Origin of the sequence: Parabacteroides sp. PH5-46 (genome assembly GCF_029892785.1) — a bacterium.
Taxonomy (GTDB): domain Bacteria; phylum Bacteroidota; class Bacteroidia; order Bacteroidales; family Tannerellaceae; genus DFXE01.
Window position 1 is genome coordinate 346028 of the sequence record NZ_JARXXA010000002.1, and the last position, 53717, is coordinate 399744.

The 53717-nt window shown below is 43.1% G+C and carries 49 protein-coding genes and 1 pseudogene (1 of these 50 cut by a window edge); 30 read left to right on the forward strand and 20 right to left on the reverse strand.

Annotation, left to right across the window (positions count from 1 at the left end; all coding sequences use genetic code 11):
- Positions 1 to 397 carry the 5' end (the start) of a site-specific tyrosine recombinase XerD gene (gene xerD, locus M2470_RS03250; RefSeq protein ID WP_280743411.1) on the reverse strand. The gene continues 494 nt to the left of window position 1, outside the view, so only the first 397 of its 891 coding nucleotides appear in the window; the start codon lies at positions 395 to 397; its stop codon lies off the left edge, out of view.
- Positions 398 to 466: 69 nt separating this feature from the next.
- On the opposite strand from xerD, the gene aroQ reads away from it, so the two are divergent.
- The 5 genes from aroQ to M2470_RS03275 are packed head-to-tail and all read left to right on the forward strand — an operon-like array spanning position 467 to position 4590.
- On the forward strand, positions 467 to 886 hold the full coding sequence (gene aroQ / locus M2470_RS03255; RefSeq protein WP_280743410.1) for a type II 3-dehydroquinate dehydratase: 420 nt from the start codon (positions 467 to 469) through the stop codon (positions 884 to 886).
- A gap of 40 nt (positions 887 to 926) precedes the next feature.
- A complete protein-coding gene (gene pyk, locus M2470_RS03260; RefSeq protein ID WP_280743409.1) occupies positions 927 to 2384 on the forward strand; it encodes a pyruvate kinase in 1458 nt (485 codons plus the stop codon).
- Complete coding sequence (locus M2470_RS03265; protein ID WP_280743408.1) at positions 2381 to 3016, forward strand: O-methyltransferase; 636 nt, start codon at positions 2381 to 2383, stop codon at positions 3014 to 3016. Before pyk ends, M2470_RS03265 begins: the two co-directional genes overlap by 4 nt.
- Before the next feature lie 14 nt (positions 3017 to 3030).
- Entirely contained in the window at positions 3031 to 3366 is a 336-nt protein-coding gene (rbfA, locus tag M2470_RS03270) for a 30S ribosome-binding factor RbfA (RefSeq protein ID WP_280743407.1), read from the forward strand.
- A gap of 3 nt (positions 3367 to 3369) precedes the next feature.
- Positions 3370 to 4590, forward strand: coding sequence for an FtsX-like permease family protein (locus M2470_RS03275; protein WP_280743406.1), 1221 nt, complete (start codon positions 3370 to 3372; stop codon positions 4588 to 4590).
- Positions 4591 to 4594: 4 nt separating this feature from the next.
- Here M2470_RS03275 and M2470_RS03280 read toward each other — a convergent pair whose 3' ends face one another.
- Complete coding sequence (locus M2470_RS03280; RefSeq protein ID WP_280743405.1) at positions 4595 to 5443, reverse strand: LytTR family transcriptional regulator DNA-binding domain-containing protein; 849 nt, start codon at positions 5441 to 5443, stop codon at positions 4595 to 4597.
- Between the two features lie 179 nt (positions 5444 to 5622).
- Here M2470_RS03280 and M2470_RS03285 point away from each other — a divergent pair, with 179 nt between their 5' ends.
- The 9 genes from M2470_RS03285 (at position 5623) to M2470_RS03325 (ending at position 17089) form a co-directional block, all read left to right on the forward strand.
- Positions 5623 to 6768 carry a DUF6051 family protein gene (locus tag M2470_RS03285; protein WP_280743404.1) on the forward strand — a complete coding sequence of 382 codons (1146 nt, stop codon included), beginning with the start codon at positions 5623 to 5625 and terminating at the stop codon, positions 6766 to 6768.
- 105 nt (positions 6769 to 6873) lie between these two features.
- Positions 6874 to 10089 carry a S41 family peptidase gene (locus M2470_RS03290; RefSeq protein ID WP_280743403.1) on the forward strand — a complete coding sequence of 1072 codons (3216 nt, stop codon included), beginning with the start codon at positions 6874 to 6876 and terminating at the stop codon, positions 10087 to 10089.
- A gap of 168 nt (positions 10090 to 10257) precedes the next feature.
- Complete coding sequence (locus tag M2470_RS03295; RefSeq protein ID WP_280743402.1) at positions 10258 to 10746, forward strand: TlpA disulfide reductase family protein; 489 nt, start codon at positions 10258 to 10260, stop codon at positions 10744 to 10746.
- A gap of 2 nt (positions 10747 to 10748) precedes the next feature.
- Positions 10749 to 12332 carry a DUF6029 family protein gene (locus tag M2470_RS03300; protein ID WP_280743401.1) on the forward strand — a complete coding sequence of 528 codons (1584 nt, stop codon included), beginning with the start codon at positions 10749 to 10751 and terminating at the stop codon, positions 12330 to 12332.
- 2 nt (positions 12333 to 12334) lie between these two features.
- Positions 12335 to 13150 carry an Omp28 family outer membrane lipoprotein gene (locus M2470_RS03305; RefSeq protein WP_280743400.1) on the forward strand — a complete coding sequence of 272 codons (816 nt, stop codon included), beginning with the start codon at positions 12335 to 12337 and terminating at the stop codon, positions 13148 to 13150.
- Between the two features lie 28 nt (positions 13151 to 13178).
- On the forward strand, positions 13179 to 14660 hold the full coding sequence (locus M2470_RS03310; protein WP_280743399.1) for an Omp28-related outer membrane protein: 1482 nt from the start codon (positions 13179 to 13181) through the stop codon (positions 14658 to 14660).
- Positions 14661 to 14741: 81 nt separating this feature from the next.
- Positions 14742 to 15347 carry a DUF4254 domain-containing protein gene (locus tag M2470_RS03315; protein ID WP_280743398.1) on the forward strand — a complete coding sequence of 202 codons (606 nt, stop codon included), beginning with the start codon at positions 14742 to 14744 and terminating at the stop codon, positions 15345 to 15347.
- Positions 15348 to 16376: a glycosyltransferase family 9 protein gene (locus M2470_RS03320; protein WP_280743397.1), complete on the forward strand. Its 1029-nt coding sequence runs from the start codon at positions 15348 to 15350 to the stop codon at positions 16374 to 16376.
- On the forward strand, positions 16373 to 17089 hold the full coding sequence (locus M2470_RS03325) for a lipopolysaccharide kinase InaA family protein (protein ID WP_280743396.1): 717 nt from the start codon (positions 16373 to 16375) through the stop codon (positions 17087 to 17089). The genes M2470_RS03320 and M2470_RS03325 overlap by 4 nt, the downstream gene beginning before the upstream one ends.
- On the opposite strand, the gene M2470_RS03330 is transcribed toward M2470_RS03325, so the two are convergent.
- Genes M2470_RS03330 through M2470_RS03340 form a run of 3 tightly spaced genes read right to left on the reverse strand, consistent with a single transcriptional unit; the run spans position 17090 to position 19335 of the window.
- Positions 17090 to 17878, reverse strand: a complete 789-nt coding sequence (locus M2470_RS03330; protein ID WP_280743395.1) for a glycosyltransferase family 2 protein — start codon at positions 17876 to 17878, stop codon at positions 17090 to 17092. It lies immediately after the preceding gene.
- 3 nt (positions 17879 to 17881) lie between these two features.
- Entirely contained in the window at positions 17882 to 18664 is a 783-nt protein-coding gene (locus tag M2470_RS03335) for a DUF5672 family protein (RefSeq protein WP_280743394.1), read from the reverse strand.
- 35 nt (positions 18665 to 18699) lie between these two features.
- On the reverse strand, positions 18700 to 19335 hold the full coding sequence (locus M2470_RS03340; RefSeq protein WP_280743393.1) for a ribonuclease H family protein: 636 nt from the start codon (positions 19333 to 19335) through the stop codon (positions 18700 to 18702).
- A 316-nt stretch (positions 19336 to 19651) separates the two neighbouring features.
- On the opposite strand from M2470_RS03340, the gene M2470_RS03345 reads away from it, so the two are divergent.
- A complete protein-coding gene (locus tag M2470_RS03345) occupies positions 19652 to 21019 on the forward strand; it encodes a Gfo/Idh/MocA family oxidoreductase (protein WP_280743392.1) in 1368 nt (455 codons plus the stop codon).
- Positions 21020 to 21026: 7 nt separating this feature from the next.
- Positions 21027 to 21992, forward strand: a complete 966-nt coding sequence (locus tag M2470_RS03350; RefSeq protein ID WP_280743391.1) for a PmoA family protein — start codon at positions 21027 to 21029, stop codon at positions 21990 to 21992.
- Between the two features lie 239 nt (positions 21993 to 22231).
- Here M2470_RS03350 and dusB read toward each other — a convergent pair whose 3' ends face one another.
- Entirely contained in the window at positions 22232 to 23218 is a 987-nt protein-coding gene (gene dusB / locus M2470_RS03355; protein ID WP_280743390.1) for a tRNA dihydrouridine synthase DusB, read from the reverse strand.
- A gap of 277 nt (positions 23219 to 23495) precedes the next feature.
- Here dusB and rsmH point away from each other — a divergent pair, with 277 nt between their 5' ends.
- The 13 genes from rsmH to M2470_RS03420 are packed head-to-tail and all read left to right on the forward strand — an operon-like array spanning position 23496 to position 38643.
- Complete coding sequence (gene rsmH, locus M2470_RS03360) at positions 23496 to 24404, forward strand: 16S rRNA (cytosine(1402)-N(4))-methyltransferase RsmH (protein WP_280743389.1); 909 nt, start codon at positions 23496 to 23498, stop codon at positions 24402 to 24404.
- Positions 24405 to 24408: 4 nt separating this feature from the next.
- Positions 24409 to 24765, forward strand: a complete 357-nt coding sequence (locus M2470_RS03365; protein ID WP_280743388.1) for an FtsL-like putative cell division protein — start codon at positions 24409 to 24411, stop codon at positions 24763 to 24765.
- Between the two features lies 1 nt (position 24766).
- Positions 24767 to 26887, forward strand: a complete 2121-nt coding sequence (locus tag M2470_RS03370; protein ID WP_280743654.1) for a penicillin-binding protein — start codon at positions 24767 to 24769, stop codon at positions 26885 to 26887.
- Between the two features lie 2 nt (positions 26888 to 26889).
- Complete coding sequence (locus M2470_RS03375) at positions 26890 to 28350, forward strand: UDP-N-acetylmuramoyl-L-alanyl-D-glutamate--2,6-diaminopimelate ligase (protein WP_280743387.1); 1461 nt, start codon at positions 26890 to 26892, stop codon at positions 28348 to 28350.
- A 6-nt stretch (positions 28351 to 28356) separates the two neighbouring features.
- On the forward strand, positions 28357 to 29619 hold the full coding sequence (gene mraY / locus M2470_RS03380) for a phospho-N-acetylmuramoyl-pentapeptide-transferase (RefSeq protein WP_280743386.1): 1263 nt from the start codon (positions 28357 to 28359) through the stop codon (positions 29617 to 29619).
- Positions 29619 to 30956, forward strand: a complete 1338-nt coding sequence (gene murD / locus M2470_RS03385; protein WP_280743385.1) for a UDP-N-acetylmuramoyl-L-alanine--D-glutamate ligase — start codon at positions 29619 to 29621, stop codon at positions 30954 to 30956. Before mraY ends, murD begins: the two co-directional genes overlap by 1 nt.
- A 14-nt stretch (positions 30957 to 30970) precedes the next feature.
- Positions 30971 to 32233, forward strand: a complete 1263-nt coding sequence (locus M2470_RS03390; RefSeq protein WP_280743384.1) for an FtsW/RodA/SpoVE family cell cycle protein — start codon at positions 30971 to 30973, stop codon at positions 32231 to 32233.
- Positions 32230 to 33339 carry an undecaprenyldiphospho-muramoylpentapeptide beta-N-acetylglucosaminyltransferase gene (gene murG, locus M2470_RS03395; RefSeq protein WP_280743383.1) on the forward strand — a complete coding sequence of 370 codons (1110 nt, stop codon included), beginning with the start codon at positions 32230 to 32232 and terminating at the stop codon, positions 33337 to 33339. Before M2470_RS03390 ends, murG begins: the two co-directional genes overlap by 4 nt.
- Positions 33340 to 33344: 5 nt before the next feature.
- Positions 33345 to 34730: a UDP-N-acetylmuramate--L-alanine ligase gene (murC, locus tag M2470_RS03400; protein ID WP_280743653.1), complete on the forward strand. Its 1386-nt coding sequence runs from the start codon at positions 33345 to 33347 to the stop codon at positions 34728 to 34730.
- Positions 34715 to 35446 (forward strand): cell division protein FtsQ, encoded by a 732-nt coding sequence (locus M2470_RS03405; protein ID WP_280743382.1) that lies wholly within the window; start codon positions 34715 to 34717, stop codon positions 35444 to 35446. Before murC ends, M2470_RS03405 begins: the two co-directional genes overlap by 16 nt.
- A 6-nt stretch (positions 35447 to 35452) precedes the next feature.
- Positions 35453 to 36850, forward strand: coding sequence for a cell division protein FtsA (gene ftsA / locus M2470_RS03410; RefSeq protein ID WP_280743381.1), 1398 nt, complete (start codon positions 35453 to 35455; stop codon positions 36848 to 36850).
- 20 nt (positions 36851 to 36870) lie between these two features.
- Positions 36871 to 38169, forward strand: coding sequence for a cell division protein FtsZ (gene ftsZ / locus M2470_RS03415; RefSeq protein ID WP_280743380.1), 1299 nt, complete (start codon positions 36871 to 36873; stop codon positions 38167 to 38169).
- 24 nt (positions 38170 to 38193) lie between these two features.
- Positions 38194 to 38643: a GatB/YqeY domain-containing protein gene (locus tag M2470_RS03420; protein ID WP_280743379.1), complete on the forward strand. Its 450-nt coding sequence runs from the start codon at positions 38194 to 38196 to the stop codon at positions 38641 to 38643.
- Between the two features lie 52 nt (positions 38644 to 38695).
- On the opposite strand, the gene M2470_RS03425 is transcribed toward M2470_RS03420, so the two are convergent.
- The 9 genes from M2470_RS03425 to M2470_RS03465 all read right to left on the reverse strand — a co-directional run bounded on the left by M2470_RS03425 (position 38696) and on the right by M2470_RS03465 (position 47191).
- A complete protein-coding gene (locus M2470_RS03425) occupies positions 38696 to 39430 on the reverse strand; it encodes a response regulator transcription factor (protein WP_280743378.1) in 735 nt (244 codons plus the stop codon).
- A gap of 2 nt (positions 39431 to 39432) precedes the next feature.
- Positions 39433 to 41007, reverse strand: coding sequence for a HAMP domain-containing sensor histidine kinase (locus tag M2470_RS03430; RefSeq protein WP_280743377.1), 1575 nt, complete (start codon positions 41005 to 41007; stop codon positions 39433 to 39435).
- Between the two features lie 225 nt (positions 41008 to 41232).
- Positions 41233 to 41553, reverse strand: a complete 321-nt coding sequence (locus M2470_RS03435; RefSeq protein ID WP_280743376.1) for a hypothetical protein — start codon at positions 41551 to 41553, stop codon at positions 41233 to 41235.
- Positions 41554 to 41649: 96 nt separating this feature from the next.
- Positions 41650 to 41853: a hypothetical protein gene (locus M2470_RS03440; protein ID WP_280743375.1), complete on the reverse strand. Its 204-nt coding sequence runs from the start codon at positions 41851 to 41853 to the stop codon at positions 41650 to 41652.
- A 313-nt stretch (positions 41854 to 42166) separates the two neighbouring features.
- A complete protein-coding gene (gene rsgA / locus M2470_RS03445) occupies positions 42167 to 43240 on the reverse strand; it encodes a ribosome small subunit-dependent GTPase A (RefSeq protein WP_280743374.1) in 1074 nt (357 codons plus the stop codon).
- A gap of 4 nt (positions 43241 to 43244) precedes the next feature.
- Positions 43245 to 44018 (reverse strand): class I SAM-dependent methyltransferase, encoded by a 774-nt coding sequence (locus tag M2470_RS03450; RefSeq protein WP_280743373.1) that lies wholly within the window; start codon positions 44016 to 44018, stop codon positions 43245 to 43247.
- 220 nt (positions 44019 to 44238) lie between these two features.
- Complete coding sequence (ygiD, locus tag M2470_RS03455; protein WP_280743372.1) at positions 44239 to 45051, reverse strand: 4,5-DOPA dioxygenase extradiol; 813 nt, start codon at positions 45049 to 45051, stop codon at positions 44239 to 44241.
- Between the two features lie 40 nt (positions 45052 to 45091).
- Positions 45092 to 46315 (reverse strand): M28 family peptidase, encoded by a 1224-nt coding sequence (locus tag M2470_RS03460; RefSeq protein WP_280743371.1) that lies wholly within the window; start codon positions 46313 to 46315, stop codon positions 45092 to 45094.
- An 81-nt stretch (positions 46316 to 46396) separates the two neighbouring features.
- Positions 46397 to 47191 (reverse strand): helix-turn-helix domain-containing protein, encoded by a 795-nt coding sequence (locus M2470_RS03465; protein WP_280743370.1) that lies wholly within the window; start codon positions 47189 to 47191, stop codon positions 46397 to 46399.
- 107 nt (positions 47192 to 47298) lie between these two features.
- Between M2470_RS03465 and M2470_RS03470 the strand changes: the two genes are divergently transcribed.
- On the forward strand, positions 47299 to 47628 hold the full coding sequence (locus tag M2470_RS03470; protein ID WP_280743369.1) for a zinc ribbon domain-containing protein YjdM: 330 nt from the start codon (positions 47299 to 47301) through the stop codon (positions 47626 to 47628).
- Between the two features lie 10 nt (positions 47629 to 47638).
- Here M2470_RS03470 and M2470_RS03475 read toward each other — a convergent pair whose 3' ends face one another.
- The 5 genes and pseudogenes from M2470_RS03475 to M2470_RS03495 form a co-directional block, all read right to left on the reverse strand.
- Positions 47639 to 48409 carry a DUF4249 domain-containing protein gene (locus M2470_RS03475; protein ID WP_280743368.1) on the reverse strand — a complete coding sequence of 257 codons (771 nt, stop codon included), beginning with the start codon at positions 48407 to 48409 and terminating at the stop codon, positions 47639 to 47641.
- Between the two features lie 14 nt (positions 48410 to 48423).
- Positions 48424 to 49809: a TonB-dependent receptor gene (locus tag M2470_RS03480; protein WP_280743367.1), complete on the reverse strand. Its 1386-nt coding sequence runs from the start codon at positions 49807 to 49809 to the stop codon at positions 48424 to 48426.
- Between the two features lie 224 nt (positions 49810 to 50033).
- Positions 50034 to 51020, reverse strand: a pseudogene (locus M2470_RS03485) (IS481 family transposase); the annotation flags it as partial.
- A gap of 95 nt (positions 51021 to 51115) precedes the next feature.
- A complete protein-coding gene (locus M2470_RS03490) occupies positions 51116 to 52096 on the reverse strand; it encodes a TonB-dependent receptor (protein ID WP_280743366.1) in 981 nt (326 codons plus the stop codon).
- 130 nt (positions 52097 to 52226) lie between these two features.
- Positions 52227 to 53189 carry an AraC family transcriptional regulator gene (locus M2470_RS03495; protein ID WP_280743365.1) on the reverse strand — a complete coding sequence of 321 codons (963 nt, stop codon included), beginning with the start codon at positions 53187 to 53189 and terminating at the stop codon, positions 52227 to 52229.
- Positions 53190 to 53717: the final 528 nt, after the last annotated feature.

Consider the following 53717-nt stretch of genomic DNA (forward strand, 5'->3'; position numbering starts at 1 on the left):
GATTCCGTTGTCCTTCCAGCAGTGATAAGTCGATTGTGTCAAGGATGTTGTTTATTTCATTAACCGTGAGAACTTCCGGCAGCTTGAAGCCTATTTTGGGTGACTCAAGCAGTTCGGTAGGGTCAATCGTTATATAGCTGTCGAGAAGAAGGAAACGGTAAAAAGATTTGATGCCGGATATGATACGTGCCTGTGAGCGAGGATGGATACCTATATCATGTAATTGTGCAACAAACTGTTGTAAATTTTCATATGAAACAGTGGAATAGGTAAGCCCTTCATCTGCCATAAAACGAAGCAATTTGTCAAGGTCGGTCATGTATGCATCTACCGAATGGGGTGAGAGTGCCTTTTCCAACCGGAGATAAATTTGGTATTTGCTAATAATATCATTCATAAAATCACTACCTTTGCCCCACTAAATATGTGCCGGCTTATGGTACAAAGGTAATAAACTTGTAACAAAATGAAGAAGTTTCAGATTATCAACGGGCCAAATCTTAATCTGCTGGGAAAACGTGAGCCGGCAGTATATGGAAATCTTTCATTTGAAGGTTATCTGGACGTTTTGCGAAAGAAATATCCTCAGTGTGAAATAGATTATTATCAGAGTAACATAGAAGGTGAATTGATAAACAAAATACATGAAGTAGGTTTTAGTTACGATGGAATTATTTTAAACGCAGGAGCTTATACGCATACGTCTATCGCTTTGCACGATGCGATAAAAGCGGTAGATGTGCCGGTTGTGGAAGTACATATATCTAATGTGCATGCGAGAGAGTCTTTCCGGCATGTTTCCATGATATCGGCTGCCTGCAAAGGGGTTGTTTTAGGTTTTGGATTGGATTCGTACGAATTAGCACTCCAAGGATTAATTAATTAAAATTAGAGATTGAAAATTGAAAACTGAAAACGAAGTTTTTATGTTAAAGCATACAAAGATTGTTGCTACTATTTCCGATAAACGCTGTGACGTAGATTTTATCAAACAGCTATACGACTCGGGAATGAATGTTATTCGTCTGAATTCTGCTCACATGGGTGAAGATGGATTCGACAGGGTTATTAATAACGCCAGAACCGTATCAAATCGTATCGGGATACTGATGGACACGAAAGGTCCTGAAATCAGAACTACGATAACAGCCTATCCGATAGAACTCAAGACTGGCGATCGTATAAAAGTAAAAGGTGATCCAACGGTAGAGACTACCCGCGAATGCCTGAATGTATCATACCCTAGTTTTGTAGACGATATGAAAGTGGGCGATGATATGTTGATCGATGACGGCGATCTGGACTTGAAGGTCGTAGAAAAGCACTCGGATTATCTGGTTTGTGAGGCTTTGAACGATGCTACATTAGGTAGTCGTAAGAGCGTGAACGTGCCGGGAGTGCGGATTAATCTTCCTTCTCTTACGGAGAAAGACAGAAGCAATATACAGTATTGTATTAAAAATAAGGTGGATTTTATTGCACATTCGTTTGTACGCAGCAAGCAGGATGTGTTGGATATCCAGAAAATCCTGGACGAGCAGAATAGCCAGATAAAGATCATTGCCAAAATAGAAAACCAGGAAGGAGTAGACAATATCGACGAAATATTGGAGGCTGCTTACGGAATTATGATTGCCCGGGGCGACTTGGGTATTGAAGTGCCTGCCGAGAAGATTCCCGGTATACAGCGAGTGCTGATACGTAAGTGCGTAGAAGTGAAGAAGCCGGTAATTGTAGCGACACAGATGCTCCACTCCATGATTAACAACCCACGTCCTACCCGTGCGGAAGTAACCGACATCGCGAATGCGATCTATTATCGTACCGATGCCTTGATGCTGAGTGGTGAAACGGCATACGGAAAATATCCGGTGGAAGCAGTTCAAACGATGACGAAGGTAGCACGCGAAGCAGAGAAAACAAAACTGGCGGCTAATGATATCCGCGTTCCTATTGAAGGGAACGACTTGGATGTTACATCTTTCCTGGCTAAACAGGCAGTTAAGTCATCCTCAAAGCTACAGGTGAAAGCTATTATAACAGACAGCCATACTGGTCGTACCGCTCGTTTCCTTGCAGCATTCAGGGGGACTTCTCCGGTATATGCCATTTGCTATAACGAAGATGTGATGCGTACGCTTTCCCTCTCTTACGGGGTATGGGCTGTTCATCAACCCTGGGACGATAGTCGGCGCGGATACTTCTTCAATGCCTTGAACGAACTAATCCATAGCGGGCATATTACCCGTGACAATATGGTTGCTTACTTGAGCGGTAGCTTTGGCGAAGGAGGCGGAACCACTTTCCTTGAGATAAATAATGTAGGAAAAGTGCTGGATAATGCGAACGCTTATTCGCTGCCTACGTTCAAAGAGAAAAAATGAATGCCGATGCGTTAGACGATTATATCCTTTCACATATTGATGAGGAAGGGGATTTATTGGCAGAGCTAAACCGGGATGCACATGTCAACTTACTTCGTCCAAGGATGTTGTCGGGGCATTTGCAGGGGCGTATCCTCAAAATGTTTTGCAGGATGTTACGCCCCAGACGCATCCTTGAAATCGGTACGTATACGGGCTATGCTACGCTTTGCATGGCTGAAGGGATAGACGACGATGCCCTTATTTATTCCATTGAGATCAATGATGAAATGGAAGACTTTATAAATAAATATGTATCGAAGTCGCCCGATAAGCATAAAATAAAAGTTTGCTTTGGTGATGCGATGGATATTATCCCTTCGCTGGGCGAAACATTCGATATGGTATTTATCGATGCCGACAAGCGTTTGTATTCCGCCTACTTTGATTTGGTTTTCCCCTTTGTGCGGGAAGGCGGAATTATATTGGCCGATAACATCCTTTGGGACGGAAAGGTATTAACTCCTCCGCAACCGGCAGACAAACAGACGGTCGGTATCCTAGACTTTAACGAAAAGATAAAACAGGATACGCGAATAGAAAAAGTTATACTACCTTTACGCGACGGCCTTACGGTTATATGGAAAAAATAATAAAGTAAAACAGTATGGAAAGCAAGAGATTACAAAAAATACAACGCCTGCTCCAGAAAGAACTGGGCGATATATTCCAAAAGCAGACCCAGGCTTTGCCGGGAACGCTTGTCTCTGTGAGTGCGGTACGAGTAAGCCCCGACCTGAGTATTGCGAAAGCGTACCTGAGTATATTCCCCTCGGAAAAAGGCGAAGAGCTGCTGAAGGCTATTCGTACCAATACAAAGTCGATACGTTATGACCTGGGGCAACGCGTACGTACTCAGCTACGTGTCATTCCCGATCTATCATTTTTTATCGACGACTCGTTAGACTATATAGAAAACATAGACAAATTGCTAAACAACTGAAAATTGAATATCTCTTTTTTCATAGCCCGCAGGTACCTCTTTTCTAAGAAATCGCATAATGCCATTAATGTTATATCGATGGTGGCGGTTTGTGGGGTGGTAGTTGCTACTATTGCATTGGTTTGTGCATTATCCGTTTTCAATGGCTTTAACGATTTGGTTGCGTCTATGTTCAGCAACCTCGATCCCGATCTGAAAGTTACGCCGGCTGCCGGAAAGGTGTTTGAGCCCTCGGAACAGTTGGCTAAGCTCCGTAAGTTGGAAGGTGTTTCCTGTGTGAGTGAGGTGCTGCAGGAAAATTCACTGATCAAGTACAGTGATCGCCAGGTAATTGCCGTAGTAAAAGGGGTAGATGAATATTATAAAGAGCTGACGCAGATTGATAGTGTCTTGGTAGACGGTGAATTTATTTTGCAGGATGAGGTGGTGGATTATGCCACTTTGGGACTTGGGCTGGCTGCCTCGCTGGGTATCAAGCCCTCCTTTTCTTTTCCCCTGGAGATTTATGCTCCCAAACGGGATGTAAGTGTTAATCTTTCCAACCCGGCTACTTCCTTCAACCTGGAATATGCTTATACCCGCGCCGTTTTTCGGATGAATCAGCAGCTGTATGACGAAAACTATATGCTTGTCCCCCTTTCGCTGGCACGAACATTATTTACATACGAAAATGAAGTTTCGGCTCTGGAAATTAAGGTAGCCAAAGGAGCAAACGCCCAATCAGTCAAGAAACAAATCAAAGCATTGCTGGGAAATGACTTTGAGGTGAAAGATCGCTTCGAACAACAGGAAGCCTCCTTCAAAATGATGCAGATCGAGAAGTGGATGACTTTTCTGATCCTTTGTTTTATTCTGGCTATAGCCCTATTTAATGTCATAGGCTCGTTGTCGATGCTAATGATAGAGAAGCAAGATGATATACGCACCCTCCGTAATATGGGAGCCGACGATTCACTTATTCGTCGTATCTTTCTTTTCGAAGGCTGGATGATCTCTGGTTTTGGAGCTTTGATCGGTATTGTTATTGGATTAGTCATTTGTTTGCTCCAACAGGAATTAGGGCTCATTAAGATGGGAGCTGCCGGAGCTTTTATTATTGATAGTTATCCCGTACGAGTAGCCTTTTTGGATATTTTTGTCGTCTTTTTGACGGTCATGGCTATCGGTTTTCTCTCCGCTTGGTATCCGGTATATAAACTGGGTGACCGCTGGCTTAAAAAGTAATAGTTTACGAAGAGTAGGTCATAAACCAATGAGTAACTTTCTCACTGTATGATTTGGAGATCGGGATGTCGGGTACTCCTGAGATGTCAAATTCCATAAAGAGCCCGTCCTTCTGACGGCGGATAACCTTTATTTGTTCAAAGTTTACCATGTAAGAGCGATGGCATCGCCGAACGGGTGTGTCTGAGAAGTGTTCCTCCAGCGAACGTAAGGAGTTGCGCAGCATAAATTTCGTTAGATGTTCCTTGTTGAGATACCATATAATTACATAGTTGTCTGCCGACTCAATATATAATAGGTTTTCTTTTTTTACAGACAGGCGGAGTTCTCCCTTTTCATCGTAGAAATTATAAACAGAAGCGCGTGCGGGAGTCGTAGAGCTACTTTCTTCAAGCAACTGAATCTGGCGCTCTTTATCCCGGTAGGAGAAGTAAAGATGAATGGCAGCGTAAGGAAGCAGTAATACCAGGCTGGTATTTATCGATGACTCCTTAAATACATTCAGCCATTCTCTTTCAGGATTTACGGACAGCGTATAAATGGTGTAGAACAACGACATGAAAAATATCTCAGCCAAAATCCAGATAGCATATTGCCCGAACGTTATCGAATGACGCTTGCCCCGGTAATGCATAATTATTCTGCTGATAACAACGACCAGTACCCCGGTGAGAATGATCAGGCTGGAAAATATGAAAAATTTGAATTCGGATACCGGATACCACTGAGGCGATCCGAACGGCTTGTATATATTAATAAATACCAAAGCAAAAAGTGCGGTTAATAATATTAGCCGAATTATATTTCCTTTATCATAAATGTAGCCGGGTAGTTTCTGATTCCAAAAATTCATTTCAACACTTTTTCTTTCCACAAATGTAACTAAATAATCCCGAATTAGCCTTTTGTATTCACCCCGTATATTTGTTTTTCGCCCCTGCATATCCCTTTTCATCCCTTAGCAGTGGTAGAGGAACCATTAATTTGCTGCATTCCTTCAACTGTTGTTTGTTTGTGGAAAATACCAGTCCTATGGATGTTACGATTCGATCTCAACAATTGCACACGCTTTTCTCGTATGAAAAGAAGGCAGATATAGTGGATAGCCGTCTGGAAATAATACCTTACAACTTTATTCAGAAAGAAAAAAGTCGTGAGATAAAAGATTTTCAGCGAGAGCTTCTTCCTACTGAATTCTGCCCCCTTACCGACGATTGTATCCAGGAAAATAAATCCTTCACTTATACAATTTTTGCTCCTAAAAGGAAAATAAAGCATGACAAGGCAATTATTCTTTTACATGGGCTAAATGAACGCACCTGGGATAAATACCTTACTTGGGCGGAATATCTGGCTTCGGCGACAGGCAAAGCCGTTATTTTGTTCCCGATTGCTTTTCACATGAACCGCACGCCGGATCACTGGAATAATCCGCGTGCTGTATTACCTTGGGTTACCAAACGCAGGCAGACGGTAGCAGATTTGTGTAATTCTACTTTCGCCAACGTGGCTTTAAGCAGCCGTATCTCCCGGCATCCGTTGCGTTTTTATATCTCCGGACGCGAATCGGCTTACAATCTTTGCCAACTCGTTCACGAAATAAAGAACGGCGAACACCCCTCGTTCCAAGAGGACACATCTATAAACCTTTTTGCTTATTCCATAGGAGCGCTTCTGTCTCAGGTTCTATTACTGGCCAATCCGGACAAGATCTTTTCTGATACCCGCCTGTTTATGTTTTGTGGTGGCTCTATCTTTAACCATATGGATGGGAATGCCCGTGATATCCTCGACAAAGAAGCTTTTGATCGTCTGCAGCAATATTATAATACAGACTTTCTCGAAAAAGAGAGACTCCCGGCTTCTTTTGGGAATGACTTCCTGGAGCAGGCTTTTAAGGCAATGATCCGTCAGGATGTCCTTTCGGAATTCCGCGAGGGCTTTTTCGAAAAAGCCTGTAACCGCATTCGCGTTATATCCCTAAAGAAGGATGTCGTTATCCCTACGCTTGGTGTAATAAAAGCCCTGGGTAAAGCCTCTTCGCACATCCTGGAAGAAATGGACTTCCCGTACTCCTACAGTCACCAAGTACCCTTTCCTACCTCGCCCAAAGTAGAATCCTCCCTTATTAATAACGCATTCTTAAAAGTCTTCGGCAAAGCCGCTGCTTTCCTGTGAGTAAATAAAAATAGCTCACGACTCATTTTAATTGGCTCGTGAGCTATTTTATTTTGGTAACGGGGCATTTTTATTACATTTGTGGATAACTAAAACGTGAAGTTTATGCGAAACACATTGCTATCTATTCTTTTTTTATGCGCCGGAACTATTTCTACGGCTTTTGCAGCCGGTGAAGGGCGGCTTTTGCGCTTTCCGGCTACGAACGGCAGCGAGATTGTATTCTCGTATGCTGGTGATTTATATAAAGTATCTATTAATGGGGGAGAAGCTACACGTTTGACTTCTCATGTAGGATATGAGATGTTTTCCCGCTTCTCGCCTGACGGGAAAACGCTTGCTTTTACCGGCCAGTATGATGGTAATACGGAAGTATATACGATCCCGGCATCCGGGGGAGAGCCCCTTAGGGTAACATACACAGCCACCAATGCCCGGGACGACTTAGGGGATCGTATGGGCCCGAACAATATGGTGATGGGCTGGACGCCCGACGGCAAGAACATTGTCTACCGGAATCGTATCAGTTCAGGATTCGACGGAAAGCTGTACACCGTAGGTAAAGAAGGTGGGCTGTCTCAGCCGATACCTCTGCCGGAAGGTGGTTTCTGTTGCTATTCTCCTGACGGAAGCAAGCTGGCTTACAACCGCGTAATGCGTGAATTTCGTACCTGGAAATATTACAAAGGCGGGATGGCTGATGATATCTGGGTGTACGACCCCGGCAAGAAAAAAGTAGAGAACATTAGCGAAAATGTAGCACAAGACATCATGCCGATGTGGGCGGGAGATAATATCTTCTACATTTCAGACCGCGACCGCACGATGAATATTTTCGTTTACAATACCTCTACCAAGCAAACTGAAAAGGTGACGAATTTTACAGAATACGATGTGAAATTCCCCAGCATACATGGAAATACAATTGTGTTCGAGAATGGCGGATATCTCTATAAGATGAATGTTTCCGACCGCAAGCCCGAGAAAGTAAACATCACACTCTCGTCGGATAATATTTATGCCCGTTCGGAAATAAAAGACGGAGCGAAATATATTACAGCTATAAGTCTTTCTCCTGATGGCGAACGCCTGGCTGTAACTACCCGTGGCGAAGTATTTAATATTCCGGCCGAAAAAGGGGTGACAAAGAATATTACCCGTTCGCCGGGTGAGCATGACCGTAATGCGCAATGGTCGCCCGACGGTAAGTGGATTGCCTATATATCCGATGCTACCGGTGAAACAGAGCTTTGGATGCAGGATGCCACAGGTGGAGACCCCGTGCAACTGACTAAAAACAACGATACATACATACGTAACTTCGACTGGACTCCAGACTCCAAAAAGATCGTTTATACCGACCGCAAGAACCGGATCAATCTGCTGGATGTTTCAAGTAAGGGCGTAACGAAGATATTGGAAGACCCCATTAGCGAAATACGTGATGTAAAGATTTCTCCCGATAACAATTGGCTGACTTATTCCCGTATGGCTAAAAATGATTTCAGTATCGTATATGTTTATAATCTGACCACCAAAAAAGAATACCCAGTAACTGATAAATGGTATGATTCCTACGCTCCGGTATTCAGTACGGATGGAAAATACCTCGTATTTGTTTCAATGAGGGATTTCAGCCCAACATATAGCAATACCGAATGGAACCATGCTTATACCAATATGGGAGGTGTTTATCTTGCTTTGTTGAGCAAAGATACGCCTTCGCCATTTTTAACCCCTCAATCCCCTAAAGGGGAAGCGGATAAAAAAACGGGTGATACCGGAGCCACCCCTTCAGGGGGCTGGGGGAGTGATCCTGACGGCATTGTTGATCGGATCATCAAACTTCCCCTTTCAGCCGGCAAATACGGTAATCTCTATTCGGATGGTGAGCGAGTGTATTATGCGATGGGACAGAATACAAAAGTGTTTGATCTTAAAAAACAGAAGCAGGAAGACGTGGCAGATGGGGCAACGATGTATGTGGAGCCCGGAAGCAAGAAAGCTCTCTTCTTTAAGTATCCTTCTTCTATATATGTAACGGATATTCCTAAAGGGAAAGCAGACCTGAAAGATGCGGTAGACATTTCAAACATGAAGATAACCACCGATTATGCGCAAGAATGGAAGCAAATATTTAATGAAGGATGGCGGGCGATGAGAGATGGCTTCTACGTGGAAAATATGCACGGCGTAGACTGGAAAGCCATGAAGAAAAAATACGAAGTACTGCTTCCGTATGTAAAGAGCCGCCTCGACCTGAACTATATTATAGGAGAGATGATAGGTGAGTTGAATGTAGGACATGCGTATATTAATCCGGGTGAATACGAGAAAGCGGGACGGATACAAACCGGACTATTGGGCGCTGAAATTTCCCGCGACGCCTCCAGTGGTTTCTTTCGTTTGGAAAAGATCTGGCTGGGAGCTTCCTGGAGCAAAGACTTGCGCTCTCCGCTGACAGAACCGGGCATCGAAGCAAAAGCAGGCGAATATATTGTTGCCATTGACGGTGTACCGACCAATAGCGTGAAGGATATGTATTCGCTGTTGGTAGGTAAGGCAAATATCCCGACAGAATTGTCGCTGAACTCAAAAGCCCAGTTGGCCGGAGCACGTAAGATTATCATCAATCCGCTAGCCGAGGAGTATTCGTTGCAACACTATAACTGGGTGCAGGAGAATATCAAAAAGGTAGACAAGGCCTCGAATGGAAAGATTGGTTATGTATATATCCCGGATATGGGGGTCGATGGGCTGAACGAGTTTTCGCGCTATTTTTATCCGCAACTGGATAAGGAAGGCTTGATTATCGACGATCGTGCGAACGGTGGCGGAAATGTATCTCCGATGATACTGGAACGCCTGGCTCGTGAACCGTATCGCGTCACCATGTATCGTGGTTCCAAGCGTACCGGAACCATTCCTGACGCCGTGCAGGTAGGCCCGAAAGTATGCCTTATCAATAAGTATTCAGCTTCCGACGGCGACTTATTTCCCTGGGGATTCCGTGCATTGGGACTGGGTAAGCTGATTGGTACCCGCACCTGGGGAGGCATCGTTGGTATCAGCGGATCGTTACCTTTCATCGACGGAACGGATATGCGTGTTCCTTTCTTTACTAGCTATGATCCTAAAACGGGCGACTGGATTATCGAAAATCACGGGGTAGATCCCGACATACTGATTGATAATGACCCAATCAAAGAATGGAACGGAGAAGACGAACAGCTCGACCGTGCCATCGAAGAAGTCATGAAAGAACTGAAAAACCGCAAACCACTTCCGGGCATACCAGCCCCAAGGGTTTGGAATAAGTAGGCAGCTTGTGATATGGGAAAGGTGGTATGTGCTAAGGGATTCACATGCCACTTACCACCTTCCCCTTACTACATTAAATAGAAAGTATCACTAAGAAGATAGATTATATTTATCTTTTTAGTGATACTTTTATGTTTTGGATTGTTATGTAATAAATAACCAATGTTTATGAAGAAAATTATTTTGTTATTCATGATAGCCTTTGCGGGTTTGGGAGCGGCTGAGGCACAGTTGCCTTCGGTTGAACTGAAAGATGTGAACGGGAAGCGAATAGATATTTCCAAACTCCCGGAAGAAGGTCACCCTTTAATCATTAGCTTTTTTGCTACCTGGTGTAAGCCGTGTCAGCGGGAATTGAGCGCCATTCATGAAGTGTATGCAGACTGGCAGAAAGAAACTGGAGTCGAGTTGGTTGTCGTATCCATTGATGACGCACACGATATCGCCAAAGTGAAACCGATGATAGATAGCTTTGGCTGGAATTATACTGTATTGTTGGATGCGAGCGGAGACTTGCGGCGCGCCATGAAAGTAAATGTAGTTCCGTATGTGTTTGTGGTAGCTCCGTCGGGAAAGATTGTGTACAAAAGCAGTGGCTACACGGAAGGAAGCGAGAAGAAGTTGATTAACGAAGTACGCAAACTGGCTAAAAAATAATCGTGAAGAAAACGTACCTGATAGGAGTGTTGATGTTTATCCTCCTGGAGCTGTCAGCCCAGAAGGACGTCACAGTGAGTGGCAGTTTGCAGTCGGATATTCTGTTTCCCGAATCAGACCAATCCATAGGAACGGAGTCGTACAAGGAAAAGGTGCTGACGAATACCTATCTGGATCTGTCGGCTTCGTATCTCAACTACCTTACTGTTGGCGCCCGTTTGGAGTACCTTGAGCACCCGCTTCCTGGTTTTGAGAAAGACTTTGCAGGATGGGGTGTTCCCTATTTTTATGCTACCGGACGGTATCGCTGGGCAGAGTTGACTGTAGGCGATTTTTATGACCAGTTTGGTAATGGCCTTATCTTCCGTACCTACGAAGAACGCAGCCTGGGGATAGACAATTCCATTCGCGGCGGACGCTTGTTGCTTCGCCCGCTAAATGGCTTGCGACTCAAAGCGCTTGGTGGGAAACAGCGCCGCTACTGGAAACATAATGACAGCTATGTGTGGGGTACGGATGCAGAAATAAACATAGATGAATGGCTCAGGGTTCTGAGCGACCATGAGGCTTATTGGTTACTGGGTGGCTCGTATGTCGGGAAGCACGAAAAAGATGAGGCCATTTATATTGCACCGGATAAACGATTAAACCTCCCCTTGAATGTGGCAGCTTTTGATGCCCGTATGCAGTTTCAGAAAGGAGGGCTCAACCTGATAGCCGATTATGCCTGGAAGATAAACGATCCCTCGTACGATAATGGCTATAGCTATGATAATGGAAATGCTTTGTTGCTTTCTGCCTCCTATTCAAAGAAGGGTATGAGTGTTCTTTTGCAAGCCAAGCGAAGCGAGAATATGTCGTATCGCTCTGACCGCTCGATGAGTGGTTCCTCGTCCTTCATCAATCATCTGCCAGCTTTTACGCAACAACAAACGTATACGCTTCCGGCGCTTTATCCCTATGCTACCCAGCCGTTGGGCGAATGGGCTTTTCAGGGCGAGACCGCTTATAACTTCGAGCGGAATACTGTTCTTGGAGGAAAATACGGTACCTTGTTGAAACTACATGCCTCGCATATCCGTTCGCTTAAAGACGAGGGGAATGGTGAAACCTACTATCAGGATGTAAACGTATCTGTAGAAAAACGGCTAACGGAAGATTTCAAACTAAACCTGATGTATATGAACCAGCGCTATAATCAGCGCATAGTGGAAGGCCATGCTGAAAATGGCGACATCATCCATTCGAATATTTATGTAGCTGAAGGAACCTGGCAAATGAATGATAAGGTAGCGCTTCGCAGCGAACTTCAATATCTGAACACCAAGCAAGGGGAGGGTGACTGGATGTTTGCCTTAGTAGAGGTTTCCTGGCCTCCGTATCTGATGTTTTCGGTTTCAGATCTATATAATAGTGGAGTAACGGATTTACATTATTATATGGGAACTGTTACTTTTACGCACAAAGCTCATCGCCTGCAAGCAGCTTACGGACGAACACGTGCCGGATATAATTGCGCCGGAGGAGTTTGCCGGTATGTTCCCGCCAGCAAGGGTTTCCAATTGTCTTACAACTTTAACTTCTGAAGATGAATAAACGACTCATATATATATTGTCCGGTATCCTTTTAGGCTTTTACGGATGCGATGTGATCGATGAACCTGAACGGGTGATAGAAACAGACGAGCTGCATTTTACCAACAAGGTAGTATTGCTGGAAGACTTTACCGGATATAAGTGTCTGAACTGTCCTACAGCAGCCGAAGAGTCTGCCCGCTTGGAGGAGTGGTTTGACGGGCATCTGATTGTCGTGAGCATTCATGCCGGAAACTACGCCAATACTTCCGGGACAGCCTGGCAAACGGACTTCCGCACAGAGGCAGGTGAAACGTATAATGAGTACTTCCGCCCCGACGGATACCCTTCGGCAATGACAGACCGGAAGTCTTTTAACGGAACATTGACCAATAGTAATATATCTACCTGGGCTTCGCAGGCGGTAGCCCGTCTGGCTGAGGTTTCTCCCGTTTCAATTCTACTGACTCCTTCAACAGCAGGAGCAGATCCGTCTCTTTCTGTGGAAGTGATAGCCCAGAGTAGTATGCCGGACGATACCTATTTGCAAGTCTGGCTGATAGAAGATAATATAGTGGCTCCTCAATTAATGCCGGATAATAGCATTAATTATACTTATACGCACCGGCATGTATTCCGTGCTGCTGTGAACGGGACTTGGGGCGAATCGCTGACGGATCTTCCCGGTACTGAAAACCATCGGAAAGGAACGTATAACTACTCCCTCCCTTCTGATTGGAAACCAGAAGATTGCTCCTGGATAGCTTTTGTGTACAAAGGAGGGTCAAAGGAGATCTTGCAGTCGGCGACAACCGATTTGATTCCCTAATTGTTGTATTTATAAATAGATTAATATAATGAAAAAGAAATTTACTTTACTGGTGATGGCGCTTCTTGTTAGTGCTATTGCCATCCATGCCCAAACGCTGCAATGGACATACAAAGATAAAGCCTTAGCGGATGGGGCGGTTATAACAGTTGATACATACGATCTGGTAATGGGACAGATGCTACTCGAACTGGGGTTAAAGAATACCTCAGCGGCAGATCAGCAGGTTTCAGTTACCAAAGAAGAAAAACGATTAGCTCCGGGAGGAGAAGTACAACTCTGTGTAGGCGAGATCTGTTATCCCTCACAAACCTATACTACTGCGAGTTTTACTATCCCGGCGAATACGGAAAATAAAACGTTTCATGCGAATTATTTAGTGACTGATCCGGCGATATGGGGCACTAGTTCTGTTGTTTTTACAGCTTCGATAGGGGCTGCTAAAGCTACCGTACATGTGCGTTTTGCCTATAGTGGAGAGGTTGCCGGTGCAGCGCTTCCGCTTACCTATGACCGCCTGTTGGTTTTAGAAGAAATGACAGGTACCTGGTGCGGCTATTGTCCGCGTGAGATCGTCGCCCTTGACCGCTTTGAGAAGGCCTACCCTAATAAAGCCGCCATTATTGCCGTGCATGGGATTGACGTTATGGCAATTCAGGCGTATATCGACAGGTTGCAGACTGACTTCCCTGTTGGATATCCTAATACGGTTATCAATAGAAAGCAGGCTGTGAATTTTTATTTATATAGTGCCACCCCCATTCCGGAAATAGCCGAAGAACCTGCTCCTGCAGCAGTAAGTCTTTTTGCTCAATATGTTTCGGGGGATGACCAGAAGTTGGCTGTAAAGATTCGTAGCCGCTTCTCTTCTGCCGTTGAGGGAGCCGATTATCGTTTCGCTTTGGTTTTGACAGAAGATAAGGTGCAAGGCGTTTCTTCTGATTACAACCAATATAATTACTATAGCGGTTCGCCGGAAGCTATGGGCGGATATGAAAGTCTTCCGGCTGTAATACCTGCCTCGCAGATGGTTTATCGTCATGTAGCACGCGCTATCTATGGTGGTGTTGATGGGTTTGGCTCTAGTCTTCCGGCTTCTTTTCCGGCTAATGAAGAGCAGGTTTTTACCTATACCGTCGACCTGCCGGGAAACATCATGAATAAAGAGAATCTCGAACTTGTAGCTTTATTGATTGATGCTGCGACAGGAGAGGTTATAAACGCCGCAAAGACGTCCCTTGGCGATGGTTCTCCCGTAGGTGTTGGAGAGGTTAAAACTGCTGCTTTTGACGCGAAAGTCTATAGCCTTTCTTCATCCCTGAATGTGGAATTGTCGGGTATCCGCCAAGCGACTAAGATCGCAGTCTTCAATGTGTTGGGGCAACAAGTCGCATCGCAGACTGTTCAGGCAGATGGAACAATTGTATTTCCTCTCCATACAAAAAACACTGTTTTTGTTGTGAAAATAAGCAGCGGGCAGGATAGCCTCGTGCGGAAGATTTATCATTAATCGGTGATATCATGCGGTAGTTCATGCGGAAATTACTATTTTTGCTTACGTTTGTATATTAACTGCAAAAATAAAAGAACCATGAATTTTACCGCATTATGCCATCATATTTTTGAAAAGGCGACCAGTAACTACCATCTGAAAGACCATGTGGATACTCCTATCGAGAATCCGTTTGAACTGAAAAGTATCGAATATTATTTGTATCTGAAAAACTGGATCGATGCGGTTCAGTGGCATTTGGAGGATATCATTCGTAATCCGCAGATTGATCCCGTAGAAGCCTTGGTGATTAAGCGGCGTATAGACAAATCAAACCAGGATCGTACCGATCTGGTAGAGTTGATTGATAGCTATTTCCTTGACAAGTATAAAGATGTAAAGGTGAAAGAAGGTGCAACAATCAATACCGAAAGCCCGGCTTGGGCTGTTGACAGATTGTCTATCCTGGAGCTGAAGATATACCACATGCGCCAGGAAGCCTTCCGCGAAGATGCCGATCCTGCGCATAAAGCGGAATGTCAAAAGAAACTATCTGTTCTGCTGGAGCAAAAAACAGACTTGTCAACCGCTTTGGAACAGTTATTGTCTGATATCGAGTCGGGAGCCAAATATATGAAAGTCTACAAGCAAATGAAGATGTACAATGACCCGGCTTTAAACCCTGTATTATACGGAAAGAAATAAATGGCGAAAATATTGGTAATAAGGCTATCCGCTATCGGTGACGTCGCGATGACTGTCCCGGTATTATACTCTGCCGCACGTGCGAATCCTGAAGATTCTTTTACGATATTGACACAGGCTTTCCTGATACCGGTATTTATCAATCGCCCTTCTAATATAGAGGTAATAGGTATTAGTATTACCGGGACAGAAAAGTCGTTGAGTGGATTAACCCGCTTTGCCTGGGCTTTTTCCAAGTATGATTATGATCTGGTACTCGACTTGCATCATGTTCTACGAACGATGATTATCCGCTCATTCTTTCGCCTGCGGGGCAAGAAAGTATATGTTGTAGATAAAGCCCGGAAGGATCGTACCCGCCTGACTGCCCGGAAAAATAAGGTTTTCAAACCTATTCGCCCGGTGATTGATCGCTATGCCGATGTGTTTAAAGCGGCCGGTTTGTCTTATGAGGATACATTTCATTCTTTGTATGAAGAACATCCGGCCAATGATTCTTTGATTAGAGAAACGCTTGGTGAGAAGAAAGGAAAGTGGGTTGGCGTAGCGCCTTTTGCCAAGCATCGCGGCAAAATCTACCCCATAGAAGAAATGGAGAAAGTAGTAGCCGCCTTGTCGAAGCAGGAAGATATTACGCTATTTCTTTTAGGAGGTAAAGGCTATGAGGAGGCCATTCTGGAGCAATGGGCTTTTCAATACCCAAACGTAAAAACAGTAGTGGGGCGCTATTCGCTTGATAACGAACTGGCTTTAATCAGTCGCCTGGATGTCCTGCTTTGTATGGACTCTGCCAATATGCATTTTGCCTCTCTGGTAGGCACAAAAGTTCTCTCCGTTTGGGGGGCCACTCATCCATATGCCGGTTTTTATGGGTATCATCAGAAACCTGAGGATGCTATACAACTTGACCTAAACTGTCGCCCTTGTTCCGTTTTTGGTGAGAAGTCTTGTTTTCGGGGAGACTGGGCCTGTATGACCCAATTACCTCCCGAACGTATTATCTCGAAAGTTAACGAAATCCTGCAATGATGAAAGTTATTATCAATCCGGAATATGAGCATTTGAGTGACTTTATCAATACAATCCCCAAGGTATTCAATACTTCCGGAGAGATTGTCTATGAAGGGCGAAATATTTTAAAACGCTTTGAAGTAGTGAATGTGCGTTTTGTTGTAAAACGTTTTAAAGTGCCTCATTTAGTAAATAGAATAGTCTATTCATCTATTCGGAAATCGAAAGCCTGCCGCTCTTATATACATGCTTTTAAACTGCAAAAATATGGAATAAATACCCCTACTCCAATTGCATATATTGAAGAATTCAAGGGGGGAATACTGTCTTATTCTTATTATATTTCTGCTGAAATAGCAGACGCTCATGAGATCAGAGAATTCTACTTTGATCCGGTAATTGGCAATCGTGCTCATATCCTGGATGCTTTTGGAACATTTACAGCCAATATGCACAAAAAGAACATTTTGCATAAAGATTATTCCTCTGGAAATGTTTTGTACAAGTTGAAAGACAATACACTCGAGTTTTTTCTTGTAGATATTAATCGCATGCAATTTGGTCGTTCAATTTCCGAAGAAAAAGGCTACGAAAATTTTAGAAGATTATGGCTTTCGGATGAAGTTTTCACAGTTATAGCCAGATCTTATGCTCAAGCAATGGGGTATGATATAAATCACGCCGTAGAACGGATTCTTTATTACAAAAAGAAATTTATGAACGAAACCTAATTATCTGTTTTGCGAATCTTGTAAATCTTTTTCCAGATCGTTATATTTTATTTTTGATTCCCACACTTTAGCGATAGTTAAATATTTGTATATCGATAATAATCCGGCATATATTAAGCCTGCTTTTCCGTCTCTAATGGCTCCTTTTATTATGTAGAACTTAAAGAAACGAAAGATGGTTTCATTTAAAAGTGAACAATAACCGTATTTTTTCTTTTTTCTTTTTTCTACTTCAAAATCAGAGTATTTATTTGTTTTATTTATATTGTCATAAATGCTTTCGTTTGCCAGATGTATAAATGCAAGGTCTTTTCTTTTTTTAGGAATTTTCTTTACTATGCCGTTTATTTTAGGGTGTGAATGTATTTCGACAGGCCAATCGGTATCTGCTTTTTTAATAAAACGATGAAGATAATCAGGATATGTACAACGCATAAAGCGATTCATAAAATAGTTCTTTCGGGGAATCATAATTCCTGAAGGAGGATTATCTTGCTTTATCTGTTCATATAGGTATGATCTTAACTTGGCTGGGACGAATTCATCGGCATCTACTACAAATACCCAATCGTGTTTTGCCGCTTGTATAGCGAAATTTCTGGCAGGTTCAACATAGCCCGTCTTCTCGTGGTGTACAATAGTACAGTTATACTTTTTAGCAATTTCTATAGTTTTATCAGTACTGTACATGTCGCAAATTAATACTTCGTCAAATGCTTTTACAGACTCTAATACTCTTTCCAGATGCTTTTCTGCATTGTACGTGTTTATAACTACTGATATTTTCATAAATTAATAGTTTATAATAGGTTTCCAAAAATGTTTCATTTTTCTTTTGTACCAACCATGGCAACCAAATGGTAATTGTTTATTTATTAGTTTATAACTGAGTTCTGGATATTTATCAAATGAAAATCGTAATGCTTCCATTGCGGTGGGGTAAGAAAAATCTGGTAGAAAAGCCCAGAATACATCTTCATTATACAAATGCTGTCGCCGCTGAACCAAAAAGCGGTTTATTTTTTTTGCATGTGTTTTTGTTGCCAAATAATGACTTCTCACTTTTCGTAATGAAAAGCCTCCATTGCCTATTTTATTGTATAATAATTGCTTGCTAACTTGCCCTTTGCGAGTCTTGCGCTTTAGTGAATAACTCATGATCCAGGAAATAATAGGTAGATTATAGATTGGCCGTTTTAGCCAGGGGGCTCCTACATAATCGTAGTCATAAGCACACCATTTTTCTAGTTCATCTCTGAATACATAAGCGTCAAGCTGATATATCAGAATGTATTTATAATCAATAAAGGTTTTGTAAAATAAAGTTGAGAGCATTAGGTTATTATACCCCGAAATTCCTTTGAAAAAAGAATCATTAAACGTTTGGATACTTATCAAAGGATATGGTTTCAAGCAGTCAGATAAATCAAGCGACTCTGGTTTAATAACAACAAGAGGGTAGTTTTTCAAGATGTCATAAACTTGAGATAAAGAACGTTTTTCTAAATCAGATAATTCATTCTTATATATAGGTATTACAACTTTTACTAGATTTATATAATTCTGATCAAGCATTCTGATAAGGTGCTGTTTTAATGATTTTTTATCTGTTATTTCCTACCAAAATCAGCAGGGATTTCGCCCCATTCAGAGGTTTCCCATTTGATGATGGGGGTGGTGTATGTATTTTCGCGGAGCCATTTTTCGGCTCGTTCTATTAAAACGAATATTTGCTCGTTTACCGGAGTACGCTCCAGGAGTGTCTTGCATTTCTTGTTTTTTACCCATTTCATCGCGTTTACACTGTCTGTATAGATGGGTAATGGGCTGCTTTTTTGCTTCAATAATGCCAGACCGTGAACGAGAGCCAGGAATTCGCCGACATTATTGGTGCCTTGCTTCATGGGACCGATATGGAAGATTTCTTGTTTGGTGCGAACATACACCCCTCGGTATTCCATGGCGCCAGGATTTCCACTACAGGCGGCATCTACAGCAATGCTTTCTGGGTTGGGCTTGCCTATGGAAACGTTTTTCAGCAGCTTTGAAGAAGCCTTGGGCGACGAGGCCTTTCTGAGGTAGCTTTCATAGCCTGCCTCCAGAGCGGCAGAGGCTTCCTCTTCTGTGGCAAAAGATTTGTATTTTGCTTCAGCCTGTCCTTCCACTTGCTTTTTGCACTCCTCCCAGTTATTATACACTCCCGGTTGAAGCCCTTTCCATACAACATAAAATTTCTTTCCGGCCATTTTCTCTGATCTGACGGCAAAGATACGTTATTTTTTATATGGTCTAAGTTCTCTGAATCAAAGAAATTGAAATCCCACATATGTAGAACACATGTTCAACAACTGTAGAACTCGTGTTCAATAATTGTAGAACTCGTGTTCAACAACTGTGGGATTTTAAAAAGTAAAGGTATGGGCTTGATTATAAGTAAAAAAGTATTATTTTCGCATTTGGTGAGTAAAAACAATCTTTATTACGGTGGGTGCATCGTATCATGAAAAACAAAGATTTACCATCTAATCTTTTATAAAATAGCAAATTACTAATGATTTATTTATGAACAGACGAAATTTTTTAACAACATCTGCCGCTACAACAGCGGGCATGGTGTTTGCGGGCACATCTGGAATTGCGGCGAAGGAGTTGCATACATTGGCTAATGCCCCTGCTGCTAAAATTAAAGTTGCATTAATCGGTACAGGCTCAAGAGGCTGTGGTATGTGGGGACGTGATTTGGTGAAAGAATATCCTGACTATCTTGAGTTTGTGGGGCTTTGTGATAAAAACCAAGGCAGGGTAGAAACCGGAAAACGTTTCATTGGTGTTTCTTGTCCGGTATATACCGACTTTGAGAAGATGATGAAAGAAACTAAGCCCGACCTGCTTATTGTAACTACCATGGATGCAACGCACCACGAGTTTATTATCCGAGGTATGGAGCTGGGAGCTGATATTATTACCGAAAAGCCTATGACTACCGATGAACAGAAGGTACAGGCCATTCTGGATGCCGAAAAACGGACCGGGAAGAAATGCCGGGTTACATTTAATTATAGGTATTCTCCCCATCGGGCAAAGATGTGGGAATTGCTGAAAGCAGGCGAAATTGGTGAACTAACTTCTGTAGACTTTCACTGGTATCTGGATACTTCACACGGAGCTGATTACTTCAGGCGCTGGCACAGGCTTACGGCATGTAGCGGTTCGTTGTGGGTGCATAAAGCCAGCCATCATTTTGACTTGCTGAACTGGTGGATAGATAGTGATCCTGAAACCGTATTTGCTTTTGGAGAGCTTAATTTCTACGGAAAGAATGGCCCATTCAGAGCTGAAAACTGCCGTAACTGCAAGCATACGCAAGAATGTAAGTTCTATTATGACATCATGAAGAACGATTATTATAAAGCATTGTATGTTGATAATGAGAAATATGATGGTTATTTACGGGATGGATGTGTCTTCAAGAATGATGTGGATATTTTTGACAAAATGGGAGCTTCTATTCGTTATGCCAACGGAGTGCAGGTATCTTATTCTCTGACAAGCTATTCACCCTATGAAGGATATCGCATTGCCTTCAACGGAACCAAAGGGCGGATCGATGCCTGGATCGAGGAGTCTAAACCGGTGAGCGACAAGAATTACGATGAAATCGTTCTGTTTAAGAATTTCTCGAAGAGGGAATATATTCAGATACCTTTCGGCACATCTGGACATGGCGGGGGAGATAAGTTATTGAAAGACCAGATATTCTTGCCCAATATTGAAGACCCATTCAAACAGTGTGCAGGAACAAGAGATGGCGCATTGGCTTGTCTGGTAGGGATTGCCGCCCGGAACAGTATAGCTTCCGGCAAAGCAGTAAAGATTGCAGACCTGACAAGTATCAAGCCCCAGGCAGTAAAGGAATACAGAAGAGTTTAATGAATAAATGAAGAGAGAAGTGAAGAGTTTTGTTATTATTATACTGTTGGCTTTGAGTTCGTTTGCTGCCTATGCGCAGCATTCGGATATATCTTTTGTGGAGTTGCCGGACGAACAGGCGGTTGAGGTATATGTAAATGATCAGCTCTTTACGATATTTCTGTATTCGGATACTTTGCGGAAACAGATACTTTATCCTTTATATACAGCCTCTGGTAAAACTATTACCAGGGGCTATCCCATTGATACGCAGCCGGATGAAAAGACCGATCATCCACATCAGGCAGGCCTTTGGTTTACCTTTGGGGATGTTAACGGTCTGGATTTCTGGAACAATTCGTTCCGTATTTCCGAAGCTGACAGATGCAAGTATGGAACTGTTTCATTTCTGTATATCAACAGGATAGATCCCGATTATGGAGAACTCGCTGTAGAAGCCACCTGGAAAGATTGCCATGGCAATGAACTGTTGCACGAGCATACTACCTACGTCTTTGACGGAGCGGAGGCTTGGCGAAGCATCCGTCGGGAGACTATCCTTACGGCATTGCAGGATACGGTTGTATTGGACGATAATAAGGAAGGGCTGTTAGGTCTTCGCGTGAGCCGCTGGCTGGAAGAAGATGTCTCCGGCCTTTATACCAATCATCTGGGAGACAAGGGGGCTGACGTATGGGGGAAGCGTTCTCACTGGGTGTCACTTTCAGGGATGAAAGACGGAGAGCTTGTCTCCATAGCCATTGTAGACCATCCCGATAACCCAAACTATCCGGCCTGGGCACATGCTCGCGGATATGGATTATTCGCCATAAACAATTTAGGGGGTACTGCTTTCGATGAAATGGCGGAAAAAGCACGTATTACCCTCACAAAAGACAGTAGTATTTCTTTCAGGCATACCATCCTTATAAAAGATGGGAATTCCATTACTCCGGAAGAGATCGCAGACAAGGCTTGTCCTTGCCTCTGGTAAAGAAAATAAGATAGGGTATAAACAAAAAAACCGTCCTAAAATAGGACGGATTTTTTTTGCTTTCTAAAGAAGCAATCTCACGATTCCTTCCTCACAAAGACTTGTTAACCTTAGATCTAAAATACTATGAAAAAAACTCTGTACAAATATATGAAGATTCCCGTATTGGGAACACCACTTTTGTAACAAAATGATATAAATATGTATCACCGATGATGAATTTTTGAATACCAAAATACTCAAATAACCCTGTGTTGCAGCGGAATATTATCAATTATATCAAAAAGAGCTGCTACAGTGTCGGCCCGAAGCATGGCAATACGTGTTTGCTTGAAATCGAAAATACCTTTGAAGATCGGAGAGGCTGCCAGATGACGTCTGATGTGCAAAATTCCTCTTCTTTCGTCTAGGCGTTCTACACTTTGCAAAACTTGTTCTTTCAGTATATTTATATACCAGGAAAAAGATTCTTTAGGTAGTTCTTCGCCTGTTGTGAGGTAATGTTTTATTTCGCGGAATATCCAGGGGCGACCTATACTGGCCCGGCCTACCATTACAGCATCTACACCGTAGGTATCGAAGCGTTCCTTGCATATTTCGGCAGATGTTACATCGCCGTTACCGATGATGGGAATGTGCATGCGGGGATTTTCTTTGATTTGTCCGATCAGTGTCCAGTCGGCTTCACCGGTATACATCTGGCTACGTGTCCGTCCGTGTACGCACAGGGCTGCAATGCCGCAATCCTGCAATTGTTCGGCCAGGTCGGTGATGATCAGGTTGTTGGCATCCCATCCCAGGCGGGTTTTTACGGTTACCGGAATACGGACGGCTTTGACTACTTTGCGGGTAATTTCCAGCATCAAGGGGATGTTACGCAGCATGCCGGAACCGGCTCCTTTTCCGGCCACTTTCTTTACCGGGCAACCGAAGTTCAGATCCAGTATGTCGGGCTTGGCTTCTTCGCAGATCCGGGCGGCTTCTACCATGGCGTCGACCTCTCTGCCGTATATCTGAATGGCTACAGGCCGCTCTTCGTCAGAGACAATCAGCTTTTGCTTTGTCTTGTTTACATGGCGGATCAGTGCATCGCTCGATACAAACTCGGTGTACACCATGTCTGCCCCAAACCGTTTGCACATCAGGCGGAAAGAGATATCTGTCACGTCTTCCATCGGTGCCAGAAATACCGGCTGCTTTCCCAGATCAATAGTTCCAATTTTCATAAATATAGAAAGTGCTTATAAAACGCTTACAAAAGTACATTGTTTTTGTCTTTTCATACCCATACAAGGTGTAATTTCCTAAGACAGGCATAGGACAAGTGCTTTTTGCCTGTTTGTCATAATGCTATTTTTTTGATAGTTTTTACGATGAAAACGCCCAATTTTGCCTGTTGAAAACTTTTTTTACCTTTTCTTTTGTAACGATTTGGAATATACCTGTATTAATATGTAATTTTACCCTATTTTAATGAAGGGGTAAGCAACAGTAATAAAGGTTATGGAACAATCTTATCATGTGCCGGTGATGCTACAGGAAAGCCTGGAAGGACTGAATATTATCCCTTCCGGCAAGTATGTAGATGTAACGTATGGCGGCGGCGGGCATTCGGGTGAAATATTGAACCGTTTAGGGCCGGCAGGTCGTTTGTATGGGTTTGACCAGGATGCAGATGCGGAAGGGAATATCCCGGATGATCAGCGTTTTGTCTTTGTGCGGAGTAATTTTCGTTATCTGTACAATTTTATGCGTTATCATGCAGAGGTCGGATCGATAGATGGGCTATTGGCGGATCTGGGGGTTTCGTCCCATCATTTTGATGATCAGGAGAGAGGCTTTTCTTTCCGTTTCGAGGGGAAGCCGGATATGCGGATGAATACCCGCTCCGGACAAACGGCGGCTGATGTGTTAAATACCTATACGGAAGAGAAGCTGGCCGACATTTTCTATTATTACGGCGAAATAAAACACGCCAGGAAGTTGGCCTCTTTGGTAGTGCGTGCCCGTGAAACAAAACAGATCGATACGATCACGGATTTGCTTGATATCGTAAAGCCCTTTACCGGAAAAGATAAAGAGAAGAAATTCCTGGCACAGGTTTTTCAGGCCTTAAGGATAGAAGTGAATGACGAGTTGAGTGCTTTGAAAGAAATGTTACAACAAACCTTGCAGGTTATAAAGCCGGGTGGGCGATTGGTGGTTATCACGTACCATTCTCTGGAAGACCGGTTGGTGAAGAATTTCTTGAAAACCGGAACATTTGACGGAAAAGTGGAAACGGATTTTTACGGAAACGTACAAACTCCCTTCCGGCTGATTAATAGTAAAGTAATTGTGCCGTCTGATGCCGAAGTAGAGCGAAATCCACGTTCGCGGAGTGCTAAATTAAGGATTGCAGAGATAAAGTAGCGTAATGGCGGAAGAAAAGAATAAAAAGAAAAAGAAGAACAAGAAAGAGAAGCGTTTTTCTCCTTTGTATATTCTTGGCGGGGGGATTCTGAAAGAAGACTTCATCCTGAAGCATACCAAGATGATTATACTGGTGGTGATACTGACGTTTTTCTTTATTGGTAACCGTTACACCTGTATGCAAAAGATACGGGAGATCGACCGCTTGCAACAACAGTTGCGTGATGTACGCCTGGAGGCTCTTTCAATAACAACCGAATTGACCGGGAGCAGCAGACAGTCGCAAATAGAAAATTTAGTAGAAAAACAGGATCTTGGCCTGGAGGCAGCCAAGACTCCTCCTTATGAATTATATAAATAGTATGGAGGACGAAGAAGAAATAAGAAATGTAGAGAATCAGGGTAGCGGAGCATTGGCTCGTTATTCCGTGGTTGTATTGCTACTCATTCTGGTAGTGATAGGAATTGTAGGACGTACCATCCATACGGCTTTTGTTAAAGGCGACGACTGGAAAACGATTTCTGAGCGCCAGAAAGCACCAAACCGTTTGGTAAAACCCCGGCGAGGGAACATCTATTCTGCCGATGGAAAGCTGATGGCAACCAGTGCGCCACGTTATTATACCTATATGGATTTCCGGGCAGGCGGCTTCAATGTAGATACATTCCTGCATTCAAAGAAGAATGGTGTAGACTCGTTGGCTTATTATCTGTCTATAAAGCCGGGAGGCAAAACAGCTACCGAATATAAAAACCATCTGCTGAAAGGCTTGAAAAGTAAAAGCAGGCAATATGTGATATATGGCCCACGGGTATCGTATGCTGATCTGAAAAAGATGAAACAATATCCTTTTTTCCGTTTAGGCAGGAATAAAAGCGGCTTTTATGAAAAGGAAATGGTTGAAAGGCAACGTCCGTTTGGTACCCTGGCTTCGAGAACAATAGGGGACGTGTACGGGGAAATCAACGACTCAACCGGACTTTCGAAAGGGATGAATGGCCTTGAATTACAATATGACACTTTATTATGTGGTGTTCCGGGATTGAATGCCAGACGAAAGATTAACGGAGCGATGACCGACATCGTGGAAGTTGAACCCATCGATGGAATGGACGTTCGTACAACTATTGATATTGAAATACAGGATATCACCGAGAAGTCATTACGCGATATGCTGATATCCATTGATGCCGAATTCGGGACAGCTATGGTGATGGAAGTGAAGACCGGTGAAATAAAGGCGATAACTAATTTAGGACGCGTTTCTCCCGATAGATATAACGAGACAAAGAACCATGCGGTAGCCGATTTGCTGGAGCCCGGTTCTACCTTCAAGGTGGCCTCTATTATGGTGGCTTTGGATGATGGTAAATGCCGTCCCAGTGATTTGGTAGACACGGGGAATGGGGTCTATCGCTATGGCGGAAGGGATCTGACCGACCATAACCGTCATAAAGGTGGTTACGGACTTATATCGGTAGAAGAAGCGATCTGGAAATCTTCCAATATCGGAGTAGCCAAAACGATACTGAAAGGATATGTGGATAAACCGGAAAAATATGTGGAAGGTCTTTATAGGCTTGGCCTGGTGGAAGATTTGCAAATCGAAATACCCGGTGCCGGTAAACCCATTATCCGTATGCCGAATAAAAACAATTGGTATACGACGGCTCTACCCTGGATGTCATTTGGGTACGAAACACAGATTCCTCCTATCTATACGCTTACCTTTTTCAATGCGATAGCCAATAACGGGAAAATGATCCGTCCGGTCTTTACCAAAGAGATAATTAAAGACGGAAAGACAGTCAAGACTTTTTCCACAAGCGTTGTACGTTCTTCTATCTGTACGGATGAAACGCTTAAACTGATACAAGACATGTTGTTGGGTGTAGTAGAAAAAGGAACGGGTAGTCCTGTCTTATCTCCGCATGTGCGGATAGCCGGGAAAACAGGTACGGCACAGGTAGCCGAAGGCGGCTCGTATAATTCCGGGCATCAGGTTTCTTTTGCCGGGTATTTTCCCGCCGATAATCCTAAGTATACTTGTATGGTCGTGATACGCCGTCCCCGGAAGGGATACCCTTCGGGTGGAACCATGTCGGGAGGTGTAGTGAAGAACATTGCCGAGAAGATAACAGCTATGGAAAAGCATCTGGATATCCGGGCCGTTGAGGTTGATTCGCTGGCCGTTCCTGTTCCTGCCGTAAAGACAGGTGATGCGGAAGCTCTGCGATATGTATTGAACAAACTGGATATAAAAACGGAAAAGAAAGAAGATACTTTTCCTGGGATATTGGCAGAATCTAAAGCCGGACGTGTTCCCCGGGTTACAGGTATGGGGGCGAAGGATGCGGTGTATCTTTTAGAGGCTGCTGGGCTTCAGGTCAACCTTTCCGGTATGGGACGTGTTATTAGACAATCTATCCAGCCGGGAGAAAGGGCGGTTAGAGGTCAAACCATTACAATAACATTACAATAAATATGGAACTGAGAACGCTTATAGACTCATTGGGTATACAAACTGTCGAAGGGATGGACAATCCCGAAGTCGACAATATACAGTCCGACTCACGTAAGGTGGGGAAAGGCTCACTGTTTGTAGCAGTCCGGGGTACAACTACCGACGGGCATGCCTATATAGAGAGCGCAATAGAAAAAGGAGCGGTGGCTGTAGTCTGTGAAGAAGTACCCGAGGCTTTGAAAGAAAAGGCTACCTTTATTGTCGTAAAGGATTCCGCTGCCGTTTTAGGGCTCCTGTTGGCTACCTGGTATGATTACCCCTCAGATAAATTGATCCTGGTTGGCGTTACCGGTACAAATGGTAAAACTACGATTGCAACCCTGTTGTACGAAATGTTCCGCACAATGGGGCATAAGGTAGGTTTGTTATCTACCGTTTGTAACTATATAGACGGGAAAGCAATCCCTGCCGAGCATACAACGCCAGATCCTGAAACTTTGCAGAACTTACTGGCGCAGATGGTGGATGCCGGATGCGAATATGCGTTCATGGAAGTCAGCTCTCATGCTATCGACCAGAAACGTATCAGTGGTCTGTCGTTTGACGGGGGTATCTTTACCAATCTGACGCGTGATCATTTAGATTATCATAAAACCGTAGAAAACTATCTGAAGGCAAAGAAGAAGTTCTTCGACGACCTGCCCGCCACGGCATTTGCCCTGACCAATACAGATGATAAAGCGGGGCTTGTGATGCTGCAAAATACAGCGGCAAAACAACTGACGTACTCTCTTCGCACGATGGCTGATTTCAAAGGGAAAATACTGGAGTCGCACTTTGAAGGAACCGAGTTGCTGATCAATGGCAAGGAAGTAATGGTACATTTTGTAGGGCGCTTTAATGCCTATAACCTGCTGGCTGTTTATGGGGCTGCCGTTGCATTGGGTAAAGAACCGGCAGAAGTGTTGCTGGTGCTGAGCAGTCTTCGCTCGGTATCAGGACGTTTTGAAACGATACCTTCTCCGCTGGGATATACTGCTATTGTTGATTATGCTCATACACCCGACGCTTTGGTAAATGTGTTGAATGGTATTCACGAAGTGCTGGAGGGCAGAGGGCGTATCATTAGTGTAGTAGGCGCGGGTGGAAACCGCGACAAAGGCAAACGCCCTATTATGGCGAAAGAAGCTGCCCGGCTGAGTGACCAGGTGATACTTACATCGGATAATCCGCGTTTTGAAGAGCCGGATGATATTATCAATGATATGGTAGCTGGTTTGTCAAAAGCTGATCTGGAGCATACGTTGTGCATTACAGGCCGGGCACAGGCTATTAAAACGGCAACGGCATTGGCCAGAAAGGGGGATGTAATCCTTGTTGCCGGTAAAGGACATGAAGACTATCAGGAAATAAAAGGAGTGAAACATCATTTTGACGACCGGGAGAAACTAAAAGAAATTTTTGCATCACAAAAAATATAGAAAGGCATGTTGTATTATCTGTTCACCTATTTGGATCAACTGGATTTTCCCGGGGCGGGAATGTTTAAGTACGTATCTTTCCGTTCAGGATTGGCGTTGATCTTGTCGCTTTTTATCTCAACAACGATTGGACGCCGTATCATAAACTGGTTACAGCGGCTGCAAATAGGTGAAACTGTGCGTGATCTGGGCCTGGAAGGGCAAATGAGTAAAAAAGGCACGCCCACCATGGGGGGGCTTATCATTATTGTTGCCATTCTTATTCCGGTATTACTTTGTGCCCGTCTGGATAATATCTATGTCATCCTGATGATTGTAACTACCATTTGGCTGGGACTTATCGGCTTTACGGACGACTATATCAAGGTGTTCAGGAAAAATAAGGAAGGGCTGCACGGACGCTCCAAGATAGTGGGACAGGTTGGCCTGGGATTGATCGTTGGGCTTGTGTTATATATGAGTCCGGATGTCGTTATCCGTGAAAATGTTGAAGTGTTGAATAATGAGAATGTAGTTGAATCCGTGCATTTCCATTCACTTGAAACGAAGTCTACGAAAACAACCATTCCTTTTCTGAAGAATAACAATTTCGATTATGCCTCTTTAGCCAGTTGGGCAGGGGAGTATAAAACAGAGGTTTCCTGGATTATTTTTGTATTGGTGGTTATTTTTATTGTAACTGCCGTGTCAAACGGTGCAAACCTAACGGATGGATTAGACGGGCTTGCCACAGGTAGTTCAGCGATTATCGGGGTAGCCTTGGGGATTCTGGCCTATATGTCATCGCATGCCGAGTTTGCTTCTTTCCTTAATATCATGTTTATACCGGGGGCACAGGAACTGGTGATTTTTGCATCTGCCTTTATTGGTGCCACCATTGGTTTTCTTTGGTATAATGCCTATCCGGCTCAGGTATTTATGGGTGATACGGGAAGCCTTACGTTGGGGGGGATTATTGCCGTGTTTGCCGTAATTATCCGTAAAGAGTTACTGATACCGATTCTGTGTGGAATATTCCTGGCAGAGAGTGTGTCGGTTATGGCACAGGTATTCTACTTCAAATATACCAAGAAACGATATGGCGAAGGCAAGCGCATCTTCAAGATGACACCACTTCACCATCACTTCCAGAAGCCGGGACATGCCGGCATTGATGCCATGATTCAAAAGCCGTATAATATCGTGCCCGAGTCGAAGATCGTTGTTCGTTTCTGGCTGATCGGTATTATTCTGGCAGCTATTACGATTGTAACATTAAAGATGAGATAATGAATGAGCGTGTTGTCATATTAGGAGCAGGGGAAAGCGGTACCGGAGCGGCCGTTTTGGCCAAGGCAAAGGGCTTTGACGTTTTTGTGTCGGACTCGTCTGCCATTAAGTCGGTATATAAAGAAATGTTGAACAGCCGTGGGATTCGTTGGGAAGAAGGGCAACATACGGAACTTGAAATCCTTTCGGCAGATGAAGTGATTAAAAGCCCCGGAATACCGGATACGGCACCCATCGTAGAGAAGCTGATAAAAAAGAATATACCGGTGATCTCGGAAATAGAGTTTGCCGGGCGTTATTCTACGTCCAAGATGATTTGCATTACGGGCAGCAACGGCAAAACAACCACTACAGAGCTGATATATTACATCCTGAAGAATGCCGGCTTAGATGTAGGCCTGGCGGGTAATGTGGGAAACAGTCTGGCCTTGCAAGTAGCTGAGAGTCCGCATGCCTGTTATGTAATAGAACTCAGTAGCTTTCAGCTCGATAATATGTACGAATTTAAAGCGGATATTGCTGTTCTGCTCAATATAACTCCCGATCATCTGGATCGTTATGATCATAATATGCAGAACTATATAGATGCAAAATTCCGAATTATCCAGAATCAAACAAAGGAGGATGCGTTCATTTTCTGGAACGACGATCCTATTATTGCCGGAGAGATAGCCAAAAGGGCTCCGGCAGCTACCCTCTATCCTTTTGCCGCTTCTCCGGGTGAAGGAGTAAAAGGATATATAAAAAACAAACAATTAGTTATCGAAACAAAAAAAGATTTGTTTACTATGGAACAAGACTTGTTAGCTTTGACGGGTACCCATAACTTGTACAACTCTTTGGCTTCCGGTATTACAGCCAAGTTAATGGATATCCATAATGAAAAAATTCGTGCTTCCCTCAGTGATTTTGCAGGTGTAGAACACCGGCTTGAAAAAGTAGCAAGGGTAAAAGGGGTGGATTATGTAAATGATTCGAAGGCAACGAATGTAAACTCATGTTGGTATGCCCTGGAAAGTATGTCCACGAAAGTGGTATTAATACTGGGTGGGGTAGACAAAGGAAATGATTATTCCGAAATTGAAGGACTTGTGATGAGCAAGGTGCGCGCCCTGATTTTCCTGGGAACGGACAATGCGAAATTGCATCGTTTCTTTGACGGAAAAATACCTCTCATAGAAGAAGCTCTTTCCATGAAGGAGGCGGTAGATAAATCGTATAAGCTGGCTCAGAAAGGAGACACGGTATTGCTTTCGCCCTGCTGTGCCAGTTTCGATCTGTTTACGAATTATGAAGACAGAGGTAATCAATTTAAGTCGTGTGTACTTAACTTATAATGTACGGATAGAGCATGGAACTGGCAAATAAATTATTTAAGGGAGATCGGGTGGTATGGATTATCTTTATGTTTCTGTGCCTGATATCGGTAGTAGAAGTCTTTAGCGCTACCAGTATACTTACCTATAAAAATACGAACTTCTGGGCGCCGATAGCTCGCCATGCTTCTTTTCTGCTGGCTGGCTTTGTGTTGGTTTTGATCCTGCATAATGTGCCGTGCCGCTTCTTTTCCGCTTTGATTCTTTTGCTGCCGGTATCGGCTATCTTGCTGTTGCTAACTCCCTTCCTGGGGGCGAAGGTGAATGACACGCACCGTTTTATGGAGATATTTGGTGTTAGTTTTCAGCCTTCGGAACTGGCCAAGCTGGCTTGTGTTGTATTTGTTGCTTTTCTTCTGAGCAAGCAGGGGAAGATAACGAAAGACCAGATATTCAACTATGGCTTCATTGCTGTAGCTATTATTTGTATGCTGATTTTCCCGGAAAACTTCTCTACCAGTGTGATGCTCTTTGGCGTTTGCTTCCTGATGATGTTTATAGGGCAGATGCCGCTGAAAAAACTGGGACTTTTATTCCTGGTACTGGTGCTTACCATGTCTCTTTTGGTAGCATTGTTGTTTGCCCTGCCGAATAGTATGATAGAGGGAGTTGGCCGTCTGGAAACGATGAAGAGCCGTATTGCGGGCTTCTTTATTGAAAAGCCCAAGATAGATCCTGCTACCTATAAAATAACGGACGACAATTACCAGGTATCGCATGCGCAGATTGCCATTGCCAGAGGAGGCGTATTTGGGAAAATGCCGGGGCATGGGCAACAGCGGGATTTTCTTCCGCAGGCTTATTCCGACTTTATCTATGCCATTATTATAGAAGAGTTGGGGGTAGTTGGCGGTTTTTTTGTCTTGCTCTTGTATGTAATGCTGATGATACGCGTAGGAATTATTGCGCGAAGGTGCGACCGGCTCTTTCCTCGCTATCTGGTGCTGGGCTGCGGACTGTTGATTACCATCCAGGCCTTTGCCAATATGGCGGTGGCGGTGGGACTTTTCCCCGTTACCGGGCAACCTCTGCCCCTGGTGAGCCGTGGGGGAACCTCTACGGTGATCACCTGTGTGTATATCGGAATCATTCTGAGTGTTAGTCGCTTTGGTGCCGGTATGGGTGATGAAGAAGAGGAAACGGAGGAAGAAAACTCCGATGTGATAGAAATAGATACGGACATAGCAGACGACTCGTCGCTGACGGCTGTTGAAACCCTAACAGAAATAAAATCATGAAGCCATACCGGATGATCATAAGCGGAGGAGGAACGGGGGGACATATCTTCCCGGCTATATCCATAGCGAATGCTTTTAAAGAGCGGTTCCCCAACACGGAAATCCTTTTTGTAGGGGCTGATAACCGGATGGAGATGGAACGTGTTCCTGCTGCCGGATATAAGATTGTAGGTTTGCCTGTAAGCGGCTTCGACCGCTCCAGGTTATTGAATAATATAAAGGTGATAGGTCGCCTGATAAAGAGCCTTCGCCTGGCCAAGAAAACCATCCGGGAGTTTAAACCGGATATTGCCGTAGGAGTAGGAGGCTATGCCAGTGGGCCTACCTTGTGGGTGGCTGCTTCGCTGGGGATACCTACCCTGATTCAGGAACAAAACTCCTATGCCGGGGTAACGAATAAACTGTTGGCAAAAAAAGCCTCTAAGATATGTGTGGCTTACGATGGAATGGAGAAATTCTTCCCGGCGGAAAAGATTGTGTTGACCGGAAATCCGGTCAGGAGCAATTTATTTTTAGATACGTCCGGCAAAAAATCGGAAGCGTATGATTATTTTTCGCTCTCGTCTGAGAAAAAAACAATTCTGGTTGTTGGCGGAAGCCTTGGTGCCCGAACAATCAACCGAAGTGTACAAGGGGTATTGGATAAGATCGCTGCGTCCGGCATACAGCTGATTTGGCAAACAGGGCGTTTTTATTTCAATGAAGCAAAAGAGCAGTTGAAGAACTACGATGAGGCTTCTATCCGTTGTATGGACTTTGTAACAAGGATGGACTATGCCTATGCTGTGGCCGATCTGGTAATTTCACGAGCCGGTGCGGGGACTATCTCCGAGTTGTGCCTGTTGAAGAAACCGACAGTGCTGGTGCCTTCCCCCAATGTGGCGGAAGACCATCAGACCAAGAATGCGCTGGCATTGGTACATAAAGATGCTGCGGTGTATGTAGCCGATAAAGATGCCGAAGAAACATTACTGCCAACGGCCTTAGCCCTGGTGAATGATGATAACCGCCTCAGGGAATTAAGCGAGCATATTGCCGGGCTGGCTTTGCCGGATAGTGCCGAACATATCGTTGACGAAATAGTAAAGATTATTGCGAAAGCATGAATAATATAGATATACATAAAATAGCCTCTATTTATTTTGTAGGGGCAGGAGGGATCGGAATGAGTGCCTTAATCCGCTATTTCCTGGCGAAGGGGAAGCGGGTAGCCGGTTATGACAGAACATCCTCTGCCCTGACTGTTGAATTAAACAAGGAAGGAGCTTCCATTCATTACGAAGAAGGTGTTCATCTGATACCGGAGTCTTTTCGCTCTGCGGCTGACACCTTGGTGGTGTATACACCTGCCGTACCCGAATCGCATGCCGAGCTATCCTGGTTTAGGCAGAATGGTTTTGTGGTGATGAAGCGGGCGCAGGTGTTGGGAGAGATCACCAAGGCTTCCCGGGGCATTTGTGTGGCCGGAACGCACGGTAAGACCACTACTTCTTCTATGGTTGCTCATTTATTGAAGCAGTCGCATGTGGATTGCAATGCCTTCCTGGGAGGTATTCTGAAGAATTATGATAGTAATTTGTTGCTCTCTGATAAAAGCGACCTGACAGTGATTGAGGCGGACGAGTTTGACCGTTCTTTTCATTGGCTGACGCCTTATATGGCAGTGATTACCTCTGCCGATCCCGATCATCTGGATATCTACGGAACAGCAGAAGCATACCGGGAGAGTTTTGAGCATTTTACTTCCCTGATCCGTCCGGACGGTTGCCTGATTATGAAAAAAGGGATTCAGGTAACACCCCGCCTTTCTCAGGGTACGAAATTATACACCTATTCCGCATCGGAAAAAGCTGACTTCTATGCTGAAAATATCCGCATCGGGAATGGGGAGATCTGCTTTGACTTTGTAGGCCCCGGTATCCGTATCGCCGATGTAGAGCTTGGTGTCCCGGTAAAAGTAAATATAGAGAATGGTATTGCCGCTATGGCCTTAGCCTGGCTGAATGGTGCAACGGCTGATGAGTTAAAGAAGGGGATGCTCTCCTTTAAAGGCCCGGAGCGTCGCTTCGACTTCCGTCTGAAGAACGACCACGTCGTTTTGATTGACGACTATGCGCACCATCCGGCAGAACTGAAAGAAAGTATTTTGTCTGTCAAGGCACTTTATGCAGGAAAGAAACTGACGGGTATTTTCCAACCTCACCTGTATTCTCGTACCCGTGATTTTGTGGATGATTTTGCCGCCAGCCTGTCTTTGCTCGACGAGCTGATCCTGCTGGATATATACCCGGCCCGGGAAGAACCGATACCGGGAGTCACTTCCAGGCTTATTTTTGATAAAGTAACGATTCCCGATAAGAAGTTGTGCACGAAAGAGCAACTTCCCGACTTGATAGCTTCCGGCTCGTACGAAGTAGTATTAATGCTTGGTGCCGGTGATATAGATCGCTTGGTTGAACCCGTAAAACAGATATTGAATAAATGGCCATCAGAGTAATATCGATTATTATAGCCATCTTGTTGTTTGGCTATATCGTAGCTGCCGCTGTCTTTTTTAAGGATACAAAACAAGAAGATGTTTGCCGCGAGTTAGTTGTCGTGGTGAAAGATAGCCTGGACAAACATTTTGTAACGGAAGCCGATTTGCTGTCGCTTTTGAAACAGGCTAAGCTGAATCCTGTAGGGAAACCGATGAATGCTATCAATACCCATAAGATAGAAACGCAGCTTCTGACTAACGAAATGATAGCCAGTGTGGAAGCCTATAAAACTCCTTCGGGAATAATAAAATTGGAAGTAAAACAAAAAATGCCTATTTTGCGGGTGATAGGAGTCAGAGGCAACTTTTATATAGACAGTCAAGGTAGTACCATGCCGATAAGCAGCCGCTATGCAGCGCATGTGCCTGTAGCGAGCGGATATATCGAAAAAGAGCTGGCAACAACCGACTTGTACAAATTTGCATTATTTTTGCAGGAGAATACGTTTTGGAATAATCAGATAGAACAGATATTTGTTTATCCGGACCATGATGTTATATTGATTCCGCGCGTGGGAGATCATCGTATCCTGTTAGGTTCGTTTGATGGTTTCCGGGGGAAGCTGGACAATTTGCAGCTTTTTTATGAACAAGCGATACCAAAAATGGGTTGGGAGAAATATAGCCTCATTAATTTAAAATTTAAAGATCAGATAGTTTGTACCAAAAAATAAGCAGATATGGCAAACACCAACTTTATAGCAGCCGTTGATTTGGGATCATCTTATATAACGGGAATTGTAGGCGCAAAGAATGATAGCGGAGGGCTTACGATTCTGGCCTGTGAAAGGGAACATTCGGCAAATAGTATAAGGCGAGGCGTTATTTATAATGTGGAAGACGCTGCTTTCCAAATCAGTTCGCTTATCAAGAAACTGGAAAATAAGATTCCCGGAGCCAGCATTATTAAAGTATATGTTGGTGTAGGAGGACAATCGCTTCGTTCTATCGATCATGTAGTAGCCAAATCATTGGGTGCGGAAGGCGTGGTTGGCGCCGATGTGGTTGATGGGCTTTACAAAGAATGTAAAAATTATAAGCCTGAAGGCTTGGATGTGTTGTCTATTGTTTCACCTATTTACTCGGTAGATGGAAAGCAGGAAGTTAATCCGGTAGGAGTTTCCTGTAGCCGTATCGAGGCTCACTATAAATTAATCGTATGCCGCCCGTCTGTAAGGCGGAATATAATAAATAGCATCAACGAACGGGTAAAGAAAGATGTTGTTGGGATCATTGTTTCTCCATTGGCCTTGTCCGATGTAGTTTTAAGTGATGACGAAAAGGAATTAGGTTGCGCGTTAATCGATTTTGGTGGCGGGGTAACTTCTCTTACTATCTTTAAAAATAAACGTTTGGTAGGTATGTGTGTTGTTCCTTTAGGCGCTAGTCTGATTACAAAAGACATGGTTACCTTGAATATGGTAGAAGCGGAAGCCGAACGGGTGAAGATAGCCTATGGAGACGTTGTATTGGACAAAGAAAACGACGAATTGGTAGAGATTAATACCGCTAACGGTTCGCAACGTAAAGCTAAGGTTTCGGAAATCAATGTAGTAGTAGAGGCTCGTGTGCAGGAAATCGTAGAAAATGTGATCGTTCGTCTGGAAGAATATATTCAGCCGGGTGATTTGGGCGCAGGTGTTATCATTGCCGGAGGAGGAGCCTCCTTGAAAAACCTGGACGAACACATCCGTAAGAGACTGAAAACCGAAGTGCGGCATGCAACGGTGCGCAAAGGCTTGATAGAAAGATCGAATGTGTCGGTTGAACCGGAATTAGCGGTAGCTATCGGCTTACTTTCAAAAGGCAGTATTAATTGTGCCTATACGCCTCCGACTCCGCCAACACCTCCTGTAATGACGGTAAGAAAGGAAGAGCCGCCGGTTGTTCCGGAAAAAGAAATGGAGGAGGTTGTTACTGTAGAGGATGATCCAACGCCTGTTACCACAAAGTCTGGCGATAACAAAAAGAAAAACAAGAAGAGTAGTTTCTTGGAAAAAGTTTCTGGAATGCTGTTTGACGGCGAAGAAATGGGAGGCTCTAGAAATAAGAAAAACAACTCGGAAGACGAAGATTAATTTATTAAAGGAGAACAGAGATGGACAATACAATACTTGATTATGATGTACCCAGAGATCGACTTAAGATAATTAAAGTGATCGGAGTAGGCGGTGGTGGCGGTAATGCTGTTACCCATATGTATCGTCAAGGCATACATGATGTGTCGTTTGTATTATGTAATACAGACAATCAGGCGTTGGAACGTTCCGATGTGCCTGAAAGAGTTGTTCTGGGCGAAAAGATTACCCAAGGTCTGGGGGCCGGAAATAAACCGGAAAGAGCCCGCCAAGCAGCAGAAGAGAGCCTGGAGGTTATAAAGAATATGCTTGGCGATGGCACCAAGATGGTGTTTATTACAGCCGGAATGGGTGGTGGAACAGGTACGGGGGCTGCTCCGGTGATTGCACGTATTGCCAAAGAAATGGATATCCTGACTGTAGGTATCGTTACGATTCCTTTTATGTTCGAGGGCGAAACGAAAATTATTCAGGCACTAAATGGGGTAGAGGAGATTGGCAAAAACGTAGATGCCCTGCTGGTAATCAATAATGAGCGTCTGTTTGATATCTATGGCGACTTTTCTATGCGCGAAGCCTTTGCCAAGGCTGATGATACGCTGGCTACAGCGGCTAAAAGCATTGCCGAGATTATTACTGTTCCCGGGATTATCAACTTAGACTTTGCCGATGTACATACCACCATGAAAGACGGTGGCGTTGCCCTGATGAGTAACGGATTCGGAGAAGGAGAAGGCCGTGTGAAGATAGCTATCGAAGAAGCGCTTACCTCACCCTTGCTAAACAACAACGATATCTTTACGGCCCGTAAGATATTGTTTAATGTTTCTTTCAGCGAAGATGCCGAATTGAAGATGAAAGAAATGAACGACGTAGACGAGTTTATGGCTCGCTTCAACAGCGAAATCGATGTAATCTGGGGTACCGCCATTGATAATAGCTTAGGCGGGAAGGTTAAGATGACCATCCTGGCTACCGGCTTCGGTATGGAAGATATTCCGCAAATTGCCAAAAAACATCAGGATGAGATAGAGAAGAACCAGTCAATGATCGGCCGTTATTATGAAGACCTTCACAAACACCGGATCAGTAATGTTTCTTCCCGTCATAAGATTGTAGTTCTTTCTGCTGACGAACTGGACGATGATGCAATCATCGGCTGGCTGGAAGGGAATCCGACTTATAAACGTTCGTCGAAATCTATTAATGATTTCCGGAGTAAGATTTCTGGAAACCTGGATGTTTCCACTACAACATCCACTTCTCAGAATACAAAAGGTAAAGACTCTTCGGGAGGAAAAGTTATCAGTTTTAATTGATATATAATATAAACAACATACGTTATGGATTTATTTGAAAAAGTCAGTGAAGACATAAAAAACGCGATGAAAGCGAAAGACAAAGTCGCTCTTGAGTCTTTAAGAAACATAAAGAAATATTTTCTCGAAGCAAAGACTGCTCCGGGAGCCAATGATGAACTGAGTGATGATGCTGCCCTGAAGATTATCCAGAAACTTGTAAAGCAAGGTAAAGACGCCGCCGAAGTATATAAAAGTCAAAACCGCGACGACTTGGCAGATGCCGAACTTGCACAGGTAAAAGTGATGGAAGTCTATCTTCCCAAACAAATGACTCCCGAAGAACTGGAAGCAGCCCTGAAAGAAATCATCGCACAAGTAGGTGCAGAAGGGCCTAAAGATATGGGCAAAGTAATGGGCGCTGCCAACAAAGCCTTGTCCGGCAAAGCTGAAGGACGTGCCATTTCCGAAGTCGTAAAGAAATTACTTAATTAACAAAAAGAGAGCTGGAAATTTCCAACTCTCTTTTTCTAACTCTCAATATATCTTAGAGTATCTGAACGCCACCTTCTTCTTTGGTTTGTTCTTCGCCCGAAGGAGTGATTAATTTGTATCCTTTTCCATGGATGTTGATAATCTCGATAGCGGGATCATCTTTCAGTAGTTTACGTAGTTTTGTGATGTAAACGTCCATGCTGCGGGCGTTGAAGTAGTTGTCATCTACCCAGATCGTTTTCAGTGCATAATTACGTTCCAGTATCTCGTTGGCATGTGCACAGAGCAGACTCAAAAGTTCGCACTCTTTGGTGGTCAGCTTCGTTACTTTGTCGCCGATACCCAGTGTTTGCTTTTGTGTGTCGAACATGAAATTGCCCAGCTTGTAGAAAGGAATATCTTTCAGTTTTTTGCCTTTCACGCGACGAAGGATGGCTTCGATACGCAGCAGCAACTCTTCCATGCTGAACGGTTTTGTCAGATAATCGTCTGCTCCGATCTTGAATCCTTCCAGTATATCTTCCTTCATTGTTTTAGCAGTAAGGAAAATGATGGGTATGTCCGGATTAATCGAACGGATTTCCTGTGCCAAGGTGAAGCCGTCTTTTTTCGGCATCATAACGTCTAGTACGCAAAGGTCGTATTTTCCTTTAGTAAAACCTTTGTAGCCGGCTTCTCCGTCGGAGAATAGGTCTGTAATGTAACCTTTTGCTTGTAAGTATTCTCTTAACAGCATTCCTAGGTTCTCGTCGTCTTCGCAAAATAAAATTCTTAGTTTTTCTTCCATGACTAACTTTTTATAAGAGGTAAAGTAATAATAAATTTCGTTCCTTTGTTTCCGGCACCGTTTTCAGCCCGGATGCTTCCGCTGTGGTCTTCCACTATCTTGCGTACGTAAGCAAGCCCTAGTCCGAAGCCTTTTACGTCGTGTACGTTGCCTGTGGGTACGCGGAAGAATCGGTCGAATACCTTTTTGTGGTATTCTTTTTTTATACCGATACCATTGTCTTCTATTGAGATCAATAGTTTGCCGTTTTCATTCCAGGTGGTGGCTAGTAATTTTAGCGGAACATCCTGGCGACGGTATTTTACGGCATTGTCCATCAGGTTGAATAATACGTTTGTCAGATGGAGTTCGTCTGCATAAATGGCAGACTCTTCTGCCCGCAAGTCTATATCCAGTGTACCGCCGTATTTCTCTACCTTCAGCACGAATGTATTGGCAATGTTGGCAATCATATCGTTGGCATCCATCTCTTTCAGCTTAAGGGTGGCTTTCTGGCGCTCGAATAGAGACATCTGCAATACTTTTTCAACCAAGAATCCCAATCGCTTGGTTTCGTCGTTTATTACGCCCGATATATGTTTAAATACATCAGGGCTTTTGGTGATATCCGAATCTTTCAACATCTGTGAGGCTAGTGAGATGGTAGAAACCGGGGTTTTCAGCTCATGCGTCATATTGTTGATAAAGTCGTTTTTCATCTCCGATAGTTTCTTCTGGCGGAATACAATATATAATGTAAACGTAAACGTAACCAGAATCAACAGCGAAAAGATAACAGACGGTACGATAAACGATACTTCATTGTATATGTAATCCTGCTTTGTAGGGAAATACACCCTGAGGTAGTTTAGCCTCGACGGAGGATCGTTCGGAAATAGTGCCGCTGTTAATACATCCGACGCAATGGGCGGGTTCTTGATTTCTCCACTTTGATACACCGTATTTCCGTCTTTGTTAATAACAGAAAAAACAAAGGGTAAGTTCAAACCATTATTAACAAACTCCGTTGTTAGGTAGTTCTTCAGCGCTTTGAAGTCGATACGTTCCTCTATGGGGTGAAGTCTTGAGGCATTTAACATGCTTACCACCACTTCGTTGATCAGTTCTGCATTGTACAGATAACGACGCTTGTATGAGTCGGCCAGTTCCGTAGACCTGGATACAATGTTGCTGGGTGATTGCTTCCGGATAAGCGACGACAAGGGTTGCGACTGAGTGTTGCTGAAACTGTGTAGCTCAAGACGTTGGGTCGTGCCATCGGGCTCTCTTATTTGCAGTTGGAAACTTTCCTGACTGCTGGTGCTACTACTGTTCAACTGTTCCCTGAGGCGTTGTGCGTCGAATGTTTGGTACTGGTAATTCCCCAGTTCCTTATTCAGGTCGTCTTCAATGTATTTGCGTGTTTCGTCCTGTTGCAGGTTCTTGGATACCTGAAATAAACATTTCTTCGCTGTTTCATTGAATTGTTCGCTGCGTGTTTTGAGTATCTCGCTGATGTAGTTTACCTGTAGATAAAGTAAGCCCGCAAAAGCGAATGCCATTACAACGGCCAATAACCATATAGTAGACTTCCTCATATATAAACAACCTCTCTTTTTAACATGGGCAAATAACGCGTCTTTTAGTTTAATATTTAGACAAAAAAAGTAAAAATAAGCAGGTTTATTTGTTAAAAATGCATTATGCTGCGACTGGTTTCTTTATTTAGTTTGTTGCTAAATAGCTATTTAACCTGGTGTTTGATGAACAAATGCCGGGTGTACATAAAATGTAGGGTTCAAAGAAAGAAAAATACGGGATTTTTAACGGATAGCCACTTTGCGAACAGTATCTCCAATACGTATGATGTAATAACCTTTTGCAATATTTACAGTGTATTCGCCGGAGGGTTGTTTTAGTTCTATTTCTACCACTTTTATACCTACTACACTGTATATCTCAAGTTTGCTGCCTACTGGTGCGTTCGACACCTTGATGCGGTTGTCGATGGCGTACACTTCGACAGGAGGAACCTCGGGTTGTTGCTTTACGGCAGCAGACGTATTAGTCTGTTGCGCATGTACAGCGAACAAACCACTTCCGCTTAGCAGAATCACCAAAAAGAATGAAAGGATCAATCTCATATTCCAATTCCTAAATTATTACAAATATAGGAAGATTTCCTGAAAACCATCAAAAACGCAATCGATATTATTAACAGATGGGTTATTTTGTTTCATTCATTCTTTGTTTTTCCATTTCTCTCGCGACTTCACCCGTTTGCTTTGTACGTATCTGAGCAACAGGATTACGCCAACCGAAAGCCCTATGATCAGGAAATACTCCGTATAGTTCGGATCTTCCTTCTTGCCTGGCCATCCTATCACTGCCATCACTGCCAAATAAACCAACAATACAATACTCGTGATATTGACTTTCTTCATATTCGTTATGCTTACTGATTCTTCTACTGCAAAGATAGTCAAATCCTTCTTCCTGCATTGGTCTATACTTTGTTTATATTGGGCAGATTATTCACAACAATACACGAAATAGAAGTATATTCTGAAAAGTCGGTTGAACTGCAGGAGAAATATCTTGCCTTGTTTTTGTTGGCCGATAGCCATCAACCAATTAACCGACAATTGTCAGCCAGTTGGCTGACGGCTGTCGGCCAACTGACCGATAATTATCGGCCAACGATTTTCTACCATGCAAAGACGCATAGCTTAGTAGGAAAGCGCAAAAAGTATTATGCTATTTTGCTTTATTTCCCGTCAAATATGATTCGTCGTTTTTGTAATTCTTTACCATCTTGGTAAATGACTTCTCGTATTTTCTTTTCTCATGAACAGAAGCTGTATAATGCCATGCTTCCCGGCGAAGTTTCAGATAGCTATCATATACGCCACGGTCTATCTCACCGTTTTCTACGGCTTCGATTACGGCACATCCTTTTTCGTTGACGTGCTGGCAGTCTTTGAAGCGGCATTTGCCCTCGTAATCTGATATATCCAGGATGTCAGACAGCTTGTCGGTATTATCGCTTGTCACACCAAATAGTTTTATTCCCGGAGTATCAATCAATACACCGGAATCCGGCATCAATACCATTTCTCGGCGGGTAGAGGTGTGTTTGCCTTTCCCTGTTGAGTCGCTGATGGCACCTGTCTGCAAAAGCGCTCGTCCGCAAAGGGCGTTGATTAATGTGCTTTTCCCTACGCCCGACATACCAGTGAAGACAATCGTTTCTCCCGGAGCGATAAACGCTCGAAGCTGAGCAATGCTTTCTGCAGATTCCGTACTGGTATAGAATACCGGTATCTTATCCGAAATATGCTTCAGAGCGCTTTCTGTCTCTTCCTTATCGAAGCCTAAGTCCGTTTTAGTCAATACCAATACGGGCTGAATGTCTTCGTCTGCCGTTTGCAACAGGAAACGTTCAATCCGCCGGACATTAAAGTTTTCGTCCAGGCTTTGTACGATGAAGGCTTTGTCGATAAACGAGGCGATGGCCTGCCTTTCCGAAACCGTACCGCTTTTAAGGCGATAAAGTGTTTTCTGCCGGGGCAGGCTATCAAGAATGATACCTTTGTCCGTATCAATGGGTTGGAAAATAACCCAGTCGCCTGTACATGGATATTCGGAAGAATCCTTTCCGTAGAGCATGTTTCCGGCAAGTTCGCAGGTATAAAAACCTGCTTCGGCTACTACCTCGTAGCAGGTTTTATGCGTAACCGTTACCCGCCCATGAATAAGGTCTTTGTAACTGGAGTTTTGTTTTTGTTGGAACAGTTCTTCATTCCAACCGTATAGTTGTAAGTTGTTCATTGTGTTATTGCTTTTTTCCAATATAAAATACATAGCCGTAAAAGTCTTTATACGCATGGTATAAACGCTCTTCGCGGCGTTGGCCTGCTATTAATTCTTCGGCCGTTTGGTTACCCGGGTACTTTTTCAGGAACTCTTCCTGCGCCTTATGGCAAGGTGCATAAAAGTGTTCTGTCCAGCAATTCTCGGGAATGATAAAGGTGGCAACGGGAACGTATCCGGCTTGCTGCATTTGGGCAACCTTGTTCGGAATGGTGTCTATTCTGGGATAGTTTTCCATCCAGAAGTCGTTGATTTCATCGGGACGTTCATCCGTAAACCATGAGGCTTCCGATACGGCTATGTAGCCGCCTTTCTTCAGATACTGTTTCCACTCGTTCAATCCCCGTTCAAAGCCGATATTATAGATAGCTCCTTCAGACCAGATAAGGTTTAAAGATTCTTTTCCAAACGGTAGATTATCCATCGAACCAACGATGCCTTTTACTCTGTTTTGCAAACCAAGTTGCCCGGCATTACGGTTGAAGATGTGAACGAAATCGGGGAACAAGTCGAGTCCGGTAACCTGTCCCGGAGCGTTCTGCGCCAAAACCATGGTTTGTCCACCCGTTCCGCAGCCCAAGTCGGCGATACGGGACTCATTAGTCAAGTTATCTATAAAGCTCAAGGCTTTGATGGTGGTTTCGGGGCTTCCGGGTCCTTGTCGTTCTACGCTGGCGAAGTATTCGCAAATGAAATTAAAGTCGAATTCGTAAATTGTTTTATTTTCGTTACTCATGATTACTCAATTTTGAATATTAATAATTAAAAGCTGAAATGATTCAACAAATCATTCCTACTTTCTTTCGTATATAGATATGAAAATAACTCCGGCAAGAATATGCCTGAGTGCAAACTGAGGGATAACCTTAAGCAGAACGCCTAAAGGTTATTTACTACACCAAATCCTTCTTTGTTTTACACATAGACTGCAAATGTAATACAATTTATGATTTTAGCTATATGTGAGGTATATTATTTCCGATTATCAGTGAGCTCATGGAAATGGATCCGGCCACTATCATGTCATTGAATATCTCTACCTTGTCCTCCGGTTCTTGCAAGCCGAGAGCATAAATCAAAGGGATGTAGTGTTCTTCGCTGGGTATTCCAAGATGGGCTTCCGAAGTTAGCGTACGGTAGTTGATCATTGAAGTGTGATCGCCGGCCAGAATTTTCTTTTTCATTACATCGTTTAGTGTTCCGGCCCATTCATATGCAAACTCATAATTAAAACCTTCTTTGTTGGGACGGGCAAAGCGTAGATTGTGCACCATATTGCCGCTTCCGGCAATCAACATACCCTTGCGGCGGAGAAATGACAGTTCTTTTCCAAGATTATAGTGGAATTGCATATCCCGGGTATAATCAATACTTAGTTGTACAACCGGAATATCAGCATCCGGATACATATGTTTCAAGAATGACCATGTGCCATGATCCAAGCCCCATCGATAGTCTTTTTCTATTTCGGATATTTTTATACGATTATAAAGTATATCAGCCAGCTGAGGTGAGCCGGAGGCAGGGTATTGTTGCCTGAACAATTCTTCGGGGAAGCCTCCGAAATCGTGGATAGTCTTAGGTTTATCCATGGCTGTAGCCATGGATAAACCGGTTTCCCAGTGAGCCGAGATGCATAATATAGCTTCAGGGCGAGGTAAGATTTTCCCCACTTCTTTCCATTTCCTTGAAAAGGGATTGTCTTCGATAGCGTTCATAGGTGTTCCGTGCCCAATGAACAAAACAGGCATTACCACTTCGTTGTCCATATACTTTCATGTAAGATGCTATCATATAAACAATCTTATATTAGAATAGTTTTAACTCCCTTATCAATGCTGCTATGCCAAGAGCGCACTCTGCAATCCGTTCGTAATTGACTATCTCGAGATTGTCTTTCGGAGTATGGGTAATCTCCTGGCATTCCATATTCTCTATAAACCATTGCGAGCTGACGGCGATTGCCGGGCAGCCGTTTTGCAAGAACATACTATGGTCGCCCTGATACCACGGAAGCCCTTCAACAATTTCAGGAGTATCCCTAAGTACTTTATGTAGTGTGTTGAGTATATTTTCAGGAAGATCGAAAGCAGAGAAGCAGGAAAGACCGTCTTTGTATCCTGCTCCGTCTATGTTTATATTCAGTAGTATATCGCTGAACGTTCCGGTATTCTGTTCCATGTATTTTACCTGTCCCGGTGCGCCGTAATAATCTTCGCCATTCAGGATCACTAATTCTGTCGGAAGGTTAAGAGGTTGTTCCTTAAGTAATTTTGCTAACAACAAAACGATTGCCACACCTGTCCCGTTATCTATTGCTCCCGACGTATTGATTTTTGTATCTATGTGAGCGGTGATAACAATTCGATCTTTGACTTGCTTGGTGTTTCTTCCGATTACGTTGAATGCTGTTTCGGGAATACGGATCGCTCTAGACTCGAGTTCTACCGTTTGACCTGTGCAGGAGAGTAGCTTTTCGCCTTCGGTATCTTTCATGTAGACCGATGGAATATCGAAATCGCCATCCTCGAACAAAGGGAAGGGGTAAATGCCGCCTGCAGTTGCCGAATTGCGTTCCGTAGCACAAACGAGGGCTTTGGGGTTGCCTTTCTCCAACAAGGAGATAATGTGTTGATGCTCTTCGGGATTCCAAAAGGGGAAGTGCTTCGGGGCTATTTGTTGTGACGCAATCTCTCCGTAAAGAAGGACGATTTTATCCTTAATATTGGTCTGTTCCAGTTGGCCGATAGTATTGATTGCAATCAGTTCGCCTTGTGCAGAACACCCTAAAGAGTAGTGAGACGAATATACCTCGAATGACTGACCGTTACAGCTCAATGCTGCGCCATTGGTTTTCCAGTCAATAACCGATAGTTCGGTTGCTTCGGTTTCCCAGCCTGACTCTTTCAAAACTTTCTTTGCATAGATTGTTGCCTTGCGGTTTTCTGTACTTCCAACCCGGCGTTCGCCAATTTCGGAACATAACACCTGTAAATGTGATTTTGCTTTCTCTGTTAATGTCTTTTTGTCCATGACTTTAATTCTTTAATAATGAGAAAGCAAAAGTAGAGATTGAAGAATGGTCAGAATTGTAAAAAAGAGACAAAGTGGTATTTAGTTGAAATAATCAGAATGAGGGGGACAAGTCTCTAAGTACTCGCTCGGCGTATAGCCGGAAAGAGCCTTGAATTCCTTAATCATATGAGATTGATCGAAATATCCGCATTGGTAAGCCAAGTCGGTAAGGCTGGTTTGTGGACAGGTCTCAAGCCTATGTAATGCCCGTTGGAAGCGGATTGTTCGGGAAAATTCCTTGGGGTTTGAACCGACATACTCCGAGAAAATGCGCTGAAACTGTTTGGTGCTCAGGCAGGCAGTATTGGCGAGTAAGGCCACATCAGTCTGACCCGTATTGATCAAGTGGATGGTAGCCTCTATCCGTTTCAGGTTATATTCGGCAAGACGGCTCAGTCGCTTCAATAGGAACTGCTCGATCAGCAGGATGCATAATGGGTCATCTTCAATGCTTGTTAGCGAATGTTCCAACTCTGCCAGTTCTTTGTCTCCTAGTTCGTTGGCTGTTACGCGCAGGTTGTTGATCTTATGCATGGGCAAGTCAAAAAAGGCCTTGACGCCTGCCGGACGAAAGACAACGAAAATCATATTGATTTGCCCGGTATACTCGAGATCGGCAAACGTTTTTTCATGTCCGCTTAGAAATGCACGGGGATGAAGTTCGTTATCGTGAACGGATAACAGACGATTGCCCCGGTGAAATATCAGATTCATCATACCGGTAGGAACCGTTCGTGCCAACGTTGGAGAATCACAAGCTGTTTTCAGTAGCCAGTAGTTCTTTATGTATGGCGCAAGCAGTGGCGAGGGCTGTATGATCTTGAATTCTTCCATGTTATTTCGGCAAAGATATGTGTTTGTAGAAGTAGTTCATTGTAAAAAAGAGACATTTTTCCCGAATTAAGACTACCTTTGTGCGCTTAAATGATAAGACAAGTAATATGAGTGATATCCCAAAATGTCCGGTTTGTACATCGGAAAATACCTATTTTGACGGAACAATGTACATATGCCCCGATTGTGGTGCAGAGTTTATGAGAGATGAACAGTCGGAAGCAGGCGATAATATCCCCCGCGACAGCAATGGCGCTGAACTGATGGATGGCGACAGTGTTACTGTAATCAAAGACCTGAAAGTAAAAGGTTCCTCAATGGTGATAAAGCGTGGTACCAAAGTAAAGAGCATCCGCCTGACAGACGTTCCGGAAGAAGTTGACTGCAAGATAGACGGAAGCTCTATTGTTCTTAAAACCTGTTTTCTGAAGAAATAAACCCGAGCATTTACCAGTCGGCTATTATTTCTTTTGTATCACTAGTATAAACACCGAAATAGCCCAATGCGCCTCCTGTTATATTGCTGGTAGGGTTGGCTAAAGACTCATTGATCCTATTTAGTGATTCAAAATAGGTATAGGCGCCTTTGTCAAGACATTGCATTTCGATACAGACTACATCCCCTTTCTTGATGTCGTCTCCGCCATTATATTCAGGATCAAAAAGGATCAGGCTACTGTTCTTTTTCCCGTCTGTATCTCTGTCATCCATCACTTCCATACCGGGCATTCGTTTGCCATTGATAGATAGAATTGCCCGGTAGTAGTTTCTTATTCCCGGAGGATCGTTATAGGTTATTTTAGGGAAATAGGTATCTGTCGTTGTTTTAAACATTATCATGTCTTCTATCTGTACTGCGTATGGCATAGTCGCTACCGATGTGTATTCTTGTTGTTCTATTTCAACGTTTAGCTGGTAGATTCGTCCTTCGATGCCTTTTATCTTCGTTGATTCATATAACCCCGAAGCCATTAGTTCTAACGTTTCTTTTTCTCCGGTGTTATCCGAAATGGAAACTATAGCGTTGCGTACAGGAGGATACTGATTGTCCTCCCCATAATTTTTAGATTCAACAATATTGACCTTAGCAAATTCTCCGAGTGCTATCTGAGCCTCAATAACATAACAAGGCTCTGATGTATTTACTTTTAGTTCTACTTCCTGTTCGTAGGAGAAGAAGAGTGAAGCAAGTATAAGGATTGATATTTTGACTTTCATATGACGATTGTTGTTTAAAATTTGAAATTCCATGAGACGGACGGCATAAATTTGAATAATGAATATTGATAAGTAGATAACTTATTGGGGTCATCTTTATTTGTCTTAAATTCTATCATGTACGGATTTTCCCTGCCGTAAGCATTATAAAGTCCGATAGATAGTTCGGATGTGAACCTCTTTGTTTCCTTTAGGACTTTAGTCGCTTCTAAGTCAAGACGATGATAAGCGGGAGCCCTGTAGCCGTTACGTTCGGTGAAATAAGGAATTTCGTAGCCGTCTACCGGATATTTTCCACTGGGGTAAGAAACCGCATTTCCTGTATAATAGACCCATGCCGCAGAGAATGACCACTTATCGCTGAGTTCGTACATGCCGACAACGGATATGTCATGCGTCCGGTCTTGTGTGGCGTTATACCATTTGTTCTGATTTATCCCGTCTATCTTCTTTTCGGATTTCGATAAGGTATAGGATATCCAACCCGTGAACCGCCCCGTTCGTTTCCTTAATAAAAACTCAACGCCATACGCTCTTCCTTTTCCAAACAATAACTCTGTCTCTATATCATCTTTGCGTGAAGTATTCGCATTATCCTTAAAGTCGATCTGGTTTTTCATCTCTTTATAATAACCCTCGACACTGAACTCAAACCGATTGTCTGCGAAATTGCGGAAATAACCCAATGACGCCTGATCGGCAATCTGAGGTTTGATATAGTTGGAACTGGAAGTCCACCGCTCCGATAATTCGCTCATCGCACTGTTCGACAGTAAATGCATATTCTGTGTCGTTCGCGCATAAGATGCTTTCAGAGAAGAGTTATTGCTCAAGTTGTAATTGACGGAGATACGGGGTTCGATATTAAAATAGGTTTTTACTATCTTGCCTGATTTATAAAATGTAGTATCAATTACATTATGATTCTGATCCAACGTATAGAAGCTACCTTTACCAAGTACCGAAAATGCAGATGCTCTAAGTCCATACAGTAACTCCAATTTATCAGAAAGTTTAAACTGATGGCTTACGTAAACTCCATTTTCCCATGAGTAACGGTTCTGAAGGGTTCTGTCGGTTCCTGCATTTTCTTCATATTTGTATTTGCCGGGGCCTATATTATGATAGGTGCTACTATATCCGAAGCGCAATGTACTTTTCTCGGAAGAGAAGAGAGAGAAATCTTGTTTTAAGATATAATCATTGATATCCGTTGAGACTTTCATATCTACATCCATGTTTTCCTCGGCTTTTGTAGAGTAGTTATTATAGATTAAGGATGTATTCATCAATAATTTACTGTTGAAATTCCTACTCCAGCGCATGGCACCTGATAGATTGCCATAACTATTATTAAAGTGTAAAAGTTCGGACTTGATCTGACAGTAGGGCAAATTCATCAGATTTGCATATTTGGGTTTTCTAAGACATAATTTCTTGGAATAGTAAGATTATTAGAGGGGGATTTTCGTCCCCCTTGACCATTCCAGTCAGTCAGGTTATTTCTGACGGGTTGCTCCCCAGCAGAGCCCGTTTCCACTTCACCTGACAGGGGCAAAGATACAACATTTTGATAATGATTTGATAATAGCTTTTCTTTTGCCAGATACAGACTGTCATTCCAAGTCTGCATGGGGGTTTTGCCATAACAATGTTTACCCGAATGCGGTCTTTCGTTGTTGTAATACTCCAACCAAACATCAAGATCAGTTTGTAGTTCTTCTATCGTGCTATAAATCTTTTTACGAAAAGCGGTTGCATAGAACTCGTCTTGCATCGTTCTGTGGAAACGTTCACAAATCCCATTTGTTTGAGGACTTTTGGCTTTTGTTTTCGTATGATCAATATCCTCTATAGCAAGATATAACTGAAACTCATGATGCTCTCTTGCTCCACAATACTCGGTACCTCTGTCGGTCAAAATACGCATTAAAGGAATAACATACTGGTCGTACATAGGAACAACTCTATCATTGAGCATATCAGCAGCTACCAAGGCTAACTTTCGGTCATAAAGCTTTGCCGTAGCCACTTTGGAGTAAGTGTCGATAAATGTTTGCTGGTAGATTTTGCCAACACCTTTGATATAACCAACGTAGTAAGTGTCCTGTGCACCAAGAAAACCTGGATGATGTGTTTCTATTTCGCCATGAGCGACCTTCTCTTCTTTGGCTTTTTCCAATGCTACAACTTGTGATTCCGTAAGGATTAAGCCTTCTTGTGCAACTTTAGCTTCAAGAGCTTTGAGTCGCTTTTGGAAGGTCTCCAAATCATGGCGAAGCCAGACACAACGAACTCCACAAGGGGAGACGAACATCCCTTCTTTCTTTAGCTCGTTGGAAGCTCTGGTTTGACCAAATGCAGGGTTTTCAATGGCAAAGGCAACAACCCGCTCTTCGATATGCGCCTCTATGCGATTCTTGATATTGGGGACTCGGCGATTCATATCTCGAAGAGCTGCTTCACCTCCTTCTGCAAACAAATCTTTGTAACGATAGAAGGTTTCTCTACTATAACCTAAATACTTGCAGGCTCTTGATACATTGCCTAATTCTTCGGCTAAGGATAGTAATCCTAAGCGGCTTTTAATTACTTTTGTTTCTAAACTCATTTCTGACAGTTTTAAAGGGTAAAACTTTTTTGTTCTATTTAGCAATACAAACTTAATTGTTTGCCCTTTAACTGTCAGATCAGATCGAAACTATTTCAATTAAAGAGATTCTTCATACCTACAACATCCCTCCCCCAATAACCGGATACGGTTAACCGATCTTTGTCTGACAAGTTGAAATTCATTTTCATATTTAAGTCGTAGAAATAAAGAGAGGTACTTTTTGCATCTTCTGCGCCAATTGCTTTCGCTACTAAATCTGCGTATGTTCTGCGTCCGGCAATAACAAAGGATGATTTTCCTTTTTGAATAGGGCCGTCAATACTAAGTTTGGAAGAGATAAGCCCAATTCCTCCGTTGAAGTTGTATTTTTCCATGTCACCATCCATTGCTTGAATATCAATCACAGAAGACAGTCTCTCTCCATATTGTGCAGGCATCGCTCCTTTGTAAAGAGTTGCATTTTTAATTACATCCGAATTGAATGTAGAGAAGAACCCCATCAGGTGAGAAGTATTATAAAGAGGAATGTTGTCCAGAAGGATTGAGTTCTGATCCGAACTTCCTCCCCGAACATATATACCACTACTTCCTTCGCCTGTTGATCTTACTCCTGGCAATAGTTGGATGGACTTGATAATGTCTTTCTCTCCTAATAATACCGGAAGTTTATTTCTCTCCTTTATACTGATTTTCTCTACCCCGCTTTGTACGCTTGTTACGTTTTCATCTGCCTTTCGTCCGGAAACGACTACTTCTTGCAAACTGTGAGTAGATGTTTTCAGGAATATATCCTGTGTGATATCAGCATTTATCTGAAGTTTTATTTCTTCCTTATCGTACCCCATATAAGATATGATAAGAATGGCTTCGCCCGGAGATACTTTAATCTTATATTCACCATCCACATCCGTTATTGCCCCGTTAGACTCGTTTCCCTGCTCTACAACTGTTACTCCAATTAGTAACTCTCGGCTTTCATGGTCTCTTATTGTACCTGAAACGACATACTCTTTTTTACTGCTTTGTGCTATGCCATTGTGTGCCAGCAACAAAAACAATATTACTAAAAACATGAATCTTTGTTTGATTGTCATATACGTCTTTTTGCTCTTAATGATTTACAATGCAAAAGAACGTAAAGGAGGAATAAGCTTTCAGCCCATATAGACTATATCCTATCCCTTTCGGACAAATGGAAACAAATCAAGTCAATTGGGTTTCTTTCGGATTGAAACCGAATTGCTTTCTGTAGGCTGATGAGAATTTGCTTAGGTTGTTATATCCGATTGTATATCCTACGTCGGCTATGGAGTTTCCACTTTCAATCATTCTTTTTGCCAATTCCATCCGCTCTTGCTGAAAGTATTGGAAAATGGACTTTCCGTAGAATACTTTAAAATTAGATTTCAGCTTTGTTGGGCTTATTCCAAACTCTTCAGATATGGACTGTATCGTTGGGCAACCTTCTACGAAGTTTTTTGTCAGTTTTTCCCGGATTTCAAGTAAAAGGTTAATATCCTGTTGATTCTTGATTACTTCCTTTAGAGGGGTATTCTTTCTGTAATCAAAGATTGAGAGGGTCTTTGCTAAAAGTTCGGTAGAGATAGCCCCGAACAATAATCTTTTATAGGGAGAGTTTGATTCGTAAGTCGTGAAGAGGTTCTTTGCCAACTGTAGGATAGTTGCCGTCATCTTCTCAAAAATAAAAAAAGGATGAACGGTTGTCGTTTTATTTAATATTAGCGAGTCGTCACTGTGGTTTTGTTCTATCCAATCAGGGGATAAGTGGAAAGATAATACCTGAAACCGATATCCTGCCTTGATATAATTTGTGTCGAAAGAGTGGGAGGTAGAAACATAAATGCCGTCAGTAATAACATGCTTCTCTTCTTCATCCTTAACAACTGAAAAACTGGATGGTGTATGGATCAGGTATTTTATTATAATTCCTTTATTCTCTGATTTCTGTCTGTGAACATATACATCTTTATTTAGTGTAATATCTGTCATAACCATATCAAGCCCCTTTTCAAGTCTAAAGGCTTCAAAATATCCCTTCCCACGAGCCGGGTTAATGCAAATCTTATTACCGTCTATTGAAGAGTCAAAGAACCTGGCAATTGACTTAAGCCATTCTTCTGTTGGAATTAAAGCGATATAATCCATGAATTGAGCTGGTTAGTTGAGATTGTTGTATTATTAAAACTATTAATATAACGACTAAAAGAAAGAAATATTTCTTTTCTGTTGAACGTCTTTAGTTTTCTACCAACCGGATTTTCAGCTTGGCCCACTAAAACCAACCAATATAATACAAAAAAAGCAGTCACTTTTTATTGTAACTGCTTAATTTTATTGTGGGCGTTGACGGATTTCGAGTGTCCTATCTAACCCGTATGCTGTCAGTCGTTTAACTATCGAAGATTGTATTCTACTCACTCTTTACTCACTCCGTTTTTAGAGTGATTTTTAAGAGAACTTTTCCTCTTTAAGTGATGGTGTAAAGGTAGGGAAAGTTTCGGTAAAATTCAAGAAAATCTATTCCTTTAGATGATTTTATTTTCTGCATGATAGTACACAAAAAACTGTATCTTCTAACTAGTCACCCCTTAAAAAGCGGCTTTAAGTTTTTCACTTAATAAAATTGTCTGTATCCGTAAAATGATATAGGCAATTTTTTGTTTGTATTTATTC

Bases quoted from the DNA above. Each gene is read 5' to 3' on its own strand.
- M2470_RS03435 (WP_280743376.1), bottom strand. From the start codon at position 41,553: ATGAGATTGATCCTTTCATTCTTTTTGGTGATTCTGCTAAGCGGAAGT.
- M2470_RS03335 (WP_280743394.1), bottom strand. From the start codon at position 18,664: ATGCTTGATCAGAATTATATAAATCTAGTAAAAGTTGTAATACCTATA.
- M2470_RS03480 (WP_280743367.1), bottom strand. From the start codon at position 49,809: ATGAATTTGCCCTACTGTCAGATCAAGTCCGAACTTTTACACTTTAAT.
- rsmH (WP_280743389.1), top strand. From the start codon at position 23,496: ATGGAACAATCTTATCATGTGCCGGTGATGCTACAGGAAAGCCTGGAA.
- M2470_RS03450 (WP_280743373.1), bottom strand. From the start codon at position 44,018: ATGAGTAACGAAAATAAAACAATTTACGAATTCGACTTTAATTTCATT.
- M2470_RS03350 (WP_280743391.1), top strand. From the start codon at position 21,027: ATGAAGAGAGAAGTGAAGAGTTTTGTTATTATTATACTGTTGGCTTTG.
- M2470_RS03405 (WP_280743382.1), top strand. From the start codon at position 34,715: ATGGCCATCAGAGTAATATCGATTATTATAGCCATCTTGTTGTTTGGC.
- M2470_RS03420 (WP_280743379.1), top strand. From the start codon at position 38,194: ATGGATTTATTTGAAAAAGTCAGTGAAGACATAAAAAACGCGATGAAA.
- ftsZ (WP_280743380.1), top strand. From the start codon at position 36,871: ATGGACAATACAATACTTGATTATGATGTACCCAGAGATCGACTTAAG.
- M2470_RS03430 (WP_280743377.1), bottom strand. From the start codon at position 41,007: ATGAGGAAGTCTACTATATGGTTATTGGCCGTTGTAATGGCATTCGCT.
- M2470_RS03495 (WP_280743365.1), bottom strand. From the start codon at position 53,189: ATGGATTATATCGCTTTAATTCCAACAGAAGAATGGCTTAAGTCAATT.
- M2470_RS03280 (WP_280743405.1), bottom strand. From the start codon at position 5,443: ATGAATTTTTGGAATCAGAAACTACCCGGCTACATTTATGATAAAGGA.
- dusB (WP_280743390.1), bottom strand. From the start codon at position 23,218: ATGAAAATTGGAACTATTGATCTGGGAAAGCAGCCGGTATTTCTGGCA.
- M2470_RS03365 (WP_280743388.1), top strand. From the start codon at position 24,409: ATGGCGGAAGAAAAGAATAAAAAGAAAAAGAAGAACAAGAAAGAGAAG.
- M2470_RS03390 (WP_280743384.1), top strand. From the start codon at position 30,971: ATGGAACTGGCAAATAAATTATTTAAGGGAGATCGGGTGGTATGGATT.
- M2470_RS03340 (WP_280743393.1), bottom strand. From the start codon at position 19,335: ATGGCCGGAAAGAAATTTTATGTTGTATGGAAAGGGCTTCAACCGGGA.
- M2470_RS03325 (WP_280743396.1), top strand. From the start codon at position 16,373: ATGATGAAAGTTATTATCAATCCGGAATATGAGCATTTGAGTGACTTT.
- ygiD (WP_280743372.1), bottom strand. From the start codon at position 45,051: ATGGACAACGAAGTGGTAATGCCTGTTTTGTTCATTGGGCACGGAACA.
- M2470_RS03305 (WP_280743400.1), top strand. From the start codon at position 12,335: ATGAATAAACGACTCATATATATATTGTCCGGTATCCTTTTAGGCTTT.
- murD (WP_280743385.1), top strand. From the start codon at position 29,619: ATGAATGAGCGTGTTGTCATATTAGGAGCAGGGGAAAGCGGTACCGGA.
- M2470_RS03285 (WP_280743404.1), top strand. From the start codon at position 5,623: ATGGATGTTACGATTCGATCTCAACAATTGCACACGCTTTTCTCGTAT.
- pyk (WP_280743409.1), top strand. From the start codon at position 927: ATGTTAAAGCATACAAAGATTGTTGCTACTATTTCCGATAAACGCTGT.
- M2470_RS03425 (WP_280743378.1), bottom strand. From the start codon at position 39,430: ATGGAAGAAAAACTAAGAATTTTATTTTGCGAAGACGACGAGAACCTA.
- M2470_RS03290 (WP_280743403.1), top strand. From the start codon at position 6,874: ATGCGAAACACATTGCTATCTATTCTTTTTTTATGCGCCGGAACTATT.
- M2470_RS03370 (WP_280743654.1), top strand. From the start codon at position 24,767: ATGGAGGACGAAGAAGAAATAAGAAATGTAGAGAATCAGGGTAGCGGA.
- rsgA (WP_280743374.1), bottom strand. From the start codon at position 43,240: ATGAACAACTTACAACTATACGGTTGGAATGAAGAACTGTTCCAACAA.
- M2470_RS03320 (WP_280743397.1), top strand. From the start codon at position 15,348: ATGGCGAAAATATTGGTAATAAGGCTATCCGCTATCGGTGACGTCGCG.
- M2470_RS03465 (WP_280743370.1), bottom strand. From the start codon at position 47,191: ATGGAAGAATTCAAGATCATACAGCCCTCGCCACTGCTTGCGCCATAC.
- M2470_RS03375 (WP_280743387.1), top strand. From the start codon at position 26,890: ATGGAACTGAGAACGCTTATAGACTCATTGGGTATACAAACTGTCGAA.
- M2470_RS03310 (WP_280743399.1), top strand. From the start codon at position 13,179: ATGAAAAAGAAATTTACTTTACTGGTGATGGCGCTTCTTGTTAGTGCT.
- M2470_RS03330 (WP_280743395.1), bottom strand. From the start codon at position 17,878: ATGAAAATATCAGTAGTTATAAACACGTACAATGCAGAAAAGCATCTG.
- M2470_RS03345 (WP_280743392.1), top strand. From the start codon at position 19,652: ATGAACAGACGAAATTTTTTAACAACATCTGCCGCTACAACAGCGGGC.
- rbfA (WP_280743407.1), top strand. From the start codon at position 3,031: ATGGAAAGCAAGAGATTACAAAAAATACAACGCCTGCTCCAGAAAGAA.
- M2470_RS03440 (WP_280743375.1), bottom strand. From the start codon at position 41,853: ATGAAGAAAGTCAATATCACGAGTATTGTATTGTTGGTTTATTTGGCA.
- M2470_RS03295 (WP_280743402.1), top strand. From the start codon at position 10,258: ATGAAGAAAATTATTTTGTTATTCATGATAGCCTTTGCGGGTTTGGGA.
- M2470_RS03470 (WP_280743369.1), top strand. From the start codon at position 47,299: ATGAGTGATATCCCAAAATGTCCGGTTTGTACATCGGAAAATACCTAT.
- M2470_RS03475 (WP_280743368.1), bottom strand. From the start codon at position 48,409: ATGAAAGTCAAAATATCAATCCTTATACTTGCTTCACTCTTCTTCTCC.
- murG (WP_280743383.1), top strand. From the start codon at position 32,230: ATGAAGCCATACCGGATGATCATAAGCGGAGGAGGAACGGGGGGACAT.
- mraY (WP_280743386.1), top strand. From the start codon at position 28,357: ATGTTGTATTATCTGTTCACCTATTTGGATCAACTGGATTTTCCCGGG.
- M2470_RS03460 (WP_280743371.1), bottom strand. From the start codon at position 46,315: ATGGACAAAAAGACATTAACAGAGAAAGCAAAATCACATTTACAGGTG.
- M2470_RS03490 (WP_280743366.1), bottom strand. From the start codon at position 52,096: ATGTTTTTAGTAATATTGTTTTTGTTGCTGGCACACAATGGCATAGCA.
- ftsA (WP_280743381.1), top strand. From the start codon at position 35,453: ATGGCAAACACCAACTTTATAGCAGCCGTTGATTTGGGATCATCTTAT.
- M2470_RS03315 (WP_280743398.1), top strand. From the start codon at position 14,742: ATGAATTTTACCGCATTATGCCATCATATTTTTGAAAAGGCGACCAGT.
- aroQ (WP_280743410.1), top strand. From the start codon at position 467: ATGAAGAAGTTTCAGATTATCAACGGGCCAAATCTTAATCTGCTGGGA.
- M2470_RS03265 (WP_280743408.1), top strand. From the start codon at position 2,381: ATGAATGCCGATGCGTTAGACGATTATATCCTTTCACATATTGATGAG.